At 64.8% G+C, this 55,661-nt stretch carries 55 protein-coding genes, 1 tRNA gene and 2 pseudogenes (1 of these 58 running past the window's edge); 35 read left to right on the top strand and 23 right to left on the bottom strand.

The genetic code is table 11. From position 1 onward, the window contains the following. The first annotated feature begins 25 nt into the window (after nt 1-25). Genes XI02_RS01060 through dnaQ form a run of 4 tightly spaced genes read left to right on the top strand, consistent with a single transcriptional unit; the run spans nt 26 to nt 2,885 of the window. The gene (locus tag XI02_RS01060; RefSeq protein WP_016841463.1) at nt 26-862 is read left to right on the top strand and encodes a pyruvate, water dikinase regulatory protein; all 837 of its coding nucleotides are present in this window, start codon (nt 26-28) and stop codon (nt 860-862) included. A gap of 10 nt (nt 863-872) precedes the next feature. Beyond that, entirely contained in the window at nt 873-1,481 is a 609-nt protein-coding gene (locus XI02_RS01055) for a Maf family protein (protein ID WP_172646196.1), read from the top strand. 48 nt (nt 1,482-1,529) lie between these two features. Further along, complete coding sequence (coaE, locus tag XI02_RS01050) at nt 1,530-2,129, top strand: dephospho-CoA kinase (protein WP_172646197.1); 600 nt, start codon at nt 1,530-1,532, stop codon at nt 2,127-2,129. 30 nt (nt 2,130-2,159) lie between these two features. Next, nucleotides 2,160-2,885, top strand: a complete 726-nt coding sequence (dnaQ, locus tag XI02_RS01045) for a DNA polymerase III subunit epsilon (protein ID WP_172646198.1) — start codon at nt 2,160-2,162, stop codon at nt 2,883-2,885. Between the two features lie 172 nt (nt 2,886-3,057). Here the strand turns inward: dnaQ and secB are convergent, their stop codons facing one another. Continuing rightward, entirely contained in the window at nt 3,058-3,546 is a 489-nt protein-coding gene (gene secB / locus XI02_RS01040) for a protein-export chaperone SecB (RefSeq protein WP_016841467.1), read from the bottom strand. A gap of 421 nt (nt 3,547-3,967) precedes the next feature. On the opposite strand from secB, the gene XI02_RS01035 reads away from it, so the two are divergent. The 3 genes from XI02_RS01035 to XI02_RS01025 all read left to right on the top strand — a co-directional run bounded on the left by XI02_RS01035 (nt 3,968) and on the right by XI02_RS01025 (nt 6,856). Next, the gene (locus tag XI02_RS01035) at nt 3,968-4,672 is read left to right on the top strand and encodes a Tim44/TimA family putative adaptor protein (RefSeq protein WP_172646199.1); all 705 of its coding nucleotides are present in this window, start codon (nt 3,968-3,970) and stop codon (nt 4,670-4,672) included. Between the two features lie 148 nt (nt 4,673-4,820). Continuing rightward, entirely contained in the window at nt 4,821-6,266 is a 1,446-nt protein-coding gene (locus XI02_RS01030) for a murein transglycosylase A (RefSeq protein ID WP_172648982.1), read from the top strand. Then, on the top strand, nt 6,263-6,856 hold the full coding sequence (locus XI02_RS01025) for a Smr/MutS family protein (RefSeq protein ID WP_172646200.1): 594 nt from the start codon (nt 6,263-6,265) through the stop codon (nt 6,854-6,856). Before XI02_RS01030 ends, XI02_RS01025 begins: the two co-directional genes overlap by 4 nt. A 2-nt stretch (nt 6,857-6,858) precedes the next feature. Here the strand turns inward: XI02_RS01025 and XI02_RS01020 are convergent, their stop codons facing one another. The 5 genes from XI02_RS01020 to hslV all read right to left on the bottom strand — a co-directional run bounded on the left by XI02_RS01020 (nt 6,859) and on the right by hslV (nt 11,144). Beyond that, complete coding sequence (locus XI02_RS01020; protein ID WP_172646201.1) at nt 6,859-7,983, bottom strand: hypothetical protein; 1,125 nt, start codon at nt 7,981-7,983, stop codon at nt 6,859-6,861. A gap of 157 nt (nt 7,984-8,140) precedes the next feature. Then, nucleotides 8,141-9,445, bottom strand: coding sequence for an ATP-dependent protease ATPase subunit HslU (gene hslU, locus XI02_RS01015; protein ID WP_172646202.1), 1,305 nt, complete (start codon nt 9,443-9,445; stop codon nt 8,141-8,143). Nucleotides 9,446-9,505: 60 nt separating this feature from the next. Continuing rightward, complete coding sequence (locus tag XI02_RS01010) at nt 9,506-10,102, bottom strand: DUF2585 domain-containing protein (RefSeq protein WP_172646203.1); 597 nt, start codon at nt 10,100-10,102, stop codon at nt 9,506-9,508. Then, nucleotides 10,099-10,584 carry a GNAT family N-acetyltransferase gene (locus XI02_RS01005; RefSeq protein WP_172646204.1) on the bottom strand — a complete coding sequence of 162 codons (486 nt, stop codon included), beginning with the start codon at nt 10,582-10,584 and terminating at the stop codon, nt 10,099-10,101. Before XI02_RS01005 ends, XI02_RS01010 begins: the two co-directional genes overlap by 4 nt. A 2-nt stretch (nt 10,585-10,586) precedes the next feature. After that, a complete protein-coding gene (hslV, locus tag XI02_RS01000) occupies nt 10,587-11,144 on the bottom strand; it encodes an ATP-dependent protease subunit HslV (RefSeq protein WP_016841475.1) in 558 nt (185 codons plus the stop codon). Nucleotides 11,145-11,326: 182 nt separating this feature from the next. Here hslV and hisB point away from each other — a divergent pair, with 182 nt between their 5' ends. The 8 genes from hisB to XI02_RS00960 all read left to right on the top strand — a co-directional run bounded on the left by hisB (nt 11,327) and on the right by XI02_RS00960 (nt 17,396). Beyond that, the gene (gene hisB / locus XI02_RS00995) at nt 11,327-11,920 is read left to right on the top strand and encodes an imidazoleglycerol-phosphate dehydratase HisB (protein WP_016841476.1); all 594 of its coding nucleotides are present in this window, start codon (nt 11,327-11,329) and stop codon (nt 11,918-11,920) included. A gap of 86 nt (nt 11,921-12,006) precedes the next feature. Then, nucleotides 12,007-12,537 (top strand): DUF2628 domain-containing protein, encoded by a 531-nt coding sequence (locus XI02_RS00990; protein WP_018269324.1) that lies wholly within the window; start codon nt 12,007-12,009, stop codon nt 12,535-12,537. Further along, complete coding sequence (gene hisH / locus XI02_RS00985) at nt 12,534-13,184, top strand: imidazole glycerol phosphate synthase subunit HisH (protein ID WP_016841478.1); 651 nt, start codon at nt 12,534-12,536, stop codon at nt 13,182-13,184. Before XI02_RS00990 ends, hisH begins: the two co-directional genes overlap by 4 nt. After that, on the top strand, nt 13,181-13,909 hold the full coding sequence (hisA, locus tag XI02_RS00980) for a 1-(5-phosphoribosyl)-5-[(5-phosphoribosylamino)methylideneamino]imidazole-4-carboxamide isomerase (RefSeq protein ID WP_026192057.1): 729 nt from the start codon (nt 13,181-13,183) through the stop codon (nt 13,907-13,909). The genes hisH and hisA overlap by 4 nt, the downstream gene beginning before the upstream one ends. A 9-nt stretch (nt 13,910-13,918) precedes the next feature. Beyond that, nucleotides 13,919-14,695 (top strand): imidazole glycerol phosphate synthase subunit HisF, encoded by a 777-nt coding sequence (hisF, locus tag XI02_RS00975; RefSeq protein WP_028335794.1) that lies wholly within the window; start codon nt 13,919-13,921, stop codon nt 14,693-14,695. 150 nt (nt 14,696-14,845) lie between these two features. Next, nucleotides 14,846-15,169 (top strand): phosphoribosyl-ATP diphosphatase, encoded by a 324-nt coding sequence (locus XI02_RS00970; protein WP_028341982.1) that lies wholly within the window; start codon nt 14,846-14,848, stop codon nt 15,167-15,169. A 35-nt stretch (nt 15,170-15,204) separates the two neighbouring features. Then, the gene (coaA, locus tag XI02_RS00965) at nt 15,205-16,161 is read left to right on the top strand and encodes a type I pantothenate kinase (RefSeq protein ID WP_026192056.1); all 957 of its coding nucleotides are present in this window, start codon (nt 15,205-15,207) and stop codon (nt 16,159-16,161) included. Nucleotides 16,162-16,361: 200 nt separating this feature from the next. Continuing rightward, a complete protein-coding gene (locus XI02_RS00960; protein WP_172646394.1) occupies nt 16,362-17,396 on the top strand; it encodes an IS110 family transposase in 1,035 nt (344 codons plus the stop codon). 299 nt (nt 17,397-17,695) lie between these two features. On the opposite strand, the gene XI02_RS00955 is transcribed toward XI02_RS00960, so the two are convergent. The 3 genes and pseudogenes from XI02_RS00955 to XI02_RS00945 form a co-directional block, all read right to left on the bottom strand. Then, the gene (locus XI02_RS00955; RefSeq protein ID WP_069279076.1) at nt 17,696-19,945 is read right to left on the bottom strand and encodes a PAS domain-containing hybrid sensor histidine kinase/response regulator; all 2,250 of its coding nucleotides are present in this window, start codon (nt 19,943-19,945) and stop codon (nt 17,696-17,698) included. Nucleotides 19,946-20,048: 103 nt separating this feature from the next. Then, the gene (locus tag XI02_RS00950) at nt 20,049-20,570 is read right to left on the bottom strand and encodes a hypothetical protein (RefSeq protein WP_069279075.1); all 522 of its coding nucleotides are present in this window, start codon (nt 20,568-20,570) and stop codon (nt 20,049-20,051) included. A gap of 129 nt (nt 20,571-20,699) precedes the next feature. Continuing rightward, nucleotides 20,700-21,605, bottom strand: a pseudogene (locus XI02_RS00945) (YifB family Mg chelatase-like AAA ATPase); the annotation flags it as partial. Between the two features lie 55 nt (nt 21,606-21,660). Between XI02_RS00945 and XI02_RS00940 the strand changes: the two are divergent. The 4 genes from XI02_RS00940 to XI02_RS00925 all read left to right on the top strand — a co-directional run bounded on the left by XI02_RS00940 (nt 21,661) and on the right by XI02_RS00925 (nt 25,849). Continuing rightward, nucleotides 21,661-23,325, top strand: coding sequence for a recombinase family protein (locus XI02_RS00940; RefSeq protein WP_172646207.1), 1,665 nt, complete (start codon nt 21,661-21,663; stop codon nt 23,323-23,325). Continuing rightward, a complete protein-coding gene (locus tag XI02_RS00935; RefSeq protein ID WP_194483350.1) occupies nt 23,322-24,290 on the top strand; it encodes a ParB/Srx family N-terminal domain-containing protein in 969 nt (322 codons plus the stop codon). The genes XI02_RS00940 and XI02_RS00935 overlap by 4 nt, the downstream gene beginning before the upstream one ends. A gap of 824 nt (nt 24,291-25,114) precedes the next feature. Beyond that, the gene (locus XI02_RS00930; protein ID WP_172646210.1) at nt 25,115-25,633 is read left to right on the top strand and encodes a hypothetical protein; all 519 of its coding nucleotides are present in this window, start codon (nt 25,115-25,117) and stop codon (nt 25,631-25,633) included. 131 nt (nt 25,634-25,764) lie between these two features. Beyond that, nucleotides 25,765-25,849: transfer RNA gene (locus XI02_RS00925), tRNA-Pro, on the top strand. Between the two features lie 211 nt (nt 25,850-26,060). On the opposite strand, the pseudogene XI02_RS00920 reads toward XI02_RS00925, so the two are convergent. Next, nucleotides 26,061-26,702 (bottom strand): annotated as a pseudogene (locus tag XI02_RS00920) (magnesium chelatase domain-containing protein); the annotation flags it as partial. A gap of 721 nt (nt 26,703-27,423) precedes the next feature. Here XI02_RS00920 and XI02_RS00915 point away from each other — a divergent pair. Both XI02_RS00915 and fsrB read left to right on the top strand, forming a co-directional pair. Next, nucleotides 27,424-29,415, top strand: a complete 1,992-nt coding sequence (locus tag XI02_RS00915; RefSeq protein WP_172648983.1) for a TonB-dependent siderophore receptor — start codon at nt 27,424-27,426, stop codon at nt 29,413-29,415. A 28-nt stretch (nt 29,416-29,443) separates the two neighbouring features. Beyond that, entirely contained in the window at nt 29,444-30,733 is a 1,290-nt protein-coding gene (fsrB, locus tag XI02_RS00910; RefSeq protein ID WP_194483349.1) for a siderophore utilization protein FsrB, read from the top strand. A gap of 95 nt (nt 30,734-30,828) precedes the next feature. On the opposite strand, the gene XI02_RS00905 is transcribed toward fsrB, so the two are convergent. The 4 genes from XI02_RS00905 to rsmI all read right to left on the bottom strand — a co-directional run bounded on the left by XI02_RS00905 (nt 30,829) and on the right by rsmI (nt 34,253). Beyond that, complete coding sequence (locus XI02_RS00905) at nt 30,829-31,800, bottom strand: MBL fold metallo-hydrolase (RefSeq protein WP_016841490.1); 972 nt, start codon at nt 31,798-31,800, stop codon at nt 30,829-30,831. Nucleotides 31,801-31,953: 153 nt separating this feature from the next. Beyond that, entirely contained in the window at nt 31,954-32,901 is a 948-nt protein-coding gene (gene gshB, locus XI02_RS00900) for a glutathione synthase (protein WP_069279071.1), read from the bottom strand. A 25-nt stretch (nt 32,902-32,926) separates the two neighbouring features. Next, nucleotides 32,927-33,313, bottom strand: coding sequence for a YraN family protein (locus XI02_RS00895; RefSeq protein ID WP_172646212.1), 387 nt, complete (start codon nt 33,311-33,313; stop codon nt 32,927-32,929). After that, entirely contained in the window at nt 33,300-34,253 is a 954-nt protein-coding gene (gene rsmI / locus XI02_RS00890) for a 16S rRNA (cytidine(1402)-2'-O)-methyltransferase (protein WP_172646213.1), read from the bottom strand. The genes XI02_RS00895 and rsmI overlap by 14 nt, the downstream gene beginning before the upstream one ends. Before the next feature lie 222 nt (nt 34,254-34,475). Between rsmI and XI02_RS00885 the strand changes: the two genes are divergently transcribed. Then, the gene (locus XI02_RS00885; RefSeq protein WP_016841494.1) at nt 34,476-35,681 is read left to right on the top strand and encodes a penicillin-binding protein activator; all 1,206 of its coding nucleotides are present in this window, start codon (nt 34,476-34,478) and stop codon (nt 35,679-35,681) included. Between the two features lie 309 nt (nt 35,682-35,990). Here XI02_RS00885 and hemW read toward each other — a convergent pair whose 3' ends face one another. Genes hemW through rph form a run of 3 tightly spaced genes read right to left on the bottom strand, consistent with a single transcriptional unit; the run spans nt 35,991 to nt 38,495 of the window. Further along, on the bottom strand, nt 35,991-37,148 hold the full coding sequence (gene hemW, locus XI02_RS00880; RefSeq protein WP_172646214.1) for a radical SAM family heme chaperone HemW: 1,158 nt from the start codon (nt 37,146-37,148) through the stop codon (nt 35,991-35,993). Next, a complete protein-coding gene (gene rdgB / locus XI02_RS00875; RefSeq protein ID WP_172646215.1) occupies nt 37,135-37,770 on the bottom strand; it encodes an RdgB/HAM1 family non-canonical purine NTP pyrophosphatase in 636 nt (211 codons plus the stop codon). Before rdgB ends, hemW begins: the two co-directional genes overlap by 14 nt. Nucleotides 37,771-37,781: 11 nt before the next feature. Next, a complete protein-coding gene (gene rph / locus XI02_RS00870; RefSeq protein ID WP_016841497.1) occupies nt 37,782-38,495 on the bottom strand; it encodes a ribonuclease PH in 714 nt (237 codons plus the stop codon). A gap of 171 nt (nt 38,496-38,666) precedes the next feature. On the opposite strand from rph, the gene hrcA reads away from it, so the two are divergent. After that, nucleotides 38,667-39,755, top strand: coding sequence for a heat-inducible transcriptional repressor HrcA (hrcA, locus tag XI02_RS00865; protein ID WP_016841498.1), 1,089 nt, complete (start codon nt 38,667-38,669; stop codon nt 39,753-39,755). Nucleotides 39,756-39,920: 165 nt separating this feature from the next. Next, nucleotides 39,921-40,526: a nucleotide exchange factor GrpE gene (gene grpE, locus XI02_RS00860; RefSeq protein ID WP_028341763.1), complete on the top strand. Its 606-nt coding sequence runs from the start codon at nt 39,921-39,923 to the stop codon at nt 40,524-40,526. 48 nt (nt 40,527-40,574) lie between these two features. On the opposite strand, the gene XI02_RS00855 is transcribed toward grpE, so the two are convergent. The 4 genes from XI02_RS00855 to XI02_RS00840 all read right to left on the bottom strand — a co-directional run bounded on the left by XI02_RS00855 (nt 40,575) and on the right by XI02_RS00840 (nt 43,676). Continuing rightward, a complete protein-coding gene (locus XI02_RS00855; protein ID WP_172646216.1) occupies nt 40,575-41,000 on the bottom strand; it encodes a VOC family protein in 426 nt (141 codons plus the stop codon). A gap of 68 nt (nt 41,001-41,068) precedes the next feature. After that, the gene (locus tag XI02_RS00850; protein ID WP_172646217.1) at nt 41,069-41,923 is read right to left on the bottom strand and encodes a helix-turn-helix domain-containing protein; all 855 of its coding nucleotides are present in this window, start codon (nt 41,921-41,923) and stop codon (nt 41,069-41,071) included. A 22-nt stretch (nt 41,924-41,945) separates the two neighbouring features. Then, nucleotides 41,946-42,656, bottom strand: coding sequence for a bifunctional nicotinamidase/pyrazinamidase (gene pncA / locus XI02_RS00845; RefSeq protein WP_069279066.1), 711 nt, complete (start codon nt 42,654-42,656; stop codon nt 41,946-41,948). Nucleotides 42,657-42,740: 84 nt separating this feature from the next. Then, entirely contained in the window at nt 42,741-43,676 is a 936-nt protein-coding gene (locus XI02_RS00840; RefSeq protein WP_016841503.1) for a hypothetical protein, read from the bottom strand. A gap of 567 nt (nt 43,677-44,243) precedes the next feature. On the opposite strand from XI02_RS00840, the gene dnaK reads away from it, so the two are divergent. The 8 genes from dnaK to XI02_RS00800 all read left to right on the top strand — a co-directional run bounded on the left by dnaK (nt 44,244) and on the right by XI02_RS00800 (nt 51,365). Continuing rightward, entirely contained in the window at nt 44,244-46,145 is a 1,902-nt protein-coding gene (gene dnaK, locus XI02_RS00835) for a molecular chaperone DnaK (RefSeq protein WP_026192053.1), read from the top strand. Nucleotides 46,146-46,315: 170 nt separating this feature from the next. Beyond that, nucleotides 46,316-47,443 carry a molecular chaperone DnaJ gene (gene dnaJ / locus XI02_RS00830; protein WP_018269310.1) on the top strand — a complete coding sequence of 376 codons (1,128 nt, stop codon included), beginning with the start codon at nt 46,316-46,318 and terminating at the stop codon, nt 47,441-47,443. Nucleotides 47,444-47,542: 99 nt separating this feature from the next. Next, entirely contained in the window at nt 47,543-48,145 is a 603-nt protein-coding gene (locus XI02_RS00825; RefSeq protein ID WP_069279064.1) for a class I SAM-dependent methyltransferase, read from the top strand. Between the two features lie 51 nt (nt 48,146-48,196). After that, entirely contained in the window at nt 48,197-48,775 is a 579-nt protein-coding gene (locus XI02_RS00820) for an NADPH-dependent FMN reductase (RefSeq protein WP_016841508.1), read from the top strand. A gap of 6 nt (nt 48,776-48,781) precedes the next feature. Beyond that, nucleotides 48,782-49,492, top strand: coding sequence for an orotidine-5'-phosphate decarboxylase (gene pyrF / locus XI02_RS00815; protein ID WP_026192051.1), 711 nt, complete (start codon nt 48,782-48,784; stop codon nt 49,490-49,492). Nucleotides 49,493-49,513: 21 nt separating this feature from the next. Beyond that, nucleotides 49,514-49,810, top strand: coding sequence for a DUF1330 domain-containing protein (locus XI02_RS00810; protein ID WP_016841510.1), 297 nt, complete (start codon nt 49,514-49,516; stop codon nt 49,808-49,810). A 71-nt stretch (nt 49,811-49,881) separates the two neighbouring features. Beyond that, nucleotides 49,882-50,694, top strand: coding sequence for a 4-hydroxy-tetrahydrodipicolinate reductase (gene dapB, locus XI02_RS00805; protein ID WP_016841511.1), 813 nt, complete (start codon nt 49,882-49,884; stop codon nt 50,692-50,694). A 47-nt stretch (nt 50,695-50,741) separates the two neighbouring features. Next, the gene (locus tag XI02_RS00800) at nt 50,742-51,365 is read left to right on the top strand and encodes a 2,3-bisphosphoglycerate-dependent phosphoglycerate mutase (RefSeq protein ID WP_172646218.1); all 624 of its coding nucleotides are present in this window, start codon (nt 50,742-50,744) and stop codon (nt 51,363-51,365) included. Between the two features lie 131 nt (nt 51,366-51,496). On the opposite strand, the gene XI02_RS00795 is transcribed toward XI02_RS00800, so the two are convergent. Beyond that, nucleotides 51,497-52,393: a bifunctional helix-turn-helix domain-containing protein/methylated-DNA--[protein]-cysteine S-methyltransferase gene (locus tag XI02_RS00795; RefSeq protein ID WP_016841513.1), complete on the bottom strand. Its 897-nt coding sequence runs from the start codon at nt 52,391-52,393 to the stop codon at nt 51,497-51,499. Nucleotides 52,394-52,501: 108 nt separating this feature from the next. Then, nucleotides 52,502-53,062, bottom strand: a complete 561-nt coding sequence (locus XI02_RS00790) for a DUF2244 domain-containing protein (RefSeq protein WP_244980874.1) — start codon at nt 53,060-53,062, stop codon at nt 52,502-52,504. Between the two features lie 22 nt (nt 53,063-53,084). On the opposite strand from XI02_RS00790, the gene nth reads away from it, so the two are divergent. The 3 genes from nth to XI02_RS00775 all read left to right on the top strand — a co-directional run. Beyond that, nucleotides 53,085-53,870 (top strand): endonuclease III, encoded by a 786-nt coding sequence (nth, locus tag XI02_RS00785; protein WP_172646219.1) that lies wholly within the window; start codon nt 53,085-53,087, stop codon nt 53,868-53,870. 105 nt (nt 53,871-53,975) lie between these two features. Next, entirely contained in the window at nt 53,976-55,127 is a 1,152-nt protein-coding gene (locus XI02_RS00780; RefSeq protein WP_172646220.1) for an HlyD family secretion protein, read from the top strand. Next, a protein-coding gene (locus XI02_RS00775; RefSeq protein WP_172646221.1) for an MFS transporter crosses the window boundary here: on the top strand, nt 55,114-55,661 show its 5' end (the start). The gene runs 1,081 nt beyond the window's last position; 548 of the gene's 1,629 nt are visible here — the first part of the coding sequence; its start codon is at nt 55,114-55,116; the stop codon falls past the right edge of the window. Before XI02_RS00780 ends, XI02_RS00775 begins: the two co-directional genes overlap by 14 nt.

Below are 55,661 nucleotides of genomic sequence, written 5' to 3'. Positions count from 1 at the left end.
ATTCACAGGTTAGACAGGGGCTCTGGTGCCGACGACTTCCAATTATTTCCACCTGCATCTGGTGTCGGACTCGACCGGCGAGACGCTGATTACCGTGGCGCGCGCGGTCGCCGCGCAATACGCCAATGTGACCGCGGTCGAGCATGTCTATCCCCTGGTGCGCAGCCAGAAGCAGCTCGATCGCGTGCTCGACGAGATCGAGGAATCGCCCGGCATCGTCCTGTTCACGCTGCTGGAGAAGGATCTGGTCGGCCGGCTCGAGGGCAAGTGCAAGGAGATCAACGTTCCGAGCCTGTCGATCATCGGGCCTGTGATGCAGCTGTTCGAGGCGTATCTGGGTGCCGCGACGACCGGGCGCGTCGGTGCGCAGCACGTGCTGAACGCGGAATATTTCCGCCGCATCGATGCGCTGAACTACACGATGATGCATGACGATGGTCAGCATGTCGAAGGCCTCGAGGAGGCCGATGTCGTGCTGGTCGGGGTATCCCGCACCTCGAAGACACCGACGTCGATCTATCTCGCCAACCGCGGCATCAGAACGGCGAATGTGCCGCTGGTGCCGGGCATCCCGCTGCCGCATCAGCTCGAGACCTTGAAGAAGCCGCTGGTGGTCAGCCTGCATGCGACGCCCGAACGCCTGATCCAGGTCCGGCAGAACCGCCTGCTCACCATGGGCGACCGCGACAACGATACCTACATCGACAAGCAGTCGGTAGCCGACGAGGTCGCCTTTGCCCGGCGCCTCAGCGCGAAATTCAACTGGGCGCTGCTCGACGTCACGCGGCGTTCGATCGAGGAGACGGCGGCCGCGGTGATGAAGCTCTTCAACGACCGCCAGCGCGCGCGGCCGTCGGAATGATTCTCACGTCATGAGCATCTGGCGCGGCCCACAGAAGCTGATCCTCGCGTCGCAGAGCCGCGCGCGAAAGATGCTGCTTGAAAACGCCGGCCTCGATTTCGAGGCGCTGCCGGCCGACATCGACGAACGCGCGGTGCAGAAGAATTCCGGCCTTGCGGCGCCGGGCGAGATCGCGTTGCTCCTGGCGCGCGAGAAGGCGTTGTTCGTCTCCAGGCAGAGGCCCGGTCAATATGTCGTCGGCGCCGACCAGACGCTGGCGCTGGGGCAACGGATGTTCAGCAAGCCCGCCGGCCGCACGCAGGCTGCCGAGCAACTCGGCCTGCTCGCCGGACGGACCCATGAGCTGCATTCCGCCGTCTCAGTCGCACGCGATGGAAAGGTCCTGTTCGGCGATGTGAGCGTGGCCCGCATGACGATGCGGCGGCTCGTTGCCGGCGAGATCGAGAGCTATCTCGACCATGCCGGGGAGGCGGTGACGACCAGCGTCGGTGCCTACCAGCTCGAGGGCCTCGGCGTGCATCTGTTTGAGCGGATCGAAGGTGACCATTTCACCATCCTCGGCCTGCCGCTATTGTCGTTGCTGGCGTTCCTGCGCGGCGAGAAGCTGCTCGCGGTGTGAGGCGCGGAGGCGTGGTGACGGGAGAGATGCTGAACCGATGTTGATGCGATGCTGATTCTTGGATTGACCGGCTCGATCGGGATGGGGAAATCCACCACGGCCAAACTGTTCATGGAGGCCGGCGTGCCGGTGTACGACGCCGATGCGGCCGTGCATCAGCTCTACGAAGGCGAAGCCGCGCCGGCGATCGAGGCCGCCTTTCCCGGCACCACTGCCGGCGGCAAGGTCGATCGCGCGAAACTGTCGGCGCGCGTGGTGCACGATCCTGCTGTGATGAAGCAGCTCGAGCAGATCGTGCATCCGATGCTCGGCGCATCGCGCCAGAAATTCTTCGCCGATGCAGAAGCCGCAGGTCACCCGGTCGTCGTTGTCGACGTGCCGCTATTGTTCGAGACCGGCGGCGAGAAGCGTGTCGATGCCGTCGTTGTCGTCACCACCTCGCCGGAACTGCAGCGCGAGCGGGTGCTGGCCCGCGGCACGATGGATGCGGCCAAGCTCGACGCCATCATCGCCAAGCAGATGCCGGACGCCGAGAAGCGCAAGCGCGCGGATTTCATAGTGGATACCTCGCACGGACTTGATCCGGTGCGGGCGCGCATCCGCGACATTCTGGCCGAGGTTGTTAAGATGCCGAAGCGGCGTGCCTGATTCGCCCGCCTTTTCGGATTCCTTCACGTCATGCGCGAAATCGTTCTCGATACCGAAACCACTGGCCTCGATCCGCTGCGCGGCGACCGGCTGGTGGAAATCGGCTGCGTCGAGATTTACAACCGCATGCCGACCGGACAGACCTACCACGTCTACATCAATCCCGAGCGCGACATGCCGGCGGAAGCGTTCGCCGTGCACGGGCTGTCGACCGAGTTCCTGGCCACCAAGCCGCTGTTCAACGAGGTGGTCGACGAGTTCCTGGCCTTCATCGGCGATACACCGCTGGTGATCCACAACGCGTCGTTCGACATCAGCTTCATCAACGCCGAGCTTGACCGCATCAAGCGGAAGGCGATCCCGAAGGACCAGCTGGTCGATACGCTGCTGCTGGCACGGCGCAAGCATCCCGGCGTGTCGAACCGGCTCGACGATCTCTGCTCGCGTTATCAGATCGACAATTCCCGCCGCACCAAGCACGGCGCCTTGCTCGACGCCGAACTGCTGGCCGAGGTCTATATCGACCTGATCGGAGCGCGGCAGTCGCAGCTGATCCTGGCGTCGGAAACGTCGGATGCGCGCGCGGGCGGCCATAGTGGTGATACGCCGCGGCGGCAACGCGAGACCCCGCTGCTCGCGCGGGTCAGTGACGCCGATCGGGAGGCCCACCGGGCCTTCATTGCCACGCTCGGCGACAAGCCGATCTGGAACGATTACCTGCCGCCGCCAGCGCCTGCTGCAGCACCGGCGGCTTGATCAAAATAGGTCGGGGCGTAGTTCCGTCATCCTGAGGTGCGAGCTCTTGCGAGCCTCGAAGGATGCACGGCCCGGCTGGTGGCCGTCGATCCTTCGAGACGCCCGCAAGTGCGGGCTCCTCAGGATGACGGATTACACTTCCCCGCGTGTTACACTTTCCCGGGTCTAGAACTCAGCTCGGCTTGACGCCGGGAGCAGCCTGGGCGGCCGCCTGCCGCTCCATGTTCTGGCGGTAGAGACCGAGGAAATCGACGGGGTCGAGCAACAAAGGCGGGAAGCCGCCGTCGCGGACCGAGGTCGCGACGATCTCGCGTGCGAACGGGAACAGCAGCCGGGGGCACTCGATCATGACCAGCGGGTGCAGGTTCTCCTTCGGCACATTCACGATCCGGAAGACGCCGGCATAAGCGAGGTCGAAGCTGAACATCACCTTGCCTGCGGTCTCGGCCTTGCCCTCGATCGAGAGGATCACCTCGTACTCGTTCTCCGACAGGTTGTTGGCGGAGACGTTGATCTGAATGTTGATCGCCGGCTGCTGTTGCTGCTGGCCGAGCGAGGCCGGCGCATTCGGGTTCTCGAACGACAGGTCCTTGGTGTACTGAGCCAACACGTTGAGCTGGGGAGCGGGTTGTTCGACGGGGGCGCCGTTGCCATTGGTCATGAAAATGTCTCCTGGAGCAGCGCTCGATGGACAGAGTGTCCGACGGCACGCGTTAAGGTGTTGAGAATGCCGATGCCGGGCGAGTGGCTATCATAGGCCCGGCTCGGTCCACAAGGACGACGAACGGGCGCGTTCCGGCGGGCCGGCGGCAAGTTCTCCCGGCAAAGGGCGGCGCGCGTGAGCCTGTCCAATCTCTTAACAGCTTCCTAAATTATTGAAGATACGCGATTTCCTGAAAGGAACGGTTTCCCCCGGGGGTCAAAACGCGCTACACTTGCCCGTGCCAAAAAGCGCCATTGGCCGGGCATAGTTTCGTGCCTACATCTGCGGACTCTATCGGTGATGTAATCTCTGCTGTTCCCGACCGGGAACGCTTTGACGGCCGGCCCGTTGCCGGCAGAGACCAGAAAGCGAATTCGACGTGGATATTTACACCATCATCTTCCTGGCGCTGGCCGTGTTTATCTTCCTGCGCCTGCGCAGCGTTCTCGGACAGCGCACGGGAAGCGAGCGGCCGCCTTATGATCGCGCCGCGCCCAACGTCGTGCAGCGCGGTCAGGACAACAACGTCGTTCCGATCCCGGGATCGGTGATCGACCAGCCGGCCTCGGCCGCGCCTACTGAGCCGGTCGAGCCCACGGAACGCTGGAAGGGCATCGCCGAGCCCGGCACGGCGCTGGCGCAGGGTCTCGACGCGGTATCAGTCCAGGATTCCTCGTTCGATCCGCGGCATTTCCTCTCAGGTGCCCGCTCGGCCTATGAAATGATCGTGCTGGCCTTCGCCAATGGCGATCGCCGCGCGCTGCGCGACCTGCTGTCGACCGAGGTCTATGAAAGCTTCGAGGCCGCAATCAAGGATCGCGAGAAGCACGAGCAGAAGACCGAGACGCGGTTCGTCTCGATCGACAAGGCCGAGATCGTCAGCGCGGAGACGCGCGACCGCTCGACCCAGCTCACCGTCCGCTTCGTGTCACAGATGATCTCGGTCACGCGCGACAAGGCCGGCACCATCGTCGACGGCAGCCCGGACAAGGTCGCCGACATCACCGATATCTGGACATTCGCCCGCGACTCGACTTCCCGCGATCCGAATTGGAAGCTGGTTGGCACTGGAAGCGCTCACTAAGCATCTCAGCTACGGGCGGCTCGCGGTCGCGTGCTGCGCGCTCGCGGTGCTGTGCTCCACCGCAGCGATCGCGGCGCGCTACAGATCGAGCCGGCACCCTCCGCCGCGACACGAGCGTAGCCACCCGATTCCCTATCCCAATCTGGAAATGCCGCTGCAGGTCAGCGGCAGCCAGTATGAGCCGCTCGCCTGGTCCAACGTCGCGGGCTGGAGCGCCGACGATCATCTCGCGGCCTACAGGGCGTTTCGCACCAGCTGCAAGCCGATCGCGGCCCAGCAGGGTGCGCCCGCGGATTCGAAAGCGCTCGGGAGCTCGCTGCGCGATCCCTGCCGGATCGCCAAGGGACTCGCGCTGAGCGACGGCGTCAAGGCGAAGGACTTCTTCGAGCAGAATTTTGTGCCGCTGCGCATCTCGCGGCTCGGCGAGGACGCCGGCTTCGTCACCGGTTACTACGAGCCGGTACTCGATGGATCGCGGACCCAGACCGACGTCTACAACGTGCCGGTCTATCGCCGCCCGTCCAACCTGTTCGTGCGCGGCAAGACGCAGAATTCGGTCGGCCTGCCCAATGGCGGCGCGGTGTATCGCAAGATCGGCCGGCGCAAGCTCGTGCCCTATTACGACCGCGGCCAGATCGAGGACGGCGCGATCGCCGGCCGCGGGCTCGAGATCTGCTGGCTGAAGAGCCAGACCGATCTCCTGTTCGCTCAGATCCAGGGCTCGGCGCGGATCAAGCTCGAGGACGGCACCACGCTGCGCATCAATTACGATGCGCATAATGGTTATCCCTATACGCCGGTCGGACGCGTCCTGATCGACCGCGGCATCATCCCGAAGGATCAGATGTCGATGCAGAAGATCAGGGAGTGGATGGAGCAGAACCCTGATGGCGCCAACGATCTGCGCCGGCAGAACCGCTCCTACGTCTTCTTCCGCGAGGTCCCGCTGTCCGACAAGGACGAGGCCGTCGGCGCGCAGGGCGTGCCGCTGACGCCGGGCCGCTCGATCGCGGTCGACAAGGCGCTGCATGTCTACGGCACGCCGTTCTTCATCGCCGGCGAGCTGCCGATCGAATCCGAGCAGTCGAAGACGCCGTTCCACCGGCTGATGATCGCGCAGGACACAGGCTCTGCGATCGTCGGTCCGGCGCGCGCCGATCTCTATTTCGGCGCCGGCGCGGATGCCGGAAAAGTCTCGGGCCGGCTGCGGCACAACATGCAGTTCGTCATGCTGGTGCCGAAGGGCCTCGATCCCGTCGCGCGCGGCCACAAGCTGCCTGTTCCGGATGAGCGGCCCTCGGCCAAGATCGCAAAGCTGTTTCCACAAACCGAGCCGCCGAAGGACAAGCCGGCGGCGAAGGCCGCGGATATGCCGACCGCCGGCATCGCCAAAAGCGCGGCGAAAGACTCAGGCACCAGCGCCGCCAAGAACCCGGCCGCGAAGGATGCCGCACCGGCAGCGCCCGCTGCAACAACCCCTGTCGCGCAGGCCGCGCCTGTGGCAGAACCGGTGCCGTTGCCGGTTGCCCGGCCAGATATTCCGCAACCGGAGAAGCGGCGCTTCCGGCGCTATCGCCATCACCGCGATCAATGAAACGACCCGCGCCGATCTCCGATCTGTCAGCTCCGTCGCGGCGCAAGCGCGCGCTGAGCGAAGAGGAGCGTGCGCTCTGGGAGAGCGTGGCAAAGCAGGTCAAGCCACTGCGCAAGCGGCCGGTCGCCGCGAAGGCCCACGCCGCCGCCCCTGATCCGGCCGTCCAACACGGCGCGGCCAAATCCATCCCGGTCAAGCCGGTCACAGCGGTCAAGGCTGCGCCGGCGCAACGCCCGCACGTGCCGCCGCTGGCGCCGATCGGCCGCCGCGAACGTGCAAAGCTCTCGCGCGGCCGGCAGGAGATCGATGCGCGGCTCGATCTGCACGGCATGACCCAGCTGCGCGCGCATCGCGTGCTGTTCACCTTCCTGCAGCGCGCGCACAGCGACGGGCTCACTTTCGTGCTCGTCATCACCGGCAAGGGCAAGGTCGGCGGGCTCGATTCCGAACGCGGCGTGCTGCGCCGCCAGGTGCCGGAATGGCTCAGCCTGCCGGAATTCCGCTCGCTGGTGGTCGGCTTCGAGGAAGCGCATATCGGCCATGGCGGCGAGGGCGCGCTTTACGTGCGTGTCCGGCGCGCGCGAGCCTAAAGCTAAAACGGGCGGACGATCCCGACGCGCGGGATCAGCGTCACGATCCAGCCTGATATCGTCGTCTTGCGGTCATCCGCCGGGATCGCCGGCACGTCCTTCGACGCCGGCAGCATCCTGGTGGCATGCAGCATCAGGAACATGCAGACCGCCCAGTTCGAGATCCAGCGTGAATAGTCGAACACGGTCACGAACATCACGAAATAGCCGGCGCTGATCATGACGAGTGCGCCGAGCACGATCCGGCGATGCAGGTCGCTCGCAAGCGCACCAATCAGCCGCGCGAAATAGCGCCATAGCGGCGTGTGCAGCCAGATCAGCAGCGCAAACACCGGAACGCCCAGGATGTTCGAGGGCATGCGCGCCCAGGTGTCGGCGAACTCCTTCGACAGCGGCTGGTACCAGATGTAGCCGAACTGAAGCAGGTCGGTGCGCGATGGATCGGCCATCCGGCTCTGCAGATGACGCATGAATTCGTCATAGGGCACGTCGACCGTGCCAGCGAATTGCGCGACCAGGAACAGAATGCCGACCGCGGCGAGCGCCGCGAGGCCGGAGACGGCGTTCCGCGGCGTCACGCCCTGCACCAGATAAAAGCGCAGCACCACGACCGCCGCGATGGTCGGCACATACATCAAGACGAAGATGTGATGGACCAGGATCAGCAGGATCGAGAACAGCGCGGCAATCAGCACATACACCGCTGAGCGCGCCGAGATCAGTAGCAGCACGATCGTCAGCGCACAGCCATAGATGTCGAAATGGCCGAGCGTGTGCATGAAGTTCTTCAGGAAGAACGGCGAGCCCGCGATGAAGACGAACAACGGCCAATGCGCGTCGTTGAAACCGAATGTGCGGCGGAACAGTTTGATGAACAGTCCGAGCGTCACCAGCCAGATCGCGCCGGCCAGCGCGAACACCAGCCATACGGGCACCTTGTCGGTGAACAGCGACACGATCGCCCCGACCAGCGCGCGCTTGGTGAAGCCGTAATGATAGTCGACCAGCAGATGGATGTAGGGAACGAAGGGCGGCAGCGCGATCTTGTGCAGGAACACGGCGACCAGCACGGCCGCATTGACGGCCAGCATCAAGCGCCAGGGGTTTTGCCACACCCGCAGATTCATCGATCGCCCACTCTCGTCGTCCCGGGCAAGCGAAGCGCGACCCGGGACCCATAACCACCGAAGGTAGTTCTAGAAGGAATGTCGGCCCGAGTCTTTGTCACCGCGGACTGTCGGGGTTTTGGGTCCCGGCTTTCGCCGGGACGACTACGGTGGCCGCCTACAAAATAAACCGGCTCAGATCGGCGTTCTTGGCGAGGTCGCCGACATGCTTGGTGACGTAGTCGGCGTCGACCTGGATGGTCTCGCCGTGGCGATCGGGCGCGGTGAAGGAGATCTCGTCCAGCACCCGCTCCATCACGGTCTGCAGCCGCCTTGCGCCGATGTTCTCGACCGTGGAATTCACCGCCACGGCGACATCGGCCAGCGCGTCGATGGCGTTGTCGGTGATGTCGAGCGTGACGCCCTCGGTCTTCATCAGCGCAACATACTGCTTGATCAGCGACGCCTCCGGCTCGGTCAGGATCCGGCGCATGTCGTCGCGGGTCAGCGCCTGCAGCTCGACGCGGATCGGCAGGCGGCCCTGCAATTCCGGCAAAAGGTCTGACGGCTTGGCGATATGGAACGCACCCGAGGCGATGAACAGAATGTGGTCGGTCTTGACGGCGCCGTGCTTGGTCGAGACCGTGGTGCCCTCGATCAGTGGCAGCAGGTCGCGCTGCACGCCCTCGCGGGAGACGTCGCCGCCGGCGCGGTTCTCGCGCACGCAGATCTTGTCGATCTCGTCGAGGAACACGATGCCGTTGTTCTCGACCGCGTTGATCGCCTCCTGCACCAGCTGATCGGTGTCGAGCAGCTTGTCGGATTCCTCGTTGACGAGGATTTCGTGCGAGCCCTCCACCGTCAGGCGGCGGGTCTTGCTGCGTCCACCCATCTTGCCGAAGATGTCGCCGAGCGAGATCGCGCCCATCTGGGCGCCGGGCATGCCGGGGATTTCGAACATCGGCATGCCGCTGCCGCCCGACTGCGTCTCGATCTCGATTTCCTTGTCGTTGAGCTCGCCGGCGCGCAGCTTCTTGCGGAACGACTCGCGCGTCGCCGGGCTCGATCCCGAGCCGACCAGCGCGTCCAGCACGCGTTCCTCGGCGGCAAGCTGGGCGCGGGCCTGAACGTCCTTGCGCTTGCGCTCGCGGGTCTGCGCGATCGCGACCTCGACGAGGTCGCGGACGATCTGCTCGACGTCGCGGCCGACATAGCCGACCTCGGTGAACTTGGTGGCCTCGACCTTGAGGAATGGCGCGCCGGCGAGCTTGGCCAGCCGCCGCGCGATCTCGGTCTTGCCGACGCCGGTCGGCCCGATCATCAGGATGTTCTTGGGCAGAACCTCCTCGCGCAGGGAACCGGCGAGCTGCAGCCGCCGCCAGCGGTTGCGCAGCGCGATCGAGACGGCGCGCTTGGCGTCGGCCTGGCCGACGATGAAGCGGTCGAGTTCAGAAACGATTTCACGGGGAGAGAAGTGAGTCATTGGCTCTAGCTAGGTTGGAATCGCGGTCTCGGCAAGCGGCAGTCCTCCAGGGCGTGATCCCTAAAGGATCGGCGGCCCGACCTGCCACTGCCGGATCGCCTCGAACGGGTGGATCAGCATGATGATGTTCAGTGTCAGATTGTCGCGAATGTGAAGCAGCAACACGGTCTCGAACAAAACGCCGAGCGTGACGGTCGCGGCGATCGGCAGCTTGCGCGCCAGCAGGAAGCCGATAACCATCGCAAGCGTGTCCGACACCGAATTGACGATGGTGTCGCCGTAATAATCGAGCGAGATCGTGCCTGCGCGATAGCGCTCGATGATCCAGTTGGAGTTTTCGACGAGCTCCCAGCTGCCTTCGATCAGCATCGCGACAATCAGCCGCCCGGGCCAGGCGAGGCGCGGTAGCGCGAGGAAGGTCAGACCGTAGAACAGCAGGCCATGCAGCACATGCGACAGCGTGTACCAATCGGCGATGTGCTGCGAGTTTTCCGAGCTCTGAACCGTGCCATGCCAGAGCTTGACATAGCCGCAGGCACAGATCGGCAAACGGCCCATCGCATAAAGCAGCGCCGCCTGCAGCACGAGCAGCGCTGCTGCGATCGCCAGCCAATGCCACGCTGAAACGCCGGTGATGGGCTTGTGCGCGATCGTCATGCGTCGCGCGCCATCAGCAGCGCCGGCCCGTCCGGCGTATCGACCATACCTACCTTCTGAAAACCCGCCTTCTCACAGGCGCGGATCGCACGCGCATTGGCCGGATCGGGATCGGTGACGATGCGTGGCGCGCCCTGCGCCAGGCGGTCGTCGACAAAGGCGCGGATCAGCGCCGAGCCGTGGCCACCTGCCATCATGTTGGGCTCGCCGATGAAGAGGTCGATCCCGCGCGTACCCTCCGGCTGCGCCCCGAAGCCGGAATTCCACGCCGTAAGATCGTAGCACTGGATGTAGCCCAAATCGGACGCATCGGTTGCGACGATGAACTGGTCCATGGCCGGCTCATCGAGGTCGCCGCTGACCAGCGCATATTGCTCGGCCGGATCGCCCCACCATTCCCGGACATGCGGCAACGCCAGCCACTGCTTGACCAGCGGCAGGTCGGCCGGCGTCATCGGGCGGAAATGATAGGGGCCGGCCATGCTCAGCCGCCGATCGTCTCGATCGTCACGTTCCGGTTGGTGTAGACGCAGATATCGGCGGCGATATCCAGCGCGCGGCGGACGATGGTCTCGGCGTCCTTGTCGGTATCGACCAGCGCGCGGGCCGCGGCGAGAGCGTAATTGCCGCCGGAACCGATCGCCATGACCCCGGAGTCGGGCTCCAGCACGTCGCCGGTGCCGGTCAGCACCAGGGAAACGTCCTTGTCGGCCACGATCATCATGGCCTCCAGCCGCCGCAGGTAGCGGTCGGTCCGCCAGTCCTTGGCGAGCTCGACGGCCGCCCGGGTCAGCTGCCCCGGATATTGCTCCAGCTTGCTTTCCAGCCGCTCGAACAGGGTGAAGGCGTCGGCGGTGGCGCCGGCAAAGCCGCCGATCACGTCGCCCTTGCCGATCCGGCGGACCTTTTTGGCATTGGCCTTGATCACGGTCTGGCCGATCGAGACCTGCCCGTCGCCGCCGATCACCACCTTGCCGCCCTTGCGGACCGTACAGATCGTGGTGCCATGCCAGACCGGCAGCTCATTTGGGGATGCTTGCATAGGTTACCTCTCTTCCGGGCAGATTTAGGCGGTCGGGCAGGGGGTTACAATCGGGCGATTTGGCAAGGAATTTGGGTCACCCTGGCCCGAAGTTAGGGCGTTTCGGGGTCATCCCGCAGTAGCGAAGGTGACATCAGCCTGTTAAAAGACCGGCGTTTTCGGCACGGGAAAGCTCAATTTTCATGCGCACCGCAACCATCAAGCGCAAGACCAAGGAGACCGACATCGAGGTGACGGTCAACCTCGACGGAGCAGGCGTATCCACGGTTTCGACCGGGATCGGCTTCTTCGATCATATGCTCGACCTCCTGGCCCGGCATTCGCGCATCGACATCACGGTGAAGGCGGATGGCGATCTCCATGTCGATTACCACCACACCACCGAAGACGTCGGGATCGCGCTCGGACAGGCCGTGAAGCAGGCGCTCGGCAACATGGCCGGCATCACCCGCTACGCCTCGATCCACATGCCGATGGACGAGACGCTGTCGCGCGTCGTGATCGACATTTCCGGCCGCCCGGTGCTGGTGTTCAAGGCCGAATTCCCGCGCGACAAGATCGGTGAGTTCGACACTGAGCTGGTGCGCGAGTGGTTCAACGCCTTCGCGATGAACGCCGGCGTGACTCTGCACGTCGAGACCCTATATGGCGAGAACAGCCATCATATCGCCGAATCCTGTTTCAAGGGTCTGGCGAGGGCGCTGCGGACGGCAATTGCGATCGATCCGCGCGCCCAGGGCGAAGTGCCCTCGACCAAGGGTCAGCTCGGCGGCTGATCTCTGGAGCATGATCCGGAAGAGTGGATGCCGGTTTTCCGAAAGTTCGTGCTTTAAATAAGAGTCCATCCTCGGCGGAGCCTTCGATGCCGGTCTATACAGTGCATGCCCCCGTGGCCAACGGCGCCGATCTCGCGGCGGCCGACAAGTTCGTCTTCGTGCGCGACGGTTTCCATTTCTGGGCCGCGGTTGCGGGCGTAATCTGGCTGGCCTGGCATCGGCTCTGGCTGGCACTGATCGGCTGGCTCGTTCTTACTTTCGCGATCGATTACGCGCTGACCAAGCTTGGCGTCGGCCGCAGCGCGATCTTCTTCGTCGACCTGGTGTTGATGGTGTTGCTCGGGCTCGAAGCGGCGAGCTTGCAACGCTGGACGCTGTCGCGGCGCAGGTGGCGCCAGATCGACATCGTCGTGGGCGACGATGCAGAGGCCGCCGAGCGCCGCTTCTTCGCGCGCTGGACCGCGCGGCATCGCGGCGCCGTCAATGATCAGCGGTCGGTCGATCGCGGCGGGCCGCCGCCAACCCGAGACGTTCCGGGTCAGTCATTCTCAAAACCCCCAATGATGCCGCAGGGCGGCATCATCGGATTGTTTCCAGAGCCAGGAGGATCGCGATGACCGTTGCAATCATCGATTACGGCTCCGGCAATCTGCATTCGGCGGCCAAGGCCTTCGAGCGCGCCGCGCGCAGCATGGAGGATACACAAGCCATCAAGGTGACGCGCGATCCCGATGCGGTGTATCGCGCCGATCGGATCGTGTTGCCCGGCGTCGGCGCGTTTGCCGATTGCCGCCGCGGCGTCGACGCGGTCGACGGCATGCTGGAAGCGCTCACCGAGGCGGTGCGGGTCAAGGCGCGGCCGTTCTTCGGCATCTGCGTCGGCATGCAGCTGATGGCGACGCGCGGCAAGGAGCACGTGATCACCGAGGGCTTCAACTGGATCGGCGGCGATGTCGAGAAGATCGAGCCGCGCGACGAGAGCCTGAAGGTCCCGCATATGGGCTGGAACACGCTCGACATGGTGCGCGAGCATCCGGTGCTGGAGCGGCTGCCGCTCGGGCCGAAGGGACGTCACGCCTATTTCGTGCACTCCTATCACCTCAACGCCGCCAATGAGGCGGACGTGCTGGCGCGCGCCGATTATGGCGGGCCGGTGACCGCGATCGTCGGCAAGGACACCGCGATCGGCACCCAGTTTCACCCCGAGAAGAGCCAGCGCTTCGGCCTCGCTTTGATCGCCAATTTCTTGAAGTGGAAGCCGTGATTCTCTTTCCAGCGATTGATCTGAAGAACGGCCAGTGCGTGCGCCTGGAGCAGGGCGACATGGCGCGCGCCACCGTGTTCAATCTCGATCCGGCGGCGCAGGCGGCGAGCTTCGCCGCGCAGGGCTTCGAATATCTCCACGTCGTCGATCTCGACGGCGCCTTCGCCGGCAAGCCGATGAATGCGCATGCGGTGGAGGCGATGCTGAAGGCCGTCACCATGCCGGTGCAGCTCGGCGGCGGCATCCGCGACCTCAAGACCATCGAAGCCTGGCTCGACAAGGGCATCACGCGCGTCATCATCGGTACCGCCGCAGTGCGCGATCCCGAGCTGGTGAAGGGCGCGGCGAAGACATTCCCGGGTCGCGTGGCCGTGGGCCTCGATGCGCGCGACGGCAAGGTCGCGGTCGAAGGCTGGGCCGAGACCTCGCATGTGACCGCGCTCGAGATCGCACAGCGCTTCGAGGATGCCGGCGTCGCCGCGATCATCTTCACCGACATCGCCCGCGACGGCCTGCTCAAGGGCCTCAACCTCGACGCGACCATTGCGCTTGCCGACCGCATCTCGATTCCGGTGATCGCCTCCGGCGGCTTCGCCTCGATCGACGACGTCAAGGCGCTGCTGCAGCCGCGTGCCAAAAAGCTCGCCGGCGCGATCGTCGGCCGCGCGCTGTATGACGGACGGCTCGATCCGGCCGCTGCCCTTCAGCTGATCCGCGGCGCGTAGGAGGAGATCATGTTCAAGGTTCGCGTGATCCCCTGCCTCGACGTCAAGGACGGCCGCGTGGTCAAGGGCGTCAACTTCGTCGATCTGCGCGACGCTGGCGACCCGGTCGAGGCCGCGATCGCCTATGACGCCGCCGGCGCCGACGAGCTCACCTTCCTCGACATCACCGCCACCCATGAAAACCGCGGCATCATGCTGGACGTGGTGCGGCGGACGGCGGAAGCCTGCTTCATGCCGCTGACCGTGGGCGGCGGCGTCCGCACCGTCGACGACATCAAGACCCTGCTGCGCTCCGGCGCCGACAAGGTCTCGATCAATTCGGCGGCCGTCAGCCGGCGCGAATTCGTCAAGGAAGCGGCCGAGAAATACGGCGAGCAATGCATCGTGGTCGCGATCGACGCCAAGCGGGTCAAGCGCGCCGGCGGCTCGGACCGCTGGGAGATTTTCACCCATGGTGGACGCAATGCCACCGGGATCGACGCCATCGAATATGCCCAGGAGGTCGTCGCGCTCGGCGCCGGCGAAATCCTGCTGACCTCGATGGACCGGGACGGCACCAGGCAGGGCTTTGACCTGCCGCTGACCCGGGCGATCGCGGACAGTGTCCCCGTACCGGTCATCGCGTCCGGTGGTGTCGGCAATCTCGATCACCTGGTCGACGGCGTCCGCGAGGGTCACGCCACCGGCGTGCTGGCCGCGTCGATCTTCCACTTCGGGGAATTTACCATCCGTCAGGCCAAGGATCACATGGTGCGCGCCGGCCTGCCGATGCGGCTCGATCCCTAGCGCGAGCGTGGTCCGGAAAAGTGGAAACCGGTTTTCCGAAAAGACCACGCTCAAACGGAGTGGTTGAGGACTCCTTGTCACAAAAATGCTAAGTCCCCACCTAAGGGGTGGCACCCGTGCGGTGCCGCTGTGCATGCTTGAGTTGAGTTGATGTCGCGTTTCACGGTCCACGATCTGGCCGCCACCATCGACGCCCGCGCTGCGACGGGCGGCGAGGCGTCCTACACCCGTAAGCTGCTCGACAAGGGCGCGGAGCATTGCGCCAAGAAATTGGGCGAGGAAGCGGTCGAGACCGTGATCGCCGCGGTCGAGAATGACCGCGATCACCTCATCGCGGAAAGTGCCGATCTCGTGTTTCACCTGCTGGTTCTGTTGAAATCACGCGGCGTGAAGCTGGAGGATGTCGAGGCCGCGCTGGAGAAGCGCACCTCGATGTCGGGACTGGAAGAGAAGGCGTCGCGCAAGCGCGACTAGCGCAAATGATCGAGCGCATCGAGAGGGGCAGCCTCATGGACATCCGGGCACCAGATCAACAGTACAACCCCTACCGCATCTTCACGCGCCAGCAATGGTCGCATCTGCGTGACGATACGCCGATGACGCTCGAGCCGGGCGAGTTCGACCGCCTGCGTTCGATGCACGACCGCCTCGACTTGCAGGAGGTCGAGGACATCTACCTGCCGCTGTCGCGGCTGCTCTCGATCTATGTCGATGCGACCCAGCGGCTGTATTACTCGCAGCGTCAGTTCCTCAACATCCGCGACCGCAAGATGCCCTACATCGTCGGCGTCGCCGGTTCCGTCGCGGTCGGCAAGTCGACCACGGCACGCGTGCTGCAGGCGCTGCTGGCGCGCTGGTCGCCGCGGCCGAAGGTCGATCTGATCACGACCGACGGTTTTCTGTTTCCGAACGCGGTGCTCGAGCGGCAGGGCATCATGCAGAAGAAGGGCTTCCCGGAGAGCTACGACCTGCCGACGCTGCTGTCGTTCCTCAGCGACATCAAGGCGGGGCGGCGCCGCGTGCGCGCGCCGGTCTATTCGCATCTGACCTACGACATCGTGCCGAACAAATGGGTCGAGATCGACCAGCCCGACATCCTGATCGTCGAGGGCGTCAACGTGCTGCAGACCGGGCGGCTGCCGCGCGACGGCAAGGCGGTGCCGTTCGTTTCCGACTTCTTCGACTTCTCGGTCTATATCGACGCCGACGAGGCCGTGCTGCGGGAGTGGTACATCAAGCGCTTCCTGGCGCTGCGCGACACTGCGTTTACCGATCCGAGGTCCTACTTCCACCGCTATGCGCCGCTGTCGGACGAGGAAGCCACGGCGACTGCGATCGCGATCTGGGAGCGCACCAACCTTGCCAATCTCGAGGACAACATCCTGCCGACCCGCCCGCGCGCGACGCTGATCCTCAAGAAGGGTGCCGATCACGTGGTGCAGTCGGTCGCGCTGCGCCGGCTGTAGGTTTGATCCGCCAAAGCTGACCGCATCAGTGCTGTCGTCCCGGCGTAGGCCGGGACCCATACTCTGCGGCCACTGCAAGAGGCACGCGGCGAGACGGTCGTTCACCAATCGACAACAGTGGTTGATGGGGTGGACGGCCCCCTACGGCATCAGTTGTGCCAGAATGAGGTTGTTGCAAATCTCAGACAAGGGAGCCGTCCGTGAGAGAGATTATCCGCATCGGTATGGATACGTCGAAGCATATTTTTGTGCTGCATGGGGTTGATGCGGCCGAGCAGGTTGTGTTGCGCAAGAAGCTGTCGCGGAAGCAGGTGCTGGATTTCTTCGCCAAGTTGCCGCCGACGGTGATCGGGATGGAGGCCTGCGGAGGCTCGCAGCATTGGGCGCGAGAGCTTGGCAAGCTCGGCCATGAGGTGAAGCTGATGGCCCCGCAACTGGTGAAGCCCTACGTGATGCGGAACAAGAACGACGGGCGGGATGCGGAAGGGCTGTGTGAAGCGATGGGCCGGCCGAGCATGCGCTTTGTGCCGGTCAAGACGGCCGAGCAACAGGCCGCGCTGATGCTGACGGGTATCCGCGATGGATTGATCGCCCGGCGCACCCAGCTTGGCAATACGATCCGTGGCCATGCGGCGGAGTTCGGCCTGATCGCAGCCAAAGGGGTCGACAAGGTCGAGCCGCTGCTGGCGCGGATTGCGCAGGACGAGACGCTTCCCGCCCTGGCGCGCGAGTTGTTTGTCGTGCTGGGCCGCGAGTACACCAGGCTTGAGGGCGAGCTTGGGGAGATCGAAGCCAAGCTGATGGCCTGGCACCGATCCGATGCCACGGGTCGGCGTCTGGCGCAGATCCCCTCGATCGGTCCAATCATTGCGACGATGCTGGTGATGAAGACGCCGGATCCGCTTGCCTTCCGTTCCGGCCGGCACTTTGCGGCTTGGCTCGGCCTCACACCTCAAGACCATTCCACCGGCGGCAAGACCAGGCTCGGCAAGATTACGCGGGCGGGCGACGAGGACTTGCGACGGCTGCTGGTGATCGGGGCCACGGCGGTGATCCAGCAGGCCAGGCGGGGACGCGGTCATCACTCGCGCTGGCTGCTGGCCCTGATCCAGCGCAAGCCGCCGAAGCTTGCGGCCGTGGCGCTCGCCAACAAGGTGGCCCGCATCGCCTGGAAGCTGATGGCAACAGGTGAGAGCTACGATGTGGCACGGATGAATCCCATTCCGGCCACCTAACAGATTGGCCGGCCGGCGGGCTCGCTCGCCGGTCGACCCGGAGCTGCAGGAGCAGATGGAGCGATCGATCGAGCAACGATGCGAGACAATCCGTGGGACCCATCGGCCGTCAACAGGTCGCCTGGTTGTTTGGAACTCGCATCGCGCAACCCATCTTGGCCAGCGATCGACCCGATCGCACTCAACAGGCCGGACATATGGATGCAAGCGATCCGATCTCACCAAAAAGCTCTTGTGCCACGGGGGCCGTCCACATATGGGTCCCGGCCTTCGCCGGGACGACGCGGAGTTTGCGGCTGCTACGCCGCGATATGCCGCGCGGCGGCGAGGCCCGCGAGCGCTTCTTCCAGCTTCTCGCGGTCGAGCGGCTTGATCAGGAAACCGTCCATGCCGGCTTCGAAGCAGGCGTAGCGGTCTTCTACCAGCGTATTTGCCGTCAGTGCCAGGATCGGGGTCCGGCGGACGGAGTGCGCCGCCTCATGGGCGCGGATCTGCTTGGTGGTTTCGATGCCGTTGAGGCGCGGCATCTGGATGTCCATCAGCACGAGATCGTAGGGCGTGCCGGCTGAGGTCGCCGACAGCCAGGACTCCATCGCCTGCTCGCCATTGGTGGTGATGACCACGTTGTGGCCGAGCCGGGTGAGCAGCGAGCGCATCAACAGCGCGTTGATCTCATTGTCCTCGGCGACCAGGATCGAGAGCCCCTTGTCCGGCAGCGCGGAAGCGGGCGCCGTGGGCACGGACCCGGCGGCCGCCTCGATCGCGAGGCTCGGCGCAGCAATTTCCGGCGATGCGGTCAGGCGTGCGGCGAGCGACGACGCGCGCAATGGCTTCACCAGGTAACCGGTGAACATGGCCGACTCGGAGGCCGAAAGATCCTGCCGCGTCGCCGGCGTGAACATCACGATGCGATGGGTCGCGTGGAGGCGGGCGGCTTCGGCAAACGCCTCCATCGCCGGGGTGCCGAGCGTGTGGTCGATCAGCACCGCCTGCCAGCTCCGCTCCGGCAGCAATGCCTCGGCGACATCGGCATCCGACACGATGCAGGTCTGCGCGCCCCAGCGCTGCAACCGCCGCGAGATCAGCGAGACCTCGATGCTGTGCGGCGCCACCAGCATGATCGACTGTCCCGTCAAGTCGGGCGCGGCGAAGCCGCCGGCCTCGCCGGTATCGGCGGCGACGAGCGGGATCGACACCTCGAAGGTCGAGCCTGCGCCAGGCGTGCTTGCGAGCGTGATGCGGCCGCCCATGCGCTTGACGATGCGGTCGCTGATCGAGAGGCCGAGGCCGGTGCCGCCATAGCTGCGCGCGATCCGGTCGTCGGCCTGCTCGAACTCCCGGAAGATACGCTGCTGCGCTTCCGGCGCGATGCCGATCCCGGTGTCGCGGACCAGGAAGCTGATCTCGTTCGGCCAGATGCCGGGCTCGACGATCAGCGCCACGCCACCGGTCGCGGTGAACTTGATGGCGTTGCCGGCGAGGTTGAGCAGCACCTGACGCAGCCGCGCGGCGTCGCCGGTCACCTGCGTCGGCAGCCGTTCGTCGACATAGGCGGCGATCTCGATGCCCTTGGTCTGCGCGCGCGGCGCCAGCAGCTCGGTGATGTCCTCGATCAGGCCGGACAGCGCGAAGGCACGGTGTTCGAGATCGATCTTGCCGGCTTCGATCTTGGAGTAATCGAGCAGCTCCTCGATCAGCGCGAGCAGCGCGTCGCCCGATGTCTTGACCGCCTTGACGTAGGTCATCTGCTCCGGCGTCAGCTGCGTATCCATCAGCAATCCGCTCATGCCGATGATGCCGTTCAGCGGGGTGCGGATCTCGTGGCTCGCCATCGCGAGGAAGCGCGACTTGGCGCGGTTGGCGGCGTCGGCCTGATCGCGCGCTTCGGCGAGCGCGTGCTCGCTCTCGGTGCGGTCGGTGACGTCGCGGCCGACGCTCTGCATCTCCGCCGGCGCGCCGGCATCGTTGCGCACGAGGCCTTCACGCCAGGCGATCCAGCGCGGCCCGAGCGGTCCCTCGATCTTCTGGTCGTAGACCCGCGTGCCGTTGGATTCGAGCGCGGTGTCGCCCTGCTCGAGCACCTTCAGCGTTGCGGTGCTGCCGATCAATTCGCTGCGAGGCCTCTGCGCCAGCTCGCAATAGGCATCGTTGGCATAGGTGATGAGCCCGTCGAGGTCGCGCAGCACGATCAAATCGTCCTGCGCCTCGAACAGGGTGGAGGCGCGCTGCTCGGCCTCCTGCAGTTCCCAGTTGCGGTCGGCCATCGCTTCATTGTGCATGGCGATGGTGCGCAGCCGCTTGCGCATCAGCCGCAGGCGGATGCCGAGCGTCACGATCCAAAGGCAGGCGAGCGCGAACAGGAAGCTGACCCCGATCGCGAATGCATTGGGATCGTAGCCGCTCTGTTGCGAGAGCGCGCCCGAAATGAATCCGAAGGCGCTGCCGAATGCGACGGAGAAGATCGTGAACGAACGGACGATCGTCGCGACCCAGGAATGGCGCCGGACGAAGCGGCGAAGGCGCAACTTGATCCGGAAGAAACGCCCCATCAATGGTGACCCTGAGACAGCTTGATCTGGCGGTGACGATGCGTCGGCCAGCTTGCAAAGTGCTTGAAGTTGGTGGCCATTTCGCGCTGCCCTGATAACAAGGTTAGCGGGGGGTTAACTCCGCCACGACCCGGTTCGGGACGCGCGCGTCAGGCGCGGGCGATGCGGCTTCGAGGCGGCGGTGTCCGCCGCGCGCGCTGACGATCAGGGCCGCGGCATCGCGCACCGAGAAGGTCTTCGACTGCACGAAGACACGGTAGTCGGATGGGCCAGCATCATGCGTCAGAAAGATGACGGGGCCGGTCGCCGAGGCATCGCCGGAAATCCCGATCAGCTGCGCCGCCGCGCTGCGCTCGCAGGCGCCGGCCTCGGCATCGTCGATGTCGTCGATCACGGTGAAGTCGGCGGCGTCGGCGCTGTCGGCGATCTGGACCCGGACGGTGGCTTGGCTGGGGTCGTCAGTGAAGCTGACGTGAAGCTGCGCCAGCCAGGGGATCGATGCGATCTGCATCGTGGTGCCACCCACCTCGATGCAGGGCCGCGGGCCCGGCAGGAACTCGGCGCGGGCAAGGACCGCGGCCACGGCAAGGGGGACCACCGAGGTCAAAATCTTCAAACGCAACATGACACAACTCGCTCGACCCAGCTTGCCGCGGATCGCGGTTCTTATGGTTTGCGGAGCGTAAACAAAACTCGTTACCGCCGCGTTGACGCGGGGCATTGCGGCACGAATCGGGACAGGGCTTAGGTTCGGTCAGGCGGCGCGGCGCAAATCGTCGGCCAATGCACGATAGGACAACGCTTCGGCGAGGTGCAGCCGGCCGATCGTCTCGGCGCCGTCGAGATCGGCAAGCGTGCGCGCCACCCGCAGCACGCGGTGATAGCCGCGCGCGGTGAGGTGCATGTTGTCGGCGGCCTCGCGCAGCAGCTTCTGCCCGTGCGCGTCGGGCTGCGCGATGGTCTCGAGCAGCGAGCTCGGCGCTTCCGCATTGGTGCGGACATGCGGCATGCCGGCAGCCGTATAGCGCGCGAGCTGGATGTCGCGCGCGGCCGCGACGCGGGCGGCAACCTCGGCCGATCCCTCCGCCGGCGGCGGCAGGATCAGATCGGCCGCGGTCACGGCGGGCACCTCGATCCGCAGGTCGATGCGATCCATCAGCGGGCCGGAGATCCGCATCTGGTAGTCGGCGGTGCAGCGGTCGAGCCGGCCGCGCTTGCAGGAATAGCCGGGCTCATAGGCATGGCCGCAGCGGCACGGGTTCATGGCCGCAACCAGCATGAAGCGCGCCGGATAGGTGACGCGGTGGTTGGCCCGGCTCACCGAAACCTCGCCGTTCTCCAGCGGCTGGCGCAGCGAATCCAGCACGCGCGGATCGAACTCCGGCAATTCGTCGAGGAACAGCACGCCCTGATGCGCGAGCGAGATCTCGCCCGGCTTGGCGCGCGTGCCGCCGCCGGTCAGCGCGGCCATGCTGGCGGAATGATGCGGGCTGCGGAACGGGCGCCGCGCGGTCAAGGCGCCGTCGCGGATCTCGCCGGCAACCGAGGCGATCATCGAGACTTCGAGCAGCTCCGACGGCGACAGCGGCGGCAGGATCGAGGGCAGCCGCGCCGCCAGCATCGATTTGCCGGCGCCGGGCGAGCCGATCATCAGCATGTGATCTTGTGAATGGCCCACATTGGGGCGTTGAACGCTCTGGAAGCAAGGCAATTACATGAACCGCATCACCATCATCCCCGCATCACCAGTTCCCACAACCGACGCACAGGTGCAGCCCAAGGCCTACAGCTACAAGCGTTTCTCAACGCCAGCGCAGGAGCAGGGAGACAGCTTGAGGCGACAGACAGCCATGGCGCAGGCTTGGGCTGATCGCAATGGCGTCCCTCTCGACACCGAGCTGAACCTCACCGACCGAGGCGTGTCAGCCTACACCGGCGCCAACAAGGACGTAGGAAACCTCGGTGCGTTCCTGAGAGCCGTGGAGGAGGGCACGGTGCCCAAGGGATCGTGGTTGTTAGTCGAGAACCTAGACCGGCTGAGCCGCGAGCCCGCCTTTGACGCCTCGTACACCATGCAAGGAATTATCCGCGCAGGTGTCACCGTCGTAGACCTGTCCGACAACGGCGGGCTTGGGCGCGAGTACAACATGGAGACCCTCCGCAGCGATCAGGGTTTGATGCACCTAATGGCGATGCTGCTCTCGTTCGCCCGAGGTAACCAGGAGAGCGCACAGAAGGGGCGACGCGTTGGCGAAGCATATGCGAATAAGCGCGCCGTCTTTGCCAGCGATCAGAAGCTCACCAAGCCGTACACCCGCAGGCTGCCCGCATGGATACGCTGGAACACCGAGACAACCACCTACGAGCTGATTGAGGATCGAGCTGAACGGCTGCGGTGGATGTTCGAGATGGCGGACGACGGCATGGGAGCGCACAGCATCGCGGCACAACTCAACGAGGCTGGGGTCGGCACATGGGGAGCCGGGGGCTGGAAAGCCCGATACTGGCATAGAAGCTACATTCGCAAGCTCCTGACCAACAAGGCAGCTATCGGCATCTTCGTGCCCCACCGTGTGGAGAAGGTAGAGGGCAAGCGCAGCAAGCAACGCATCCCGCAGGAGCCCATTGCGCACCGCTTCCCGCCAGCCATCGACCGCGAGCTGTTCGAGCGCGTGAACGCTCGCCTCAATACCACTGAGGCAAGGGGTAAGAACGCCACGGCTCCGGTGCGTTCCATCTTCGCCGGGATCATGAAATGTCAGCACTGCGGAGGAACCGTCACCCGGGTCAACAAGGGAGACCACGTCTATCTGGTCTGCGCAGCAGCGCATGCGAAGGCGGGCACCTGCAAATACGAGAGCGTACCGTACGCGGAGGCAGTGGGCGCCTTCAAGAGCCACCGGTTGGGGACGCTGAACAGCGCACCGCGAGGCAACGACACAGCAGAGTTGGACGCCAAGATTGAAAGATTGAAGGGGGAGATTGACGCTGGCGAAGACATCGTTAGCGAGCTGCTTGACCTGACCATCTCCGACAAGAGCAGGTCTGCAAGACAGCGGCTGCGGGAGGCTGAGGACGAATTGGACCGGCTGAAGAAGACCCTGCGGGAGACGATGGGGCGCCGTGACGCCATGACTAGCACAAACGTCCTAAAGCGATTGGCCGCTGTGGAGAAGGCGCTCACAGCGGAGACCATAGACACCGAGGAGGCCAACAAGGCGCTGCGGGGTGCGGTGCGCAAGATGGTCATGAGGCCGCAGGAGGGGCGCTTGGACATCCTATGGCACCACGCCGATGAGGCGCAGGAGACGCTGTTCTTCACGAGTCGCTTCGACTGGGGCGCCAATCAGATTAAGAGCACGGAAGAAGCAGGACTATGAAGCATCAGCTAAGCAAGATCACCCCGTATGTCACCGCAAAGGCCCTTCAGGAGGCTGAGGCACGGCTGGTGAAGCCAGAGGTTATTGATGGGCGGCCGGTGTACGTTAATTTGAAACCGCAGGACATCAAGCAACGCTTAGAGTTGTTTCAGCCGCGCAGGCCCGGATACGGATTGCGCACGCTGGACACCAATCACGTAAACACGCTTGTCACCCGCATCAATCGGAAGGGAGAACTGGACCCGCCGCTAGTTGTGAAGTTTGAGACAACCAATCAGTACACCGGGAAGGTAGACGGACATGAGTGGGTTGTGGTTGACGGGCATCACCGGCTGGCGGCCTATCAGAAGGCGAAGCACACCGGGCCCATCAGTTGCCAGTGGTTCGCTGGGCCCGCGCGGGCGGCCATGGACGCAAGCGTGCATCGGAACGAAAAGGCGCATCTTCCGATTGAGCAGGGCGACAAGCACGAGGCCGCTTGGACACGCACGCTGCTCGACTGGGATGGCAAGGGCTGGCGTAGCAGTAAGCAGATGGTGGTGAAGCTCACCGGCTGTAGTGACGGCACCGTTGCGATGATGCGGCGAGTTGTAAAGTGGCACCACAACTACATGACCGGGGTCGATAAGAACCCGATGGGAGAAAGGCTCTTCACCCGTCTAGGCTCTGATCTAAGCGTGCATCCGTGGAGCAAGGTCAACGGGGTGCGCTTGGACCTGAGCCCCGAGCAAGAGAGCAAGCATGACGCGGCGGCGAAGCTAGCTAAGCAACTGAACAGCCGTATGCCCATCCTGCGCACCACGGACCCCGAGGTCACCGCGCGCGCCCTGTGGCTCTATGACCGTGACCTGTGCCCTAAGCTGCTAGCGGCCCTACAGGCGCAAATGCAGAGCGGGGAAGATGATGATGAGGGGCTGGACAACGGAGAGAGCCCGTTAGCTGCGGCGGACGACATGGGGGCATGACGGGCCCCCAAACCCCGAGCTATGCAAGTAGGACCCTAAAACCTATGCGGCTGCATAGGGTACTTGGGGCAAAGATTGGAAGATTAATAAGCAAATACAATACATTAGCCAGATGTAGCCCGTTTCGGCCGTATAAATATATCTGCACAGGGGTGATGGTCTAGCTTTGGGCTGAGCGTAGGCAGCCCTACAATAGCCTAGTGTGCCCCCTCGGAAGCCCGTTGGGGCGGCAGGTGCTATGCGGCCCTCTTAGCGGAGAAGCCAGACGGCACCCAGCGGCCTTCGTAGGACTAGGCACCGTGCAGTGCTTCCCAAAGCCACTCCGCCCTGTGAAGTTGGACAGACGCCCTGGGCTTCAGCCCGACCTTTTTTGAAGCGGGAGGCCCAAGAACCCCTCCCAAGGGTCCCATGCCGCCCCCGGGGCCCCAGCCTCCCATTGATGGCAGAACCGGCGCCGGGGCGGGAAATTGATCCACATTCGCTGCGGATGGGGTCTACCCAAACACTGGTGCACCCATTTGGGTAGGCTACCGCGCCACCGGCACCAAATTTTGGATTGCAGTATTCCTGGGATACGGGTGCGCCGACCATGAGAATAGGTTCTGGTATTCATCCGCGTGATTCTGACTGTAGCATTCGCGGCAGTCGCCGCTTAGGCTGAATCGGTCCCGACTATCCACAGGCCGGTGAAATCACGTTTCCTTTGCTGTTCCAATTACCTAGCTGAGTATGTCCGATAGTTCACGAAATAGTTCAGGTGGTGTTCCCGGGGCACATTCAGATTCCGCTTGCGAAACATTCAAAGCGCCCCGATACTGCGGACCATGAATACAGATTCGAACGATGATGACGGGGCGAACGAGGGCGAAACTGTCCGTCGTGAGCGAAAGGAGCGCCAGGAACGCCAGGACAAAGCGTTTGCCGCAATGAAGGAAGCGGTCAAGGAGTACGCCGAAGCCGCTTATGGAAAAGGGTGGTTCGCCGGCTGGGAGGAGGGCTTCAGTGACGGTTGGGCTGCAGCCCTTGATACGCTCAAGAAAAAGGAAGAAGCGGGGCGCACCTCGCGGTTTCCAGTGGCCCCCGGTGCCGATTCCCGAGCCCGAGCGCATCTTGGGCGCCCGAAGCGCCTAAGCTCTTATGAAATAGTGCGGAATTACATCGAGGCAAATCCAGGCAAGCGCGGCGTCGAGATTGCCACCGCGCTTTCCGCGGAGTTGCCGGAGCGGACCGTAAGGACCGCTCTCCATCGCCTAAGGGGCGCGAAAATCGCCAACGTGGAGGGCCGGTGGTACGTCACAGGCGCGACACCGGCCCCGCCACCGCGTCTATTGGAGGAGGAATAGATGCCTCCGCCATAAAGTCGCGCCAGCCCGCCTTGACCAAACCGATTTGCGAGCTGGCTCTGCCCTTGGATCGGGCCATGAGGAGGGTGCTTACGACACCCCGCCTCATGGTGGGTTTCCCCGTTCAACTCGGCCCCGTGGTGGAAATGGTAGACACAGCAGCTTTGGGAGCTGCCGCCTGCAAGCATGTCGGTTCAAATCCGGCCGGGGCCACCATCCAAATAGCAATTCCGCGAATCACCGTCAAAGCCCTAGCTGACTGGGGCTAAGTTATTGGTTGATGAACCGGCTCGTGAAGCCTCGGTAGCGGCAAACCCCTTTAAGCCAAGGAACTCGAAGTCACCCAAGGGGCGGTCGGCCAAAACGGTACCATAGAGCCGGAAGGGACCCGCCTATCCGAAGCCTGTTCCCATTGACGGAATCACTTGAGCAGATGATGCCCGCCGGCGGCGGCGATCTCGAGCGCGCGTTTCGCGCTCTCCTGGCCCTTGATGTCGCGCAGGTCCAAAAGCGTTTCCTCGCGCTCATGCACCTTCGGCTGCGGGCGCGACAACACCTGCGTGCCCTTGAAGTGGTTGGCGATCTGGATCAGCGAGTGCGCCGCGATGATCTGGACGTCCGGACTGGCCCAGGCGGCTTCCGAGCCGCAGGCGGCGGGGCAGATCAATCCCTCGTCGCGCGAATTGGCGCCGATTGCCGCGGGCAGCACGCCCGCAACGGCTGCGATCGAGCCGTCGAGCCCGAGCTCGCCGAGCACGGTGAAGCCGTTCAGCGCATCCGGCGGGATCGCGCCGATCGCCGCCATCAGGCCGAGCGCGATCGGCAGGTCGTAATGGCTGCCCTCCTTGGGCAGGTCGGCGGGTGCGAGGTTGACGGTGATGCGGCGGGCAGGAAGCGCAAGGCCGGAGGCGATCAGCGCCGAACGCACCCGTTCGCGGGCTTCCGACACCGCCTTGTCGGGCAGGCCGACGATCGCGAATGCGGGCAATCCCGGCGCGACCTGCACCTGCACGTCGACCGCGCGGGCCTCGATCCCCTCGAATGCGACGGTGGAAACGCGCTGGACCATGCTGCCCCTATCTTGCGCAATCGAAGGTAGCGGAACCTGGCGGCGAGTGCAAGAACATTACAAGAACATTCGCGGCGCCAAGAGTTGGTCGCCGAGTACCAGTTCACCACGCGGCGCATCCGCTTCCGGCCGGTGCGGAAGCGTCGGGCGTCGCTCGCGATGACGCGCGCCTCGCGCGATCGAACACAGTTCGCGTCGTCGACAACTGCAGGAATCATTTTCAAGAATCATTCCAGCACGCACGAGCATCGCGCTTATTGTCGCAGCGCGTCGTCGATTTCCTTGCTGTTTCAGCGATCGCACGCTGATCGCGCGCGCAGTCTCGATCTATTCCAACTGCCGAGGTCTGTACTCGCGAGCCCCGCGCTGTAGAGCCGGATCACAAATCCATCCAGGCTGATATCAGGGGCGCCTTCGCGTGATCGATCGACTTGCTTCGCATTCCACCCGTCAACATCCGCGACTGCGAACGATCGGTCTATGTACCGCCGCCGTCCTTGCCGCAGGAGTCACGATCGAACGTGCCGACGCGCAATCGGAACTGCCGCCGGTGAGCGTGGATGCGCCTCAGCAACGCGCGGCAGCTGCGAATGCAAGACCGGTTCGTCGTCCGGTGACCGCACGCACGAGCCGCGCCAACCGCGTGGCTCGATCCCGGCAGGCGACGCCGCCAGCGGCGGCACGATCCGGTGCCGGCGCCGGAGAGCGAGCCGGCGGTCCGGTGGTCGGGTTCGTTGCCACGCGTTCGGGCACGGCGACCAAGACCGACACGCCGCTGATCGAAATCCCGCAATCGATCTCGGTCGTCACGACGGACCAGATCAGGAACCAGGGTGCGGAATCGGTGGGCGCGGCATTGCGCTACACCGCGGGCGTCAGCGGCGACGTGAATGGCGGCTCGGACACCCGCTTCGGCGGCTTGCAAATCCGCGGCTTCGACATGACGATGCCGGGCCTCTATCTCGACGGATTGCGGCTGCCGAGCAGCAACTATGTGCACTTCCTCGGGCTCGATCCGTACGGCGCCGAGCGCCTCGAGGTCCTGAAGGGACCATCCTCGGCGATGTTCGGCGGCAGCGGCACCGGCGGCATCCTCAATTATGTCAGCAAGCTGCCGACCGCGCGCGAGTTCGGCGAAGTGTCGCTGTCCGGCGGCAGCTTCAACCGCTATCAGGGCGAGTTCGATATCGGCGGCCGCGCCAACAAGGAAGGGACAGTGCTGTGGCGCCTGACCGGCGTCGCGCGCGATGGCGAGACCCAGGTCGACTACACCAAGGACAATCGCGTCTTCATCGCGCCCGCCGTCACCGTGAAGCCGAACGAGGACACCACGATCACCTTCCTTGCGAATTACCAGAAGGAACGCACCGGCTGGGGCCTGCAATTCCTGCCGCCGTCCGGCACCGTCTGGGCCAATAACGGCCGCTACATTCCGAACACGCGCTTCGTCGGCGAACCCGGCTTCAACCAGTTCGACACCGAGCAATCCTCGGTCGGCTACATGCTGTCGCACGACTTCAACGAGGCGCTGACCTTCCGCCAGAACCTGCGCTATTCGTGGATGCACAACGAGCAGAAGAGCTTCTACGGCACCGGCTATGCGTCGGCGGCCGACGAAGCCGCGGGCCTATTGTCGCGCGGCGGCGCCGGCGGCAGCTCGACGATCGATTCCTTCGCGGTCGACAACCAGCTGCAGGGCAAGTTCGTCACCGGCATGCTGAGCCACACGACGCTGTTCGGCGTCGATTACCGCAACACCTCGTTCCGCGACATGGCCTCGAGCTACAGCACCGGCAAGCTCAACGTCTTCGCGCCGGTCTATACCAACAGCTGGACCAACAACGGACCGTATGACGACACCGGCATCAAGCAGTCGCAGGCCGGCCTCTATCTGCAGGACCAGATCAGGCTCGGACGGCTGTCGTTCCTGCTCGGCGGGCGGCAGGATTTCGTCACCACCGACCTCGACAACAATCTCGCGAAGACGTCGACCTCGACCGATGCCTCGGCATTCACCGGCCGCGCCGCCGTGATGTACAATTTCGACAACGGCGTCGCGCCCTATTTCAGCTATTCGGAATCATTCCTGCCGGTGCTGAGCATCAACGCCGCCGGCGAACTGCTGAAGCCGGAGTCCGGCGTCCAGTACGAAGTCGGCGTCAAGTACCAGCCCGTCGGCATCAATGCGCTGATCACGCTGGCCGCCTTCGACCTGACCCGATCCAACGTCGTCACCTACGCCCCGCCGTCCTATTTCGCCGAGCAGACCGGCGAGATCAGGTCGCGCGGCATCGAGCTCGAAGGCACCGCGACGCTTGTCGAGGGCGTCAACATCCGCGGCGGCTACGCCTATGTCGACGCGGTCGTCACCAAGGATCCCGTCAATGTCGGCAAGGCGCCGACCACGGTCCCGCTCAACCGCTTCTCGCTGTGGGGCGACTACACCGTTCAGGGCGGTCCGCTCGCCGGGGTCCAGTTCGGGGCCGGCGTCCGCTATGTCGGATCGACGTTCGGCGACGACGCCAACACCTTCAAGGTGCCGGCGTCGACGGTGGTCGATGCGCTCGTCGCCTATACCAGGGACAATTATCGCCTCTCGCTCAACGTCACCAACCTCGCCGATACGCGCTACGTGGCAGCCTGCTACGGCAACACCAGCTGCTTCTACGCGGAGGGCCGCAAGGCGATCGCGAAGCTGACCTATCGCTGGTGATCACCCCGAACAACCTGCTGAAATCCCCATGAGACCAATCTTCGGACGACTGCATCGCTGGGCGGGACTTGTCACCGCGGCCTTCCTGTTCTTCTCCGGCGTCACCGGCGCGATCATCTCGTGGGACCACGAGATCGACGACGTGCTCAACAGGAAGCTGTTCGAGGTGACGAGCTCCGGACCAGCGATCCCGTCGGTCGAGCTCGCCCGGCTGATCGAGCAGCGCGATCCCCGCGCCCGCGTCGTCCACATGTTCATGACGGCGGAGAAAGGCGAGTCGCTGTGGTTCTTCGTGCTGCCGCGGATCGATCCGGCGACCGGCAAACGTTACACGCTCGACTACAACCAAGTCTTCCTGGATGCCAACACCGGCGCCGAGCTCGGACGTCGCTATTGGGGCGCGGTCTGGCCGGTGACCCGCGAAAACTTCGTCTCGTTCCTCTACAAGCTGCACTACACGATGCATATCCCCGAATTCTGGGGCAGCGATCGGTGGGGCATGCGCTTCCTCGGCGTCATCGCCGTGATCTGGACGATCGATTGTTTCGTCGCCTTTTACCTGACCCTGCCGTCGCGGCGGCGCGCAAGGGTGGAGTGGGCGTCGGCGATATCGGGCCCGCGCGGCAAGGGTTTCTGGACCCGCTGGGCGCCGGCCTGGAAGATCAAGACCTCAGGCAGCGCCTATCGAATCAATTTCGACATTCATCGCGCCTTCAGCCTGTGGACCTGGGCCTTGCTGTTCGTGATCGCGTTCACGGCATTCTCGCTGAACCTCTATTTCGAGGTGTTCTCGCCGTTGATGAAGACCGTGTCCAACTACACGCCGACACCTTACGAGCAGCGGCCATACCGTCATCTCGACGATCCGATCGAGCCGAAGATGACCTATGCGGAGATCGTCACGCGGGCCGCGGCCGACGGCAAGGCGCGCGGCTGGACCGCACCGATCGGTTCGATCAATTATGGTCCGGCCCATGGCGTCTATGCGGTCGCGTTCTTCGAGCCGGGCGACGAACATGGCGCCGCGGGCGTCGGGCCGGCGCAGCTCTACTACGACAGCGAGGACGGCCGTCCGCTCGGCGAGCGGCTGCCATGGGTCGGCACCGCGGCCGACGTGTTCGTGCAGATGCAGTTTCCGCTGCATTCCGGCCGAATCGCCGGCTTGCCCGGGCGCATCCTGATCTCGCTGATGGGATTGGTGGTTGCGGCGCTGTCGGTGACGGGCGTCGTGATCTGGTGGCGCAAACGTCGTGCGCGGATTGGCGCGCGAGAGACGGTGCGCACGCGCCCCGAGCGCCGCCTTGCGCCGGCGGAATAGGCCGGGCGCCCGATAGGCTCGTTACACCGGGCGGCAAATGCATTCGGGAGCGGCGGCGGCCGCTCCCGAGGCAGTCCGTCTTCGCAATCAGTCCGTCACAGGTTCATCTGCATCGGCTCTGGATAGTAGTGGAAGCCTTCGCCGACCTTGGCGACGTGGCCGTAGCCCGGCCAGGCGAAGTGATAGGACATCACGGCGGTCTTGTTCGCGGCCAGCATCTCCAGCAGCTTGACCCGCGAGTTCGCCGCCTGCTTCGGATCGGTGTCGTAGGAGAACTCCATCCGCGGACGCTCCAGCAGCAGCACCGCGTGATGCGACAGGTCGCCGAGGAAGGCGAAGGATTTGCCGCCCGAGCTCACCATGAAGATGGTGTGGCCCACGGTGTGGCCGGGCGCTGCGATCGCCGTCACGCCGGGCAGGAATTCCTGGCCGTCCTTGAAGAACACGATGCGGTCGCGCACCGGCAGCAGGTTCTTGCGGGCATGCACGATGAAATCCTTCAACGGGCTGCCCATCTTGCCTTCGTCGGTCCAGAACTCGAGATCGCTCTGGGCGATGTAGTACTGCGCATTCGGAAACAGCGGCTTGTCGTCGGCGCCGACAATGCCGCCGATATGGTCGATATGCGCGTGCGACAGCACAACGGCGTCGATGTCTTCCGGCTTGATGCCGGCTTCCTTCATGCTCTTCTGCTGCCGGCCGGTGGTCGGACCGAAGGCCTTCGAGGTGCCCATGCCGGTATCGAACAGGATCAGCTTGTCGCCGGTGTTGACGATCGGCGAATTCTGCTCGAGCACGACATTGTCGGGCGAGAGGAAGTTGTCGGAGAGCATCTTCTTCACCTCCTCCTTCGGCACACCGGTGAAGGTGCCGGAGGGGTCGCCGAGCGGAAGCGGCCCGTCGGATACGACGGTCACTTCGGCTTCGCCGAGCATGAAGCGGTGCCAATAGGGTGTCTGCGTGCCGAGCTTCGGCGCGCGTGCCTGTGCGGTGCCCCCGAGCAGGGTACTGGCGCCGAGACCGGCACCGAGCGCGAGCAAGGATCGTCGTGAGACATTGAGCGTCATAACGTCTTCCTCCACAATTTTTATGATATTTTCGCGTTGTTGCCCGCGCGTTGACCCGCCGCTTGACCTGACGCAGGCAAGAGGATGCTGCCCTCGCCCGCGCAAGCTGGCAAGAAGAATAAGGTGAACGCATGTGCGGCGCACAAGGGAGGGTTACTTGGCGGCGCGCTTCTTCTCGATGGTATCCCAGATCATCGCCGCGACGTCGGGGCCATTGAGCCGCTGGATTGCGCGGATGCCGGTCGGCGAGGTGACGTTGATCTCGGTCAAATTGCCGTCGATCACGTCGAGGCCGACGAACATCAGACCAAGTTCGCGCAACGAGGGCCCAACGGTGGCGCAGATTTCGCGCTCGCGATCGGAGAGCTCGGTCGCCTTGGCCGCGCCGCCGCGCACCATGTTGGAGCGCAGATCGTCCGCTGCCGGCACGCGGTTGACGGCGCCGGCGAACTCGCCATCCACCAGGATGATGCGCTTGTCGCCATGCTTCACCTCGGGGAGGAAGCGCTGGATCACCCAGGGCTCCTTGAAGGTGACGGAGAACATGTCGAACAGCGAGCCGAAATTCATGTCCTGCGGCATCACGCGGAAGACGGCGGCGCCGCCATGGCCGTGCAACGGCTTCATGACGACGGCGCCGTGCTGGTCGCGGAATGCGTTGATCTCGTCGAGATCGCGCGAGATCAGGGTCGGCGGCATCAGCTGCGGGAAATTCATCACGAACAGCTTTTCCGGCGCGTTGCGCACGCTGGCCGGGTTGTTGACGACCAGCGTCTTCGGATGGATGCGCTCGAGCAAATGGGTCGAGGTGATGTAGGCGAGGTCGAACGGCGGATCCTGCCGCAGCAGCACGACGTCGAAGCCGTTGAGCGGCTCGCGCTTCGCCTCGCCCAGTATGAAGTGATCGCCGACCTCGTCGCGCACGGTGAGAGGCTGCACCGGCGCCACCAGCTCCTCGCCGCGCAGCGACAGCTTGTCGGGCGTGTAGTAGGAAATGCCGTGGCCGCGCTTCTGCGCCTCGAGCAGCAGCGCGAAGGTCGAATCGCCGCGGATATTGATGCGCGCGATGGGATCCATCTGGACGGCGATCTTCAATTTCATAAGCGTGTCCCGCGAGGTCTTGAGGTTAATCAGAGCTGGCGTCGAATGCCGCTAACAGATGGCGCGGCAGGCTCTTCGGCGCAATCAGCACGGCGTCGAATCTGAGGTCAAATTCGGCATGTTCGGGATGCGCCATCAGCCAGGCCTGGGCGGCATTGATGATGCGCAGCTGCTGCCGCGGCGTCACCGCATAGGCGGCGTCGTCGAGGCTGGCACGGGCCTTGACCTCGACGAAGGCCAGCAAGTTGCGCCGGCGCACCACCAGGTCGATCTCGCCAAAGGGGGTGCGAAAGCGTCGTGCCAGGATGCGATAGCCCTTGGCGATCAGGAGGGCTGCGGCGCGGCTCTCCGCCGAGATACCGGTCCGGAACGCCGCGACGCGCTCCGGCGAGGCGCTGTCAGTCTTCGCCATTGCCGTCCCCGGTGGTCTTCGCAAGCTCGAGGGCGCGGGCATAGACCTCGCGGCGCGGCCGGCCCGACAGTTCGACCGCATGGGCGACCGCGTCCTTGACGCTGCCGCGGGCGAGCTGCGCCCGCAGCAGATCGTCGAGTTTATCCTGGTCCATCACCCCGGCATCATCGGCCGGCGGTCCGATGACCAGCACGAACTCGCCGCGTGTTTCCAGCGCGTCCGCGCTGGCCGCCAGCTCGGCGACCGGCGCGCGCGTGACCTCCTCGTGCAGCTTGGTCAGCTCGCGGCAGATCGCGGCATCGCGGCCGGCCATGATCGCGGCGAGATCACGCAGCGTGTCCTGCACGCGGTTGCCCGATTCGAACATCACGAGCGTCGCATCGATCCGGGCGAGCTCATTGAGCCGTGCGCGGCGCGCGTGCTCCTTCGCGGGCAAAAATCCCTCGAAGAAAAACCGGTCGGTCGGCAATGCCGCGACCGACAGCGCGGTCAGCACCGACGATGGCCCCGGCACCGCGATCACGGCATGCCCGGCGGCGCAGACCTCGCGCACCAGCTTGAATCCGGGATCGGAGATCAGCGGCGTGCCGGCGTCGGAAACCAGCGCGATCGCGGCGCCCTGCGCCAGGCGCTCCAGGATCTTGGGACGGGCCTGCGCCGCGTTGTGCTCGTGGTAGAGCGCGAGCTCGGCGGCGATCGCATAACGCTCGGTCAGCCGGCGGGTGATCCTTGTGTCCTCGCAGGCGATGACGTCGACACCGGCCAGCGTTTCCAGCGCGCGCAGGGTGATGTCGGCGAGATTTCCGATCGGGGTCGCGACCAGATGGAGCCCGGGTGCGGCCCTTGGCGCGGCCAGCTGCTGGCCGCCGATCGAAAAGGTTTTGGCGGCAGCGCCCGTCGTGGCATCCGAATGGTGGAGGGAACTGGCTTTTGCGCGCATAATGCCAATCTAGAGGGATGGCGGCGCTAGCGCCACATCCGCAAAGGGCGGTGACGGAACGCTGCCTGAGGGGAGGGGAATGGAGGCCGCGGCAAGGGCGCCGCGGGGCCATAATCCTTTTGTTTTAGTTAACTATTCGCCGAGAATATGCCTGAATCCACCCGCCTCATCAGAGCTGGATGGAGTCCTGGCTGATCACGGTCGGCCAAGAGAAGAGAGACGATGGAAGGCCCGCATTACCGCAAGTCCCCGCCGTCGGGCGCCACCCGGCGGACCGCGCTCGGCCTCATCGTGGGCGCGCCGCTGCTGACGGCCTGTTCCGGCGTGCAGCAGAGCTTGAGCCAGTTTTCTAGCGGCAACCAGGAAGGCGGTCCTGCCGGTCCGCAGCAGCAGCCGCAGGCGGTCGGCACCGGGCAGGTCAAGATCGGGCTGATCCTGCCGCTGTCGGCTTCCGGCAATGCCGGGCTTGCCGCCCAGTCGATGCGGAACGCGGCCGAAATGGCGCTGGCGGAATTTCAGAACCCGAACATCCAGCTCCTGATCAAGGACGATGGCGGCAGCCCGCAGGGCGCATCGCAGGGTGCCCAGCAGGCCCTGTCCGAAGGCGCCGAAATCATTCTGGGACCGCTGTTCGCAGGCTCGGTGCCGGCCGTCGCGCAGCTGACGCGGCCGCGCGGAACCTCGGTGATCGCGTTCTCCACCGATTCGAGCGTCGCCGGGCGCGGCGTCTATCTGCTGAGCTTCCTGCCGGAATCCGACATCAATCGCATCGTCGACTACTCGGCGGGGATCGGAAAGCGCTCGTTCGCCGCGATGGTGCCGGACAATGCCTATGGCAACGTGGTCGAGGCCGCGTTCAAGCAGGCGGTCGGCCGCAAGAACGGCCGCGTCGTCGCATTCGAGAAATATGGCGCCGATCGCGCGACGCCGGCGCGAACCGTGGCGCAGGCGCTCGGCCAGGCCGACGCGCTGCTGATCGCCGACGATGGCGATTCGGTGGTCGCGACCGCCGATGCCTTGACCGCAGCCGGCGCCAATCTGCGCAACATCCAGCTGCTCGGCACCGGGCTGTGGGACAATCCGCGGGTGTTCGCGAGCCCGGTCTTGCAGGGCGGCCTCTACGCCGCGCCCGATCCGTCCGGCTTCCGCAGCTTCGCCGGCCGCTACCGCAGCAAATATGGCGGCGAGCCGGTGCGCACCGCGACGCTCGCCTATGATGCCGTGGCGCTGATGGCGGCGCTCGCGCGCACGCAAGGCGCGCAGCGCTTTGCGCCGGAGACGCTGACCAATCCGTCCGGCTTTGCCGGCATCGACGGTCTGTTCCGCTTCCGCTCCGACGGCACCAATGAGCGCGGCCTTGCGGTCATGAAGGTGGCCTCAGGCGGCAGCACGCCGGTCGCAGGCTCGCCGAAGAGTTTTGGCGCTTGATTTTCGTCAGGCGTCGGCCTGAAATCGCTTTAAAGCGCCCGCCGGCTACTGTGCATGGGGTTGTTTTCGATATTTTGGCGCCGTGCACCCAGAGCGGGATGATTTTTGGTTGAATCGGCTTGCCGCGGGTTCAGTTCACCTCTCCCCCGTCGGGGAGAGGTCGGATTGCAAAGCAATCCGGGTGAGGGCTCTTGCTCTCTCGATAGACCGTAACCCCTCACCCGATTTGCTGCGCAAATCGACCTCTCCCAAGGGAGAGGTGAAATTTCGACGCCGTTCCAGCTCAACCTAATCTCATCGCGCTTCAGTCTAGGCGGCGAGATCCGCGACCACCGCGTCGAGCACCGGAAATCCCGACTTCGTGACGCGCAGCCGTCCGTCGGCATCGACGGCGATCGCGCCTTCCTCGCGCAGCATCGCGATGCGGTGCGGGTCGAGCTTTCGGCCCGAGAGCTTCGCATAGCGCTTGGGATCGATGCCTTCGGCGAGCCGCAGCCCCATCAGGAGAAATTCGTCGGCGCGCTCTTCGCTGTTGAGGCTGTCATCGGAAACGACGCCGTGGCCGCGCTCCTCGACGTTCAACAGCCAGGCCTCGGGGCGCCGCTCGGTCGCGGTCGCGTGCCTGACGCCATCGATGTCGAGCCTGCCATGCGCGCCGGGGCCGATGCCGGCATATTCCTCACCGCGCCAGTAGACGAGGTTGTGCTTGCACTCCGCGCCGGTGCGGGCGTGGTTGGAGATCTCATAGGCCGGCAATCCTTCGCGGGCGCAGACCTCCTGCGTCACGTCGTAGAGCGCGCGCGCGGTCGCTTCATCCGGCGTCTGCAATTTGCCGGCGGCATGCAGCCCGAAGAACGGCGTGCCTTCCTCGATCGTGAGCTGGTAGAGCGACAGATGCTCGGCCGCTTCCGAGATCGCCTGCTTCAGTTCATCGGCCCACATCCGCGGCGTCTGATCGGGGCGGGCATAGATCAGATCGAACGAATAGCGGTCGAACGCAGCGCGCGCGATCGCGACCGCGTCGAGCGCCTCGCGTGCGGTGTGCAGGCGGCCCAGTGCCTTCAGCGAGGCGTCATCGAGCGCCTGCACGCCGAGCGAGACGCGGTTGACGCCGGCTGCGCGATAGCCGCGAAAGCGCGTCGCCTCGACGCTGGTCGGATTGGCCTCGAGCGTGACCTCGACATCGCGCGAGACCTGCCAGTGCTTGCCGATCGCATCGAGCACGGCACCGACGGTCTGCGGCTGCATCAACGACGGCGTGCCGCCGCCGAGGAAGATCGAGGACACCTGCCGCCCCGGCACGCGCGCGGCCGTCGTCTCGATCTCGCGGGCGAACGCGCGCACGAAGCGCTCCTCGTCGACGGGCGCATGCCGCACGTGGCTGTTGAAATCACAATACGGGCATTTCGACAGGCAGAACGGCCAGTGCACGTAGACGCCGAAGGCTTCTCGGTCAGCGTGGCTCAAGGCAGATCTCCGCGAGCTTCACGAAGGCGCGGGCGCGATGCGACAGGCCGAGCCCGAGCGGCGGCAGGCCGTGCTTCTCGATGCTGGTCATCTCGCCGAAGGTCCGCGTGTAACCGTCGGGCAGGAAGGCCGGATCGTAGCCAAAGCCGGCAGTGCCACGCGGCGGCCAGACCAGGGTTCCATCGACGCGGGCCTCGACCTCTTCGAGATGATCGTCGGGCCAGGCCACGCACAACGCCGACACGAAATGTGCCTTGCGCCGGTCCGGTGCGGTGGCGCCGCGTTCCTGCAGCAGCCGCTCGATCCGCGTCATCGCCGCCATGAAGTCCTTGCCCTCGCCGGCCCAGCGCGCCGAGTAGATCCCGGGTGCGCCGTCGAGCGCGTTGACCACGATGCCGGAATCGTCGGCGAAGGCGGGCAGTCCGGTCGCCTTCGCCGCCGCGATCGCCTTGATCGCCGCGTTGGCGCGAAAACTGTCGCCGGTCTCCTCGGGCTCGGTGAGGTCAAGCTCGCCGGCCGACACCACCTCCACGCCGTGCGGCGCCAGCAGTTCCCGCATCTCGGCAAGCTTGCCGGGATTATGGGTGGCGATGACGAGCCTTCCGGTGATTCGGCGATGCATAACCAATCTGACTACGCCACCGCGATCTTTTGCAAGTCGACCAGACGCGCGACACCTTTGCGCGCCAGCGCCATCAGCGCCAGGAACTCGCCTTCCGAGAACGGCGTCTTCTCGGCGGTGCCCTGCACCTCGATGATCCGGCCGTCGCCGGTCATGACGAAATTGGCGTCGGTGTCGGCCTCGGAATCCTCGGCATAGTCGAGATCGAGCACCGGCGTGCCCTGGTAGATGCCGCAGGAGATCGCCGCCACGTTGTCGCGCAACACATTGGTCTTCAGCATGTTGCGGGTCTTCATCCAGTTGATGCAGTCGGCCAGCGCCACCCAGGCACCGGTGATCGAGGCGGTGCGGGTGCCGCCGTCGGCCTGGATGACGTCGCAATCGACCGTGATCTGACGCTCGCCGAGCGCCTCGAGATCGACGGCCGCGCGCAGCGAGCGGCCGATCAGCCGCTGGATCTCGACCGTCCGGCCGCCCTGTTTGCCGGCCGAGGCCTCGCGGCGGGTGCGTTCCAGGGTGGCACGCGGCAGCATGCCGTATTCGGCGGTGACCCAGCCGCGGCCCTGGCCCTTCAGCCACGGCGGCAACCGCTCTTCCAGCGTGGCGGTCACCAGCACATGGGTGTCGCCGAACTTCACCATGCAGGAACCCTCGGCATATTTGACGACGCCGCGTTCCAGCGACACGGGACGCAGTTCATCGGGTGCACGGCGGCTTGGCCGCATGAAATCCTCCAGAAATCCGAGAAAATTGGCTGGCCGTGCTTGTAGGAGGGGGAAGGGGCAGCGGCAAGGGTTTTCGGCCCCCGGTATGGTCCGGTACGACGGGGCCGAATGCATGCTTGTCATCGGCCTCCCGGATCGACAAATTATGCAGTAATTGTGAGGGACTGGAGTGTGACTCACCACGATCCGATTGGCCTGATCGCGCCGCATGCCGGGCTCGCCCAGCTCAACGAGCGTTCGCGCGACATTTTTCGTCAAATCGTCGAAAGCTATCTCGCGACCGGCGAGCCGGTCGGTTCGCGCAACATCTCGCGCCTGATCGCATTACCTCTGTCGCCGGCCTCGGTCCGCAACGTGATGTCGGATCTCGAGCAGCTCGGCCTGATCTATGCGCCGCATACCTCCGCCGGCCGGTTACCCACCGAACTCGGGCTGCGCTTCTTCGTCGATGCGCTGATGCAGGTCGGCGACCTCACCGAGGCCGAGCGCCAATCGATCCAGACCCAGCTTGCGGCCGTCGGCCGCGCGCAATCCGTCGAGGCCGCGCTTGGCGAAGCCTTGACGCGGCTGTCGGGACTGACCCGCGCCGCGGCGGTGGTGCTGACGCAAAAGTCGAATGCGCGGCTGAAGCACATCGAGTTCGTGCGGCTGGAGCCGGAGAAGGCACTGGTCGTGCTGGTCGGCGAAGACGGCCAGGTCGAAAACCGCGTGCTGGCGCTGCCGCCGGGTGTTCCATCCTCTGCCCTGACCGAAGCGACCAACTTCCTCAATGCGCGGATCCGCGGCCGGACGCTGGCTGAAGCGCGGCTCGAGCTCGAGACGGCATTGACGCAAAACCGCGCCGAGCTCGATCAGCTCACGCAAAAGGTGGTCGCGGCGGGTATCGCGAGCTGGTCCGGCGGCGAGAACGAGGACCGCCAGCTGATCGTGCGCGGTCACGCCAATCTGCTCGAGGACCTGCATGCGCTCGACGATCTCGAGCGCATCAAGTCGCTGTTCGACGATCTCGAAACCAAGCGCGGCGTGATCGATCTGCTCGGCCGCGCCGAACGCGGCGAGGGTGTGCGGATCTTCATCGGCTCGGAGAACAAGCTGTTCTCGCTGTCGGGTTCCTCGACCATCATCGCGCCCTACGGCGACGCCCAGGGCCGGATCGTGGGCGTCCTCGGCGTGATCGGACCGACGCGGCTGAACTATGCGCGGGTGATCCCGACCGTCGATTATGCCGCGCGCATCGTCAGCAAGATGCTGGGCGGCTGACCGGAGGGCGATTTCGCTTTCATTTGACGGGTTTTCTTCACCCAAGCCGGAGATCCCAGTTCCCGAGACCGGTATGTTGCGCTTGATTTTCGCCGCCCAAAGCACGATATCCCGGCAAGCAATCCCCAAGATTTGAACCGACGCGAGTTTTCGAGAAGGCAAGCCATGACCGATCCGAACCGGGCCAATGACAACACCGAGAATTCGGCGCCGACGGGTGAGCCCGTGGTCTCGAAGCCCTACATCATGCCTGACGAGCCCGAGGCCGGATCGGCAGAGGCGCTGACCAAGGAACTCGCCGAGGCGCGCGACCGCACGCTGCGCACGCTGGCCGAGATGGAGAATCTCCGTCAGCGCACCCGCCGCGAGGTCGCCGACGCCAAGACCTACGGCATCACCGGCTTTGCCCGCGACGTGCTCGACATCGCCGACAACCTGCAGCGTGCGCTCGATGCGGTGCCGGCCGAGACCAAGGAAGCCGCCGATCCCGGCCTGAAGGCGCTGATCGAAGGCGTCGAGCTGACCGAACGTTCGCTGCTCAACGCGCTGGAGAAGAACGGCGTCAAGAAGTTCGACCCGATCGGCGAGAAGTTCGATCCGAACTTCCAGCAGGCGATGTTCGAGGTGCCTGATCCGTCGGTGCCGTCGGGCACCGTGGTGCAGGTCGTGCAGGCCGGTTACATGATCGGCGAGCGCATCCTGCGTCCGGCACTGGTCGGCGTCTCCAAGGGCGGCGCCAAGGCCGCCCCGACCGCCGACATCACCGCCTGATCTGTCCGATCCCGGCTGCCCGTTTGTGAGCTGGCGGATTGCGCCGGGTCACGGCCGCGGCTTCTCGTGCGCCTTCGGCCAATAGGTGCCGAAGCTCCAGAGATTTCCCTCCGGATCGCGGCAGGCGAAGTCGCGGCTGCCATAGTCGGTGTCGCGCAGGTCCATCTCGATCTTTGCGCCGGCGGCCTTGACCTTCGCGTGCAGCGCATCGGGATCGTCGACGGCGATATAGATCGAGTCCGTGCGGCGGTTGTCGAGGTCGCCGACCAGCCTGCCATATGCATCGTCACGGCCCTGGCCCAGCATCAGCATCGAGGAACCATAGGCGAGTTCGGCGTGATGGATCACGCCGCCATCGCGGTAGACGACGCGTTCGGTGAACCCAAGCACCGTCGTAAGCCAATTGGTCATCGCCTCGGCGTCCTTGCAGCGCAGGGTCGGGTAGATGCGGGGCGGTTCGATGTCGTGCGTCATGGTCGCTCACCTCCTTGGCTGACGGCGCCATCCTGCACGAGGCAGCGCGGCGTCGGCTTGAAGGTTTGTTACCAGTCCGCCAGCCCATCGCCGGCGTGAACCAGCCGGCGGTCGGTCAGCGCCTGGCGGCGCGCCCAAGCGGTTGGCGGTTCGCCTGCGAATTCGACGAACTCGCGGGCGAGATGGGCCTGGTCGGCATAGCCGCTTTCCGCCGCGATCCCCGCCCAGCCAAGCGCGGCTTGGCTTTGTGCCAGCCGGCTCGCCCGGTGAAACCGCATCATGCGCGCCAGCGATTTGGGGGCGAGGCCGAGCTCGGACCGAAACCGGCTGGCCAGATGCTTGCGGCTCCAGCCGATCTCGTCGGCCAGTGCCGTGATGCTGATAGCGCCGGCCGAACGCGCCAGCTTTCGATAGGCGAACGCGACTTCGGGAGATGGCATGCGGCCGGCGCGGCGCAGCACGAACGCCTCGATCAGGTCGAAGCGGCGCTGCCAGCACGTCACGGCGCCGAGCTGCTCGCGCAGACGACGGCCATCATGGCCCAGCACATCGTCGATATCGACCATGCGCCCGACCAGGTCGGTCACGGCGCCGCCGAAGAAGCTGTAGGCGCCGAGCGGGGTGAAATCCACTTGTACGCAGGCGGCGCGACCGTCGGACTCGATGTAAACCGGCCCGGCATGCAGGCCGGCGGCGAAGCTGAGCTGACGATCGGCCGCACTGGGCTCGCGCGACAGCGCGATCAGGAACGGCGAGCCGAAACTGATGATCAGCGGGACGATCAGCGGCGCGGTCTGCCGTTGTGCGAACCGGCCCGTCGCGGTCTCGCGATAACCGGTGATCCGGACGATCAGGCCCGCCAGGCGCGGCGATGGCAGGCGCTGCGCGAGATCGAATGCCAGGGGTGACGCAGACGCGGCCATGCGGATCTCGCGAGTCAGCGCCTCACGCGATATCCGAGGACTGGATGCGCTTGACGCCGGCCTTGGCCATGTCGTCCCAGGCCTTGGCGAGCGATCCCTGGGTGTCGATGCCGCGGCAGGCATCTTCCACCACATAGGTCTCGAAGCCGGCCTTGCGCGCATCGAGCGCGGTCCATGCGACGCAGAAGTCGGTAGCGAGCCCGGCCACGAAAACCCGTTCGACGTTGCGCGCCTTCAGATAGGCGGCGAGCCCGGTGGTGGTCTTGCCGTCGGCCTCGGTGAAGGCGGAGTAGCTGTCGACGTCCTTGTGAAAACCCTTGCGGATGATCAGCTCGGCCTGCGGGATCGCGAGATCCTTCGACAGCGAAGCGCCATCGGTACCCTGGACGCAGTGGTCGGGCCACAGCACCTGCTTGCCATAGGCAAGGTCGACGATCTCGAACGGCTTCTTGCCGGAATGGGTCGAGGCAAAGGAGATGTGTCCGGGCGTGTGCCAGTCCTGCGTCATCACCACATTGGCAAAGCTCTTGGCGATCTTGTTGATCACCGGCACCACCTGCTCGCCGTCCTTCACCGCGAGGCTGCCGCCGGGCAGGAAGCAGTTCTGGACGTCGATCACGAGCAGCGCGGAGCTATCGTCGGGCTTGATCGCAGCCGCCCAGAGATGTTTTGGAACCAGCGCGGCAAGCGCCAGCGTACCGAGTCCTGCAACGACCTGTCGTCGATCCAACATCGCGCCCCTCCTCGCTCCGATAACCGTGCGAGGAGGCTAGTTCCGTTCGTGGAGCTGCGAAAGTCCGATTTTTCGGCGGGCCTGTCAGCCGCGCGGCTGGATGCCGTCGCGCACCGCGCGGAAGCGCGGGAAGGCCTTTTCCCAATCGGTGCGCGGGGAGCTGCCGATGATGCGCATCGATGTTTGCGCGCCGAACCGCAGCCACTGCACGATGGTCACCGGGGTGTTGTCCTTGCCGCTGACCGCGTCGATGCGCGTCTCGAAGCCGGGCTGGCCGTCGATCCGGATCGGTTCGGACATGGTGATCCGCCCGTCGCGCACGCCGGGGATCGTGGTGGCGATCTGCTGGGCGAAGCGGCCGCGATCATCCGGTGTGGCCGGGGCCGAACCGATGATGCCAAGCAGCATGAAGGGCTTGGTCTCAAGGCCCCTGTCGTCGCCGTCGGCCATCAGCAGCGCCGCGCCCGGCGCCAGCATGCGGACATTCTTGAAGCTGCTGAGCTCGGTGACCTTGAACGGCATCATGCCGAGCTGTTCGTCGACCGGCACCTCGTTGCGGATCTGGGCGGTGGCGAACATCTGCCGCACGGCGTCGTCGGTGTAGATCTTGCTCGCGTTCTCCGGCACCTGCACCGCGACATAGCCGGAGAAGGTCGGTCCCGGCAGGATCATCGAATAGCGCCGCACATTGGTGGTGCCGTCACGCGCGCTCTCCACGGTGTAATAGGCAAGGCCGGCCGGCGTCTCGAGGCTCTCCGGCTTGATGTTTCCGCTACCGGCCGGGTTGGCCTTGAAGGCGCTTACGACCTCGTTGTAGGCGTCCGCGGGCAGATCGGCGATCAAGACCTTCACGCCCTGGTCCTCGGTCTCGAAGCCGATGAACGACTTGGCGCGGTTGAGGCCCACCAGCGGCTTCATCCCGACATGCGCGCCCGGCGGAAACACCACGTCGGCGGCAAAGCCACGACAGGTGGCAGCAAGCAGCAAGGCAACCGCAACGAGAAGTCGAAAAGGCGTCATGGGGGATCTACCGGTTTTGCTTGGTGGCCGCGCAACGGGGCCGGTGCAGGGCTGGATGGCCTCTTTCAGTCGGACCGCTTTTAGCGGTTTTGATGACCCTGCAACAGGCCACCAAAGCCCCGCTCCGGGCCTGCAGGCCCGATTCCATGGGCTTTTCGTCCCGATTGGCTGGCACTTTCCAGTTTCCCGACGTTTCCGACGATCGGCCGCCAGCGGCCAAACAGCGCGCCCTCGGCCTGTGCGCCGCTCCCGCATACGACGTTTGTGAGTGTTCACTCAACAGCGCGGACGTCGTGTAGCGGATGTTCGCGGTCGACGGCGGGCGGCATCATTGCCGATTTGTTAACTTGGATCGGGCTTGAACCGGCGCTGCAGCCGGGCTGACACAATCTTTCAAACGTCAGTCTTTTCAGGCCTCAACGTTGCGTCCAGTCCTTGCGGGCAGGACCCTCTCTCCTATATCAGGCTCACCGTCGCAATATCGCGAGTATGTGAACGTCTGGGGGTTCGGTACGGAGCGCCGTCAGGGCCCAACCAACCTGCCGTAGCAAAGAGGATATCAAAACCATGGGTAAGGTCATTGGGATCGACCTCGGCACCACGAATTCGTGCGTCGCCGTAATGGATGGCAAGAACGCCAAGGTGATCGAGAATGCCGAGGGTATGCGGACGACGCCGTCGATCGTTGCCTTCACTGACGATGGCGAGCGCCTCGTCGGCCAGCCGGCGAAGCGCCAGGCGGTGACCAATCCCGAGCGTACGTTCTTTGCGGTGAAGCGCCTCATTGGCCGCCGCTATGACGACCCGATGGTCGAGAAGGACAAGAAGCTCGTTCCCTACAAGATCGTCAAGGCATCGAACGGCGACGCCTGGGTCGAAGCCGATGGCAAGACCTATTCGCCCTCGCAGGTCTCGGCCTTCATCCTGCAGAAGATGAAGGAGACCGCTGAGGCGCATCTCGGCCAGAAGGTCGAGCAGGCTGTCATCACGGTTCCCGCCTATTTCAACGACGCGCAGCGTCAGGCCACCAAGGACGCCGGCAAGATCGCGGGCCTCGAAGTGCTGCGCATCATCAACGAGCCGACGGCTGCCGCGCTCGCCTACGGTCTCGACAAGTCGAAGTCGGGCACGATCGCCGTGTACGACCTCGGCGGCGGCACCTTCGACGTCTCGATCCTCGAGATCGGCGACGGCGTGTTCGAGGTGAAGTCGACCAACGGCGACACCTTCCTCGGCGGTGAAGATTTCGACATGCGCCTGGTCGGCTATCTCGCCGATGAATTCCAGAAGGAGCAGGGCATCAACCTGCGCAACGACAAGCTTGCCTTGCAGCGCCTGAAGGAGGCTGCGGAAAAGGCCAAGATCGAGCTGTCGTCGACCACGCAGACCGAAATCAACCTGCCGTTCATCACGGCTGACCAGACCGGTCCGAAGCATCTGACGATGAAGCTGACCCGCGCCAAGTTCGAGGCGCTGGTGGCCGACCTCGTCGAGAAGACCATCGAGCCGTGCCGCAAGGCGCTGAAGGATGCCGGCCTGACCGCCGGCGAGATCGGCGAAGTGGTGCTGGTCGGCGGCATGACCCGCATGCCGAAGATCCAGGAAGTCGTGAAGCAGTTCTTCGGCAAGGAGCCGCACAAGGGCGTCAATCCCGACGAGGTCGTCGCGATCGGCGCTGCGATCCAGGCCGGCGTGCTGCAGGGCGACGTCAAGGACGTGCTGCTGCTCGACGTGACCCCGCTGTCGCTGGGCATCGAGACGCTGGGCGGCGTGTTCACCCGCATCATCGACCGCAACACCACGATCCCGACCAAGAAGAGCCAGGTGTTCTCGACCGCCGAAGACAATCAGGGCGCCGTCACCATCCGCGTCTTCCAGGGCGAGCGTGAAATGGCGGCCGACAACAAGATGCTTGGCCAGTTCGACCTGATGGGCATTCCGCCGGCTCCGCGCGGCATGCCGCAGATCGAGGTGACCTTCGACATCGACGCCAACGGCATCGTCAACGTCTCGGCCAAGGACAAGGCGACCGGCAAGGAACAGCAGATTCGGATCCAGGCATCCGGCGGTCTGTCCGAGGCCGACATCGACAAGATGGTCAAGGACGCCGAGGTCAACGCGGCCGAGGACAAGAAGCGCCGCGAGGCTGTCGACGCCAAGAACCATGCCGATGGTCTGGTTCACTCGACCGAGAAGGCTCTGGCCGAACACGGTTCGAAGATCGCCGACACCGAGCGCCGCGCGATCGAAGACGCCGTCAGCGACCTCAAGGAAGCGCTGAAGGGCGACGACGCCGAGGCGATCAAGGCCAAGACCAACACGCTGGCGCAGGCTTCGATGAAGCTCGGCGAGGCCATGTACAAGCAGCAGGCCGAGGCCGATGCGGCCAAGGACGCTGCCAAGGATGACGTTGTCGACGCGGAATTCACCGAGGTCGATGACGACAAGAACAGCAAGAAGTCTGCTTAAGCGGATTTGCGATCATGACCCTCACACCAATGAGCACGCGCCGCGTCTCGGAGGAGTGGGGGTCATTTTTCTTTAAGGCGATCGCTGCATCTTCCAGACAGGCGCAATCCTTGACGCGATCCTCAGCGCAATCTTTGGCGATCGCGATGTACTTCGGACGGAATTGAAGGATGTCCACCAAGCGCTGCTATTACGAGACCCTCGAGGTTGAGCGGAACGCGGACGAGACCAAGCTCAAATCGGCTTTCCGCAAGCTCGCAATGAAGTGGCATCCGGACAAGAATCCGGGCGACGCCAACAGCGAAATCCGGTTCAAGGAAATCAACGAAGCCTATGAGGTCCTGAAGGACGGCGACAAGCGCGCCGCCTATGACCGCTTCGGCCATGCCGCTTTCGAGCAGGGCATGGGCGGTGGCGGCCCCGGCTTCGGCGCCGGCTTCGCCTCATCCTTCTCCGACATCTTCGAGGACCTGTTCGGCATGGCCGGGCAGCGTCGCGGCGGCGGCCGCGAGCGCGGCGCCGACCTGCGCTACAACATGGAGATCACGCTCGAGGAGGCCTTCCAGGGCAAGACCGCGCAGATCGAGATTCCGGTCTCGGTCACCTGCGAATCCTGCTCGGGCACCGGCGCCAAGGCCGGCACCAAGCCGAAGACCTGCTCGCATTGCGGCGGCGCCGGCCGTGTCCGGCAGGCCCAGGGCTTCTTCACGCTGGAGCGGACCTGCCCCGGCTGTCAGGGTCGCGGCCAGATGATCGAGGATGCCTGCACCTCCTGCGCCGGTTCCGGCCGGGTGACGCGCGAGCGCACGCTGTCGGTCAACATTCCCCCGGGCGTCGAGGACGGCACCCGGATTCGTCTCGCCGGCGAAGGCGAGGCCGGTGTCCGCGGCGGACCGCCGGGTGACCTCTACATCTTCCTGTCGCTGACCACGCACCAGTTCTTCCAGCGCGACGGCGCCGACCTGCACTGCCGCGTGCCGATCTCGATGGTGACCGCAGCGCTTGGCGGCGAATTCGAGGTGCCGACCATCGACAAGGGCAAGACCAAGGTGAAGGTGCCGGCCGGCACCCAGTCCAGTCGCCGATTCCGCATCGCATCAAAGGGTATGCCGGTGCTCCGTTCGCGCCAGACCGGCGACATGTATGTGCAGGTCGTGGTCGAAACGCCGCAGAATCTGACCAAGAAGCAGCAAGAACTGCTGATGGAGTTCGAAAAACTGTCGTCCGGCGCAACCCAGCCGGAGGCAGCGGGTTTCTTCTCTAAGGTCAAGGACTTCTTTGGCAATCGCTCCGTCTAGCCGCAGTCGTTATGCTTGACCGTAACGACTTCGACCTATACGTCTTTATGACTGTTTTCTGACAACCGCTCGATTGTGCGGTCCCCGCCTGGTAGCGACATGCCTTTGCAATCGTCCGTGCGTGCGTCGAAGAAGCCCCTCCGTCTCGACGACGAGGTTCGATTTCTCCGTTCATGGATTGAGAAGCCGCTGCATATGGGCGCGGTGATGCCGTCCGGACGGCTGCTCGCCCGCACCATGGCGCAATATGTCGATCGCGACGCCGAGGGGCCGGTCATCGAACTTGGACCCGGCACCGGGGCGATCACCAACGCGCTGATCGAGCACGGCGTCGATCAAAAGCGTCTCGTCCTGGTCGAATACAATCCCGGCTTCTGCGCGTTGCTGCGCGAACGCTATCCGCAGGCCAGGGTCGTCCAGGGGGACGCCTACACGCTGCGCGATACTGTGTGGGAGGTGCTGAAATCTCCCGCCTCGGCCGTGGTCTCCGGCCTGCCGCTCGTCACCAAGCCGATGCTGACCCGCCTGAGGCTGGTCCGTGACGCCTTCCTGGCGCTCGCACCCGGCGCGCCGTTCATTCAGTTCACCTATTCGGTGGTGCCTCCGATTCCGAAGTCGCTGCCGGGCGTGTCCACAGAGGCCTCTGAGCGGATCTGGATGAACCTTCCGCCCGCGCGGGTCTGGGTGTATCGCAAGGGCTAACCACCCAGCGCCCGTCGCGCCGGGCGTGCGACGAATACCTGCGATTTCAAAATGTCCGCGCTGAAAATCCTCGTGATCCCCGGATCGCTTCGGTCAGGCTCGCTCAATGCGAAGCTGGCCGCCGTGCTGGCGTACGAACTGGCGCAATCCGGCGCCGACGTCACCCGCATCTCGCTCGGCGATTTTCCGCTGCCGATCTATGACGGCGACCTGCAGGCGAAATCCGGCGTGCCGCAGCATGCCGTGAATCTGAAGCGGATGATCGGCGCCCATCATGGCGTGCTGATCGTGACGCCGGAATACAATTCCTCGGTGCCGGCGCTGGTGAAGAACACGATCGACTGGGTGAGCCGCGTGCAGGATCCGCATGAGGTGCGAGGTCAGGTGTTCCACGGCCGCGCGTTCGCGATTTCAGCCGCATCCGGCAACCGGCTCGGCGGCACCCGCGCGCTGGCTGCGCTGCGGCTGATCCTGACGGCGTGCCACGCCACCGTGATCCCGAACCAGCTCGCGCTGTCATTCGCCGAGCAGGCCTACGACGATATGGATCATCTGAAGCACCAGGCCGACATCGACACGATGCGCGCGCTGGTGCGGCAGCTGATCGACCATTCCCAACGCATGATGTGAGGTGACATGCAGCCAGCCAGGATCGCTCCAAGAGACCGGTTGATCGTGGCGCTCGATCTGCCGTCCGTCGCCAGCGCCGAGGCGATGATCGACCGGCTCGGCGATGCCGTCACCTTCTACAAGATCGGCTATCAGCTCGGTTATGCCGGCGGCCTTTCGCTGGCGACGCAGCTTGCAGGCAGCGGCAAGAAGGTCTTCCTCGATCTGAAACTGCACGACATCGGCAACACCGTCGCGCGCGGGGTCGAAAGCGTCGCCGGGCTCGGCGCAACCTTTCTCACCGTGCATGCCTACCCGCAGACCATGAAGGCAGCGGTCGAGGCCCGCGCCGGCTCCGGCCTGAAAATCCTCGCGGTGACGGTGCTGACCTCCTACGACGACACCGACCTGCATGCGGCGGGCTATCGCCTCAACGTCTCCGATCTCGTCGAAGCGCGCGCCAAACAGGCGCAGGCGCTTGGTGTCGACGGCCTCGTCAGCTCGCCTGAGGAGGCCGCCGCCTTGCGCAAGATCGTCGGCGATCAGATGAACCTGGTGACGCCGGGCATCCGCCCCGCGGGCTCGGCGACCGGCGACCAGAAGCGCATCATGACGCCGGCCCGCGCCATCGCCGCCGGCGCCGACTATCTGGTGGTCGGACGTCCGGTGCTGGAAGCCGCCGATCCGAAGGCCGCAGCCGAAGCCATTCACACCGAGATCGCCCAGGCGCTTGCCTGAACAACAAGAGGGAGAACAGAGATGGCGAAGGGATACTGGATTGGACGCGTCGACGTTCACAATGAGGAGGGCTACAAGCCCTACATGGCGGCCAATCCTGCCATCTTCCAGAAATTCGGCGGCAAGTTCATTGTGCGCGGTGGCAAGTTCACCGGCGTGGAGGGCCAGAGCCGCTCGCGCAACGTCGTGATCGAATTCCCCGATTACGCGACCGCGCTCGCTTGCTACCAGTCGCCGGAATACCAGGCCAACGTCAAGGTGCGGCAGCCGCATTCGATTGCCGACCTCATCATCATTGAGGGGCACGACAGCCCGTAGCCCTGATCGCGGGTGGCCGGTTCGGTTGCCGGAACAGCCTTGGCTCGCTATATCGCGTGGAGAGGTGAGCCATGGCTGACATGCGTCTGATTGTTGCGGGAGCCGGCGGCCGGATGGGCCGCACGCTGACGCGGGTGATTTCCGAGACCCCGGGGGCGGTGCTGGTCGGTGCGCTGGAAGCGCCGGGCTCGGAGCTGCTCGGCAAGGATGCCGGCGTGCTCGCCGGCCTCCCCGCCAATGACGTCAAGCTGTCGGCCGATCTGTGGTCGATGTCGGCCGGCGCCGACGGCATCCTGGATTTCACCGTGCCGGCCGCGACCATCGCCAATGTCGCGATCGCGGCCGAGCGCGGCCTCGTTCACGTCATCGGCACCACCGGCATGTCGCCGTCCGACGATGCGGTGATCCGCAGCGTAACCAACCGCGCCATCGTGGTGAAATCAGGCAATATGAGCCTCGGTGTCAATCTGCTCGCCGCGCTCGTCAAGCGCGTCGCGCAATCGCTCGACCAGAGTTTTGACATCGAAATTCTCGAGATGCACCACAAGTCCAAGATCGATGCGCCGTCGGGCACCGCCTTGATGCTCGGTGAAGCTGCGGCCGCGGGACGCGGAATCGCGCTCGACCAGCATTCGGCGCGCGGCCGCGACGGCCTGACCGGCGCGCGACGCGCGGGCGATATCGGCTTTGCCTCGTTGCGCGGTGGCACTGCGGCCGGCGATCACAGCGTGATCTTTGCCGGCCCCTCCGAGCGCATCACGCTCTCGCACCATGCGGAAGATCGCGCGCTGTTCGCGCAGGGCGCGCTGAAGGCGGCGCTGTGGGCGCACGGCAAGAAGCCCGGCATGTATTCGATGGCCGACGTCCTCGGGTTGAGCGACTGACACCGCTCGACGGAATGAAATCCAGCTAAGCGAAAACGGAATCTGAAATGAGTGATCGTCTTCTTGTGCTCGTTCGTCACGGTCAGAGCGACTGGAATCTGAAGAACCTGTTCACCGGGTGGAAGGACCCGGATCTCACCGAGCAAGGTGTCAACGAAGCCAAGGAGGCCGGCCGCAAACTGAAGGCGCAGGGCCTGTCGTTCGATGTCGCGTTCACCTCCGATCTCACCCGTGCGCAGCACACGCTGAAGCTGATGCTGGAGCAGATCGGCCAGACCGGTTTGCCGACCACGAAGAACCTCGCGCTCAACGAGCGTGATTACGGCGAACTCTCCGGCCTCAACAAGGACGACGCCCGCAAGAAGTGGGGCGAGGAACAGGTTCTGATCTGGCGCCGTTCCTACGACGTGCCGCCACCCGGCGGCGAAAGCCTGAAGGATACGCTGGCGCGCACGCTGCCCTATTACGTGCAGGAGATCCTGCCCGGCGTGCTGCGCGGCCAGCGCACGCTGATCGCCGCCCACGGCAATTCGCTGCGCGCGCTGATCATGGTGCTGGAGAAGCTGACGCCGGAGCAGATCCTCAAGCGCGAGCTCGCGACCGGCGCGCCGGTGATCTATCGGCTCAATGCCGATTCCACCGTTGCATCGAAGGTCGATCTGGCAGGCTAAACAACGCTCAACCGCTCAACCCGTCATCCTGAGGGGCGCGAAGCGCGTCTCGAAGGATGCACGGCCCGGCTGGTGGCCGTCGACCCTTCGAGACGCGCTTCGCGCTCCTCAGGGTGACGGGTAACGGTTGCTTAGTGCAATCCCACTTGTCCCGCTTCCCAGCCCAGCATCGCCTGCTTGCGGGTGATGCCCCAGTGATAGCCGGTCAGCGCGCCGCTCTTGCCGAGTGCGCGATGGCAGGGCACCACGAACGACACCGGATTGCGGCCGACTGCGGCGCCGACCGCGCGCGAGGCCTTCGGGCTGTTGATCTTGCAGGCGATGTCGGAATAGCTGACCGCGCGGCCCATCGGGACCTTGAGCAGCGTCTCCCACACCCGCACCTCGAAGTCGGTGCCGATCAAGACGACGCGCAGCGGCTGGTCCGCCCGCCACAACCTTGTATCGAACACGCGCTGCGCCAATGCGGTGGTGCCGTCGGTGTCCTCGACATAGGTCGCGTTCGGCCAGCGCCGCTTCATGTCGGCGAATGCGGTCTGCTCGTCGCCGTGGTCGGCGAAGGCAAGCCCCGCGAGCCCGCGATCCGTTGCGATCACGATCGCGGTGCCGAACGGCGAGGGGTGGAAGCCGTAGCGCAGCGTCATGCCGCCGCCGCCGGTCTTCCATTCGCCCGGCGACATCGCCTCATGCGTGACGAACAGGTCGTGCAGCCGTCCCGGCCCTGACAGGCCGGAGTCGAGTGCCGCGTCGAGCACGCTGGCGGAATCGCGCAAGAGGTTCTTGGCGTGGTCCAGGGTCAGCGCCTGCATGAAGGCCTTCGGCGTCAGCCCGGCCCAGCGGCGGAACAGATGGTGCAGCTCATCCGGCGTGACGGCGGCGGCATCGGCCATCGCCTCGATGGTCGGCTGCGTGCGCCAATGCTCCGAGATGAAGGCGATGGCGCGCCGAACCGAGTCATAGTCGCGCAGCGCGGCGCTCTGGAGGCCTGGCTTGGCCAGGCGCTGGTCGTGTATGGCGAGTGTCATCATGGTGTCTGATTTAGGAGCCATGGCGCGTCCAAACCACCCGATTTCTGACAAAGCATGATCCGGAAAAGTGGAGACCGGTTTTCCGAAAAGATCATGCTCAAACAAGACCTAGGCGATGGGGTTGTAAGTCGGGCCGCGTTTCGCGGCGTTGAGCGCCGCCGTCAAGGCTTTGGAAAAACTGGCCTTTTCGTCCGGACCCAGGAAGCTGCCAACGCTGACCCGGCGACCCCGGGAGACCAGATAGAGTCGCTCGATGCCGAACTCCTCATGCGAGATCTGTTCGAACCGCACCCAGAGCGGATTGAGCACCCATTCCGCCACATGACCGCGATGGCTGATCCTGCGCAACCGCAGTTCCGACGGCGTGACAGTGATTTCCTCGCTCGCCTTGGCGGTGCGGAAATTGACCTTGAACGCCCAATAGATCACCAGCGCGTCCAGGCCGAAGAAGCCGAAGATCGGCCAGGCGCCGAGCCACCAGAACACTGCGCCGGCGATGAAGCTGACCGCGGTGACGAACGACATCAGCACGATAAAGCCGGTGCGATTCAGCGAGCGGTGCGGCGTCAGCAATGCCGAGAACAGTTTGGGCTCGGCCTCAGCGGCATCAGTCGCAAGGTCATTGGCCCTGAGGTCTTCGCCCGGATCAAAGTCGTTGCCTGCGGTCATGACGTATCAGTATATCCGGTTCATGGCCAAAATCATCCGCTCTCAACGCGCCAGCACGTCAAGCGTTCGCTCCGCACCGAAGAGGAAGCCTGCGAAAGCGGCAAGGCTGCTGCCCAAACCCGGGGCAAAGAAGGCGGTCAAGAAGGCCGCCAAGCGAACCGTAAAGCTCAAGCCATGGACATCGGAGGAGGTCTACGAGGCTTTCGACCGGTTCCGCAAAGCCAATCCCGAGCCCAAGGGCGAGCTCGAGCACCTCAACCCGTACACGCTGCTGGTTGCGGTGGTGCTGTCGGCGCAGGCGACCGATGCCGGCGTCAACAAGGCGACGCGAGCGCTGTTCGCGGTCGCCGACACGCCGGAGAAGATGCTTGAGCTCGGCGAAGACAGGGTGCGCGACTACATCAAGACTATCGGGCTCTATCGCAACAAGGCGAAGAACGTCATCGCGCTCTCGCAGAAGCTGATCGCCGAGTTCGGCGGCGAGGTGCCGCGCACGCGCGCCGAGATCGAGTCGCTGCCCGGCGCCGGCCGCAAGACCGCGAATGTCGTGCTCAACATGGCATTCGGCGAGCACACGATGGCGGTCGACACCCATGTGTTTCGCGTCGGCAACCGCACCGGGCTCGCGCCCGGCAAGACGCCGCTCGAAGTCGAGCTGGGATTGGAAAAGGTGATCCCGACCGAGTTCATGCTGCACGCCCATCACTGGCTGATCCTGCATGGCCGCTACACCTGCCTCGCCCGTGGTCCACGTTGCGACGTGTGCCTGATCAATGATCTCTGCCGATGGCCGGAAAAGACCGTCTGAGGCATGATCGCCATCATGTGCTATCAGAGCGTTTTCGAGCGAAGTGGATACCGGTTCGCGCGAAGGTTTGTCGGCTGTTCCGGTGCGTGATTGAGGGAGTGAGGTGTGGCAGAGCAGGTTGAAGATGGTCCGTCACCCGCCAGCCAGACCGCGCCTGCTGTAACGGCAGCACCAGCCAAGCCGCAATCAGTAGCAAGCGGCTTCTGGAGCCGTTTCGCGATTCCGCTGTTTGCCGTGCTCATTGCGCTGGTGTTCATCGCGGTGGCGACCAGTCGCTGGGATGCCTGGGTCGGCAGCGCCACGATCCAGACCACCAATGATGCCTATGTGCGCGCCGAATTGACCCAGCTCTCCAGCCGCGTGTCGGGCGAGGTGCTCACCGTCGCCGTCTCCGATTTCCAGCGCGTCAAGGCCGGCGATCTCCTGGTGCAGATCGATCCGGCCGACTATCAGGCGCAGGTGGCGCAGGCCGAGGCCGGCGTGGTCGGTGCCCAGGCCGTGCTCGACAACCTCAACAACCAGGTCGAGCTGCAATATGCGACCATCGCGCAGGCCGAGGCTGCACGGTTGTCCGCAGAGGCGCAGCAGACCCTGGCACGCCAGGAGGAAGAGCGTCAGCAGTCGTTGTCGCAAACCGACGCCGGCACGCGGCAGCGGCTCGAGCAGGCGACCGCATCCTACGCCAAGGCGGAGGCCGACGTGCGCGCCAGCCGCGCGGTGATAGCGGCGCAGCGCCATCAGCTCGAGGTCTTGCAGGGCACCAAGAAGCAGCGTGCCGCCGACCTCGACGCCGCCAAGGCGCTGCTGGCATCGGCCAAGCTCAAGCTTGGCTATACGAAGATCGTCGCGCCGTTCGACGGCGTCACCGGCGAACGCCAGGTCCAGCCAGGCGACTACGTCAACATCGGCGCTAATCTGATCAATGTCGTGCCGCTGCCGAACGTCTATGTGATCGCCAACTACAAGGAGACCCAGCTGACCAACGTCAAGCCGGGCCAGCCGGTCGAGGTAACGGTGGATACATTCTCCGGCCAGAAGCTGCGCGGCGTCGTCGAGCGCATCGCACCGGCGAGCGGATCGCAATTCGCGCTGCTGCCGCCCGATAACGCCACAGGCAATTTCACCAAGGTGGTGCAGCGCATTCCGGTGCGTATCCAGTTCGACAAGGGCCAGCCATTGCTCGAGCGCCTGCTGCCGGGCATGTCGGTCGTCACGCGGATCGACACCGGCGAGGCGGTCGCCAATGGCGGAAAGTGACGACCGCGACCGTGGTCCGGTCTCGCGCGGCGACGTCGCGCGCTATCCGCTGTTCGCGGTCGTCGCCGTGCTGCTCGGCGCGTTCCTGGCGAATTTCGACAGCCGCCTGACCTCGGTCGGCCTGCCCGATTTGCGCGGTGCGTTCTCGCTCAGCTTCGACGAGGGCGCCTGGCTCTCGACGGCTGCGATCGGCTCGCAGATCTTCGTCGCGCCTGCGGTGGCCTGGCTTGCCACCGTGTTCGGCCTGCGCCGGGTGCTCGGCATTCCGAGCCTGGTCTATGCGGTGGTCTCGCTGACCATCCCGTTCGTGCGCGACTACACCATGCTGATCACGCTCAGCATCGCCCACGGCATGCTGCTCGGCACCTTCGTGCCGGCGACGCTGATGATCATCCTGCGCAATTTGCCGATCCGATGGTGGCTGCCGGCGGTCGCGATGTACTCGATCCGCGTCGGCTTCGCGCTCGACTCGTCGAGCTCGCTGGTCGGTTTCTATGTCGAGCATCTCGGCTGGCAGTGGCTGTATTGGCAGGG

The sequence above is a fragment of the Bradyrhizobium sp. CCBAU 21365 genome (assembly GCF_015291305.1).
GTDB classification, from domain to species: domain Bacteria; phylum Pseudomonadota; class Alphaproteobacteria; order Rhizobiales; family Xanthobacteraceae; genus Bradyrhizobium; species Bradyrhizobium elkanii.
Note: the sequence above shows the minus strand (reverse complement) of the source record. Positions and strands in the feature narration are given on the sequence as shown.

Excerpts from the sequence above, each read along its gene's own strand:
- XI02_RS00905 (WP_016841490.1), bottom strand. The coding sequence starts at position 31,800 with ATGACGCTCAATGTCTCACGACGATCCTTGCTCGCGCTCGGTGCCGGT.
- grpE (WP_028341763.1), top strand. The coding sequence starts at position 39,921 with ATGACCGATCCGAACCGGGCCAATGACAACACCGAGAATTCGGCGCCG.
- XI02_RS01030 (WP_172648982.1), top strand. The coding sequence starts at position 4,821 with ATGCCGCTGCAGGTCAGCGGCAGCCAGTATGAGCCGCTCGCCTGGTCC.
- XI02_RS00810 (WP_016841510.1), top strand. The coding sequence starts at position 49,514 with ATGGCGAAGGGATACTGGATTGGACGCGTCGACGTTCACAATGAGGAG.
- XI02_RS00840 (WP_016841503.1), bottom strand. The coding sequence starts at position 43,676 with ATGACGCCTTTTCGACTTCTCGTTGCGGTTGCCTTGCTGCTTGCTGCC.
- XI02_RS00850 (WP_172646217.1), bottom strand. The coding sequence starts at position 41,923 with ATGGCCGCGTCTGCGTCACCCCTGGCATTCGATCTCGCGCAGCGCCTG.
- rph (WP_016841497.1), bottom strand. The coding sequence starts at position 38,495 with ATGCGGCCAAGCCGCCGTGCACCCGATGAACTGCGTCCCGTGTCGCTG.
- coaA (WP_026192056.1), top strand. The coding sequence starts at position 15,205 with ATGGACATCCGGGCACCAGATCAACAGTACAACCCCTACCGCATCTTC.
- XI02_RS01025 (WP_172646200.1), top strand. The coding sequence starts at position 6,263 with ATGAAACGACCCGCGCCGATCTCCGATCTGTCAGCTCCGTCGCGGCGC.
- rsmI (WP_172646213.1), bottom strand. The coding sequence starts at position 34,253 with ATGCGCGCAAAAGCCAGTTCCCTCCACCATTCGGATGCCACGACGGGC.
- XI02_RS00940 (WP_172646207.1), top strand. The coding sequence starts at position 21,661 with ATGAACCGCATCACCATCATCCCCGCATCACCAGTTCCCACAACCGAC.
- XI02_RS00790 (WP_244980874.1), bottom strand. The coding sequence starts at position 53,062 with ATGACCGCAGGCAACGACTTTGATCCGGGCGAAGACCTCAGGGCCAAT.
- pncA (WP_069279066.1), bottom strand. The coding sequence starts at position 42,656 with ATGTTGGATCGACGACAGGTCGTTGCAGGACTCGGTACGCTGGCGCTT.
- fsrB (WP_194483349.1), top strand. The coding sequence starts at position 29,444 with ATGAGACCAATCTTCGGACGACTGCATCGCTGGGCGGGACTTGTCACC.
- XI02_RS00930 (WP_172646210.1), top strand. The coding sequence starts at position 25,115 with ATGAATACAGATTCGAACGATGATGACGGGGCGAACGAGGGCGAAACT.
- XI02_RS00800 (WP_172646218.1), top strand. The coding sequence starts at position 50,742 with ATGAGTGATCGTCTTCTTGTGCTCGTTCGTCACGGTCAGAGCGACTGG.
- XI02_RS00795 (WP_016841513.1), bottom strand. The coding sequence starts at position 52,393 with ATGATGACACTCGCCATACACGACCAGCGCCTGGCCAAGCCAGGCCTC.
- XI02_RS01020 (WP_172646201.1), bottom strand. The coding sequence starts at position 7,983 with ATGAATCTGCGGGTGTGGCAAAACCCCTGGCGCTTGATGCTGGCCGTC.
- XI02_RS00825 (WP_069279064.1), top strand. The coding sequence starts at position 47,543 with ATGCCTTTGCAATCGTCCGTGCGTGCGTCGAAGAAGCCCCTCCGTCTC.
- dnaK (WP_026192053.1), top strand. The coding sequence starts at position 44,244 with ATGGGTAAGGTCATTGGGATCGACCTCGGCACCACGAATTCGTGCGTC.
- XI02_RS01055 (WP_172646196.1), top strand. The coding sequence starts at position 873 with ATGAGCATCTGGCGCGGCCCACAGAAGCTGATCCTCGCGTCGCAGAGC.
- dnaJ (WP_018269310.1), top strand. The coding sequence starts at position 46,316 with ATGTCCACCAAGCGCTGCTATTACGAGACCCTCGAGGTTGAGCGGAAC.
- XI02_RS00990 (WP_018269324.1), top strand. The coding sequence starts at position 12,007 with ATGCCGGTCTATACAGTGCATGCCCCCGTGGCCAACGGCGCCGATCTC.
- dnaQ (WP_172646198.1), top strand. The coding sequence starts at position 2,160 with ATGCGCGAAATCGTTCTCGATACCGAAACCACTGGCCTCGATCCGCTG.
- XI02_RS00935 (WP_194483350.1), top strand. The coding sequence starts at position 23,322 with ATGAAGCATCAGCTAAGCAAGATCACCCCGTATGTCACCGCAAAGGCC.
- XI02_RS00820 (WP_016841508.1), top strand. The coding sequence starts at position 48,197 with ATGTCCGCGCTGAAAATCCTCGTGATCCCCGGATCGCTTCGGTCAGGC.
- hslV (WP_016841475.1), bottom strand. The coding sequence starts at position 11,144 with ATGCAAGCATCCCCAAATGAGCTGCCGGTCTGGCATGGCACCACGATC.
- secB (WP_016841467.1), bottom strand. The coding sequence starts at position 3,546 with ATGACCAATGGCAACGGCGCCCCCGTCGAACAACCCGCTCCCCAGCTC.
- XI02_RS01005 (WP_172646204.1), bottom strand. The coding sequence starts at position 10,584 with ATGGCCGGCCCCTATCATTTCCGCCCGATGACGCCGGCCGACCTGCCG.
- XI02_RS00970 (WP_028341982.1), top strand. The coding sequence starts at position 14,846 with ATGTCGCGTTTCACGGTCCACGATCTGGCCGCCACCATCGACGCCCGC.
- nth (WP_172646219.1), top strand. The coding sequence starts at position 53,085 with ATGGCCAAAATCATCCGCTCTCAACGCGCCAGCACGTCAAGCGTTCGC.
- XI02_RS00885 (WP_016841494.1), top strand. The coding sequence starts at position 34,476 with ATGGAAGGCCCGCATTACCGCAAGTCCCCGCCGTCGGGCGCCACCCGG.
- rdgB (WP_172646215.1), bottom strand. The coding sequence starts at position 37,770 with ATGCATCGCCGAATCACCGGAAGGCTCGTCATCGCCACCCATAATCCC.
- XI02_RS00955 (WP_069279076.1), bottom strand. The coding sequence starts at position 19,945 with ATGGGGCGTTTCTTCCGGATCAAGTTGCGCCTTCGCCGCTTCGTCCGG.
- XI02_RS00855 (WP_172646216.1), bottom strand. The coding sequence starts at position 41,000 with ATGACGCACGACATCGAACCGCCCCGCATCTACCCGACCCTGCGCTGC.
- hisF (WP_028335794.1), top strand. The coding sequence starts at position 13,919 with ATGTTCAAGGTTCGCGTGATCCCCTGCCTCGACGTCAAGGACGGCCGC.
- hslU (WP_172646202.1), bottom strand. The coding sequence starts at position 9,445 with ATGACTCACTTCTCTCCCCGTGAAATCGTTTCTGAACTCGACCGCTTC.
- XI02_RS00950 (WP_069279075.1), bottom strand. The coding sequence starts at position 20,570 with ATGTTGCGTTTGAAGATTTTGACCTCGGTGGTCCCCCTTGCCGTGGCC.
- dapB (WP_016841511.1), top strand. The coding sequence starts at position 49,882 with ATGGCTGACATGCGTCTGATTGTTGCGGGAGCCGGCGGCCGGATGGGC.
- hisB (WP_016841476.1), top strand. The coding sequence starts at position 11,327 with ATGCGCACCGCAACCATCAAGCGCAAGACCAAGGAGACCGACATCGAG.
- XI02_RS01010 (WP_172646203.1), bottom strand. The coding sequence starts at position 10,102 with ATGACGATCGCGCACAAGCCCATCACCGGCGTTTCAGCGTGGCATTGG.
- XI02_RS00895 (WP_172646212.1), bottom strand. The coding sequence starts at position 33,313 with ATGGCGAAGACTGACAGCGCCTCGCCGGAGCGCGTCGCGGCGTTCCGG.
- gshB (WP_069279071.1), bottom strand. The coding sequence starts at position 32,901 with ATGAAATTGAAGATCGCCGTCCAGATGGATCCCATCGCGCGCATCAAT.
- hisH (WP_016841478.1), top strand. The coding sequence starts at position 12,534 with ATGACCGTTGCAATCATCGATTACGGCTCCGGCAATCTGCATTCGGCG.
- pyrF (WP_026192051.1), top strand. The coding sequence starts at position 48,782 with ATGCAGCCAGCCAGGATCGCTCCAAGAGACCGGTTGATCGTGGCGCTC.
- coaE (WP_172646197.1), top strand. The coding sequence starts at position 1,530 with ATGCTGATTCTTGGATTGACCGGCTCGATCGGGATGGGGAAATCCACC.